The sequence below is a fragment of the Pseudomonas sp. genome (assembly GCF_035497915.1).
Lineage (GTDB): Bacteria > Pseudomonadota > Gammaproteobacteria > Pseudomonadales > Pseudomonadaceae > Serpens.
The window spans coordinates 1-53,594 of record NZ_DATJCS010000004.1 but is presented as its reverse complement, the minus strand read 5'-3'; the positions used below and the strand labels follow the sequence as shown (position 1 = coordinate 53,594).

General features: G+C 64.2%; 62 protein-coding genes, 3 tRNA genes and 2 pseudogenes (1 of these 67 running past the window's edge). 18 read left to right on the top strand and 49 right to left on the bottom strand.

Annotation, left to right across the window (positions count from 1 at the left end):
• Positions 1-114: the beginning of a methionine synthase gene (gene metH, locus VL129_RS01110; protein WP_325409188.1), read on the bottom strand. The gene continues 3,579 nt to the left of window position 1, outside the view; 114 of the gene's 3,693 nt are visible here — the first part of the coding sequence; it begins with the start codon at positions 112-114; its stop codon lies off the left edge, out of view.
• 158 nt (positions 115-272) lie between these two features.
• Between metH and VL129_RS01105 the strand changes: the two genes are divergently transcribed.
• Both VL129_RS01105 and nfuA read left to right on the top strand, forming a co-directional pair.
• Positions 273-2,552, top strand: coding sequence for a fatty acid cis/trans isomerase (locus VL129_RS01105; RefSeq protein ID WP_414705098.1), 2,280 nt, complete (start codon positions 273-275; stop codon positions 2,550-2,552).
• 76 nt (positions 2,553-2,628) lie between these two features.
• Complete coding sequence (gene nfuA / locus VL129_RS01100) at positions 2,629-3,213, top strand: Fe-S biogenesis protein NfuA (protein WP_325409186.1); 585 nt, start codon at positions 2,629-2,631, stop codon at positions 3,211-3,213.
• A gap of 227 nt (positions 3,214-3,440) precedes the next feature.
• Here nfuA and acnB read toward each other — a convergent pair whose 3' ends face one another.
• Positions 3,441-6,050, bottom strand: a complete 2,610-nt coding sequence (gene acnB / locus VL129_RS01095) for a bifunctional aconitate hydratase 2/2-methylisocitrate dehydratase (protein ID WP_325409184.1) — start codon at positions 6,048-6,050, stop codon at positions 3,441-3,443.
• Between the two features lie 374 nt (positions 6,051-6,424).
• Here acnB and VL129_RS01090 point away from each other — a divergent pair, with 374 nt between their 5' ends.
• Positions 6,425-6,874 (top strand): DUF1289 domain-containing protein, encoded by a 450-nt coding sequence (locus VL129_RS01090; RefSeq protein WP_325409182.1) that lies wholly within the window; start codon positions 6,425-6,427, stop codon positions 6,872-6,874.
• Positions 6,875-6,879: 5 nt separating this feature from the next.
• On the opposite strand, the gene VL129_RS01085 is transcribed toward VL129_RS01090, so the two are convergent.
• Positions 6,880-7,743: a universal stress protein gene (locus VL129_RS01085; protein WP_325409180.1), complete on the bottom strand. Its 864-nt coding sequence runs from the start codon at positions 7,741-7,743 to the stop codon at positions 6,880-6,882.
• A 216-nt stretch (positions 7,744-7,959) separates the two neighbouring features.
• Between VL129_RS01085 and VL129_RS01080 the strand changes: the two genes are divergently transcribed.
• Positions 7,960-8,568 (top strand): MiaE family protein, encoded by a 609-nt coding sequence (locus tag VL129_RS01080; protein ID WP_325409178.1) that lies wholly within the window; start codon positions 7,960-7,962, stop codon positions 8,566-8,568.
• Positions 8,569-8,579: 11 nt separating this feature from the next.
• Here the strand turns inward: VL129_RS01080 and lpxH are convergent, their stop codons facing one another.
• Together lpxH and VL129_RS01070 are read right to left on the bottom strand one after the other, a co-directional pair.
• Entirely contained in the window at positions 8,580-9,305 is a 726-nt protein-coding gene (gene lpxH, locus VL129_RS01075; RefSeq protein ID WP_325409176.1) for a UDP-2,3-diacylglucosamine diphosphatase, read from the bottom strand.
• The gene (locus VL129_RS01070) at positions 9,302-9,796 is read right to left on the bottom strand and encodes a peptidylprolyl isomerase (protein ID WP_325409174.1); all 495 of its coding nucleotides are present in this window, start codon (positions 9,794-9,796) and stop codon (positions 9,302-9,304) included. The genes lpxH and VL129_RS01070 overlap by 4 nt, the downstream gene beginning before the upstream one ends.
• 120 nt (positions 9,797-9,916) lie before the next feature.
• Between VL129_RS01070 and VL129_RS01065 the strand changes: the two genes are divergently transcribed.
• Positions 9,917-11,584, top strand: coding sequence for a glutamine--tRNA ligase/YqeY domain fusion protein (locus tag VL129_RS01065; protein WP_325409172.1), 1,668 nt, complete (start codon positions 9,917-9,919; stop codon positions 11,582-11,584).
• A 1-nt stretch (position 11,585) separates the two neighbouring features.
• Positions 11,586-12,971: a cysteine--tRNA ligase gene (cysS, locus tag VL129_RS01060; protein WP_325409170.1), complete on the top strand. Its 1,386-nt coding sequence runs from the start codon at positions 11,586-11,588 to the stop codon at positions 12,969-12,971.
• A gap of 41 nt (positions 12,972-13,012) precedes the next feature.
• On the opposite strand, the gene VL129_RS01055 is transcribed toward cysS, so the two are convergent.
• The 15 genes and pseudogenes from VL129_RS01055 to VL129_RS00985 form a co-directional block, all read right to left on the bottom strand.
• Positions 13,013-13,777 (bottom strand): alpha/beta hydrolase family protein, encoded by a 765-nt coding sequence (locus tag VL129_RS01055; protein ID WP_325409168.1) that lies wholly within the window; start codon positions 13,775-13,777, stop codon positions 13,013-13,015.
• A gap of 95 nt (positions 13,778-13,872) precedes the next feature.
• A complete protein-coding gene (locus VL129_RS17075; protein ID WP_414705101.1) occupies positions 13,873-14,160 on the bottom strand; it encodes a MarR family winged helix-turn-helix transcriptional regulator in 288 nt (95 codons plus the stop codon).
• A gap of 466 nt (positions 14,161-14,626) precedes the next feature.
• Positions 14,627-15,802 carry an Arm DNA-binding domain-containing protein gene (locus VL129_RS01045; RefSeq protein WP_325409164.1) on the bottom strand — a complete coding sequence of 392 codons (1,176 nt, stop codon included), beginning with the start codon at positions 15,800-15,802 and terminating at the stop codon, positions 14,627-14,629.
• Between the two features lie 245 nt (positions 15,803-16,047).
• A pseudogene (locus VL129_RS01040) lies at positions 16,048-16,257 on the bottom strand (hypothetical protein); the annotation flags it as partial.
• Between the two features lie 23 nt (positions 16,258-16,280).
• Entirely contained in the window at positions 16,281-16,472 is a 192-nt protein-coding gene (locus VL129_RS01035; RefSeq protein ID WP_039605915.1) for a hypothetical protein, read from the bottom strand.
• A complete protein-coding gene (locus VL129_RS01030; protein WP_139182042.1) occupies positions 16,465-16,662 on the bottom strand; it encodes a hypothetical protein in 198 nt (65 codons plus the stop codon). The genes VL129_RS01035 and VL129_RS01030 overlap by 8 nt, the downstream gene beginning before the upstream one ends.
• Positions 16,663-16,664: 2 nt before the next feature.
• Complete coding sequence (locus tag VL129_RS01025) at positions 16,665-16,919, bottom strand: hypothetical protein (RefSeq protein WP_325409161.1); 255 nt, start codon at positions 16,917-16,919, stop codon at positions 16,665-16,667.
• 74 nt (positions 16,920-16,993) lie between these two features.
• Positions 16,994-17,905, bottom strand: a complete 912-nt coding sequence (locus VL129_RS01020; RefSeq protein WP_325409159.1) for a hypothetical protein — start codon at positions 17,903-17,905, stop codon at positions 16,994-16,996.
• Between the two features lie 178 nt (positions 17,906-18,083).
• Complete coding sequence (locus VL129_RS01015) at positions 18,084-18,422, bottom strand: DUF7673 family protein (protein WP_325409157.1); 339 nt, start codon at positions 18,420-18,422, stop codon at positions 18,084-18,086.
• 47 nt (positions 18,423-18,469) lie between these two features.
• A complete protein-coding gene (locus VL129_RS01010) occupies positions 18,470-21,202 on the bottom strand; it encodes a toprim domain-containing protein (protein ID WP_325409155.1) in 2,733 nt (910 codons plus the stop codon).
• Positions 21,199-21,429, bottom strand: coding sequence for a hypothetical protein (locus VL129_RS01005; RefSeq protein WP_325409153.1), 231 nt, complete (start codon positions 21,427-21,429; stop codon positions 21,199-21,201). The genes VL129_RS01010 and VL129_RS01005 overlap by 4 nt, the downstream gene beginning before the upstream one ends.
• Before the next feature lie 91 nt (positions 21,430-21,520).
• Positions 21,521-21,736, bottom strand: a complete 216-nt coding sequence (locus VL129_RS01000) for a hypothetical protein (protein ID WP_325409151.1) — start codon at positions 21,734-21,736, stop codon at positions 21,521-21,523.
• On the bottom strand, positions 21,729-22,019 hold the full coding sequence (locus VL129_RS00995) for an Ogr/Delta-like zinc finger protein (RefSeq protein ID WP_325409149.1): 291 nt from the start codon (positions 22,017-22,019) through the stop codon (positions 21,729-21,731). Before VL129_RS00995 ends, VL129_RS01000 begins: the two co-directional genes overlap by 8 nt.
• A gap of 59 nt (positions 22,020-22,078) precedes the next feature.
• Positions 22,079-22,552, bottom strand: coding sequence for a YmfL family putative regulatory protein (locus tag VL129_RS00990; RefSeq protein WP_325409147.1), 474 nt, complete (start codon positions 22,550-22,552; stop codon positions 22,079-22,081).
• 35 nt (positions 22,553-22,587) lie between these two features.
• Positions 22,588-22,824, bottom strand: coding sequence for a phage-associated protein, BcepMu gp16 family (locus tag VL129_RS00985; RefSeq protein ID WP_039605921.1), 237 nt, complete (start codon positions 22,822-22,824; stop codon positions 22,588-22,590).
• A gap of 88 nt (positions 22,825-22,912) precedes the next feature.
• Between VL129_RS00985 and VL129_RS00980 the strand changes: the two genes are divergently transcribed.
• The 4 genes from VL129_RS00980 to VL129_RS00965 all read left to right on the top strand — a co-directional run bounded on the left by VL129_RS00980 (position 22,913) and on the right by VL129_RS00965 (position 25,398).
• Positions 22,913-23,326: a helix-turn-helix domain-containing protein gene (locus tag VL129_RS00980; RefSeq protein WP_052199793.1), complete on the top strand. Its 414-nt coding sequence runs from the start codon at positions 22,913-22,915 to the stop codon at positions 23,324-23,326.
• A 36-nt stretch (positions 23,327-23,362) separates the two neighbouring features.
• Positions 23,363-23,842 (top strand): hypothetical protein, encoded by a 480-nt coding sequence (locus VL129_RS00975; protein WP_325409142.1) that lies wholly within the window; start codon positions 23,363-23,365, stop codon positions 23,840-23,842.
• A gap of 8 nt (positions 23,843-23,850) precedes the next feature.
• Positions 23,851-24,321: a BRCT domain-containing protein gene (locus tag VL129_RS00970; protein WP_325409140.1), complete on the top strand. Its 471-nt coding sequence runs from the start codon at positions 23,851-23,853 to the stop codon at positions 24,319-24,321.
• 261 nt (positions 24,322-24,582) lie between these two features.
• Complete coding sequence (locus VL129_RS00965) at positions 24,583-25,398, top strand: hypothetical protein (protein WP_325409138.1); 816 nt, start codon at positions 24,583-24,585, stop codon at positions 25,396-25,398.
• Positions 25,399-26,190: 792 nt separating this feature from the next.
• Here the strand turns inward: VL129_RS00965 and VL129_RS00960 are convergent.
• Positions 26,191-26,610, bottom strand: coding sequence for a hypothetical protein (locus tag VL129_RS00960; protein ID WP_325409136.1), 420 nt, complete (start codon positions 26,608-26,610; stop codon positions 26,191-26,193).
• Positions 26,611-26,690: 80 nt separating this feature from the next.
• Between VL129_RS00960 and VL129_RS00955 the strand changes: the two genes are divergently transcribed.
• The 4 genes from VL129_RS00955 (at position 26,691) to VL129_RS00940 (ending at position 29,247) form a co-directional block, all read left to right on the top strand.
• Positions 26,691-27,122 (top strand): LexA family protein, encoded by a 432-nt coding sequence (locus VL129_RS00955; protein WP_325409134.1) that lies wholly within the window; start codon positions 26,691-26,693, stop codon positions 27,120-27,122.
• Position 27,123: 1 nt separating this feature from the next.
• Positions 27,124-28,386: a translesion error-prone DNA polymerase V subunit UmuC gene (umuC, locus tag VL129_RS00950; protein WP_325409132.1), complete on the top strand. Its 1,263-nt coding sequence runs from the start codon at positions 27,124-27,126 to the stop codon at positions 28,384-28,386.
• An 88-nt stretch (positions 28,387-28,474) separates the two neighbouring features.
• The gene (locus tag VL129_RS00945; protein ID WP_325409130.1) at positions 28,475-28,651 is read left to right on the top strand and encodes a type II toxin-antitoxin system HicA family toxin; all 177 of its coding nucleotides are present in this window, start codon (positions 28,475-28,477) and stop codon (positions 28,649-28,651) included.
• Positions 28,652-28,827: 176 nt separating this feature from the next.
• Positions 28,828-29,247, top strand: a complete 420-nt coding sequence (locus VL129_RS00940) for a type II toxin-antitoxin system HicB family antitoxin (protein ID WP_325409128.1) — start codon at positions 28,828-28,830, stop codon at positions 29,245-29,247.
• 39 nt (positions 29,248-29,286) lie between these two features.
• Here the strand turns inward: VL129_RS00940 and VL129_RS00935 are convergent, their stop codons facing one another.
• The 25 genes and pseudogenes from VL129_RS00935 to VL129_RS00815 form a co-directional block, all read right to left on the bottom strand.
• Positions 29,287-30,495: a phage late control D family protein gene (locus tag VL129_RS00935; protein ID WP_325409126.1), complete on the bottom strand. Its 1,209-nt coding sequence runs from the start codon at positions 30,493-30,495 to the stop codon at positions 29,287-29,289.
• On the bottom strand, positions 30,492-30,935 hold the full coding sequence (locus VL129_RS00930) for a phage tail protein (protein WP_325409125.1): 444 nt from the start codon (positions 30,933-30,935) through the stop codon (positions 30,492-30,494). The genes VL129_RS00935 and VL129_RS00930 overlap by 4 nt, the downstream gene beginning before the upstream one ends.
• A gap of 7 nt (positions 30,936-30,942) precedes the next feature.
• The gene (locus tag VL129_RS00925) at positions 30,943-33,570 is read right to left on the bottom strand and encodes a phage tail tape measure protein (RefSeq protein ID WP_325409124.1); all 2,628 of its coding nucleotides are present in this window, start codon (positions 33,568-33,570) and stop codon (positions 30,943-30,945) included.
• A gap of 1 nt (position 33,571) precedes the next feature.
• Positions 33,572-33,691 (bottom strand): GpE family phage tail protein, encoded by a 120-nt coding sequence (locus tag VL129_RS00920; protein ID WP_039561441.1) that lies wholly within the window; start codon positions 33,689-33,691, stop codon positions 33,572-33,574.
• Positions 33,692-33,699: 8 nt separating this feature from the next.
• Positions 33,700-34,047 (bottom strand): phage tail assembly protein, encoded by a 348-nt coding sequence (locus tag VL129_RS00915; protein WP_325409120.1) that lies wholly within the window; start codon positions 34,045-34,047, stop codon positions 33,700-33,702.
• Between the two features lie 63 nt (positions 34,048-34,110).
• Positions 34,111-34,626, bottom strand: coding sequence for a phage major tail tube protein (locus tag VL129_RS00910; RefSeq protein ID WP_325409118.1), 516 nt, complete (start codon positions 34,624-34,626; stop codon positions 34,111-34,113).
• A 47-nt stretch (positions 34,627-34,673) separates the two neighbouring features.
• A complete protein-coding gene (locus tag VL129_RS00905; protein ID WP_325409116.1) occupies positions 34,674-35,861 on the bottom strand; it encodes a phage tail sheath protein in 1,188 nt (395 codons plus the stop codon).
• An 89-nt stretch (positions 35,862-35,950) separates the two neighbouring features.
• Positions 35,951-36,157, bottom strand: a complete 207-nt coding sequence (locus VL129_RS17070) for a hypothetical protein (protein ID WP_414705100.1) — start codon at positions 36,155-36,157, stop codon at positions 35,951-35,953.
• Between the two features lie 155 nt (positions 36,158-36,312).
• Positions 36,313-38,055 carry a hypothetical protein gene (locus VL129_RS17065; RefSeq protein WP_414705097.1) on the bottom strand — a complete coding sequence of 581 codons (1,743 nt, stop codon included), beginning with the start codon at positions 38,053-38,055 and terminating at the stop codon, positions 36,313-36,315.
• Positions 38,055-38,594: a phage tail protein I gene (locus tag VL129_RS00890; RefSeq protein WP_325409112.1), complete on the bottom strand. Its 540-nt coding sequence runs from the start codon at positions 38,592-38,594 to the stop codon at positions 38,055-38,057. The genes VL129_RS17065 and VL129_RS00890 overlap by 1 nt, the downstream gene beginning before the upstream one ends.
• Entirely contained in the window at positions 38,587-39,498 is a 912-nt protein-coding gene (locus tag VL129_RS00885) for a baseplate assembly protein (protein ID WP_325409110.1), read from the bottom strand. The genes VL129_RS00890 and VL129_RS00885 overlap by 8 nt, the downstream gene beginning before the upstream one ends.
• Positions 39,495-39,848 carry a GPW/gp25 family protein gene (locus VL129_RS00880; RefSeq protein WP_325409108.1) on the bottom strand — a complete coding sequence of 118 codons (354 nt, stop codon included), beginning with the start codon at positions 39,846-39,848 and terminating at the stop codon, positions 39,495-39,497. The genes VL129_RS00885 and VL129_RS00880 overlap by 4 nt, the downstream gene beginning before the upstream one ends.
• Positions 39,845-40,471, bottom strand: coding sequence for a phage baseplate assembly protein V (locus VL129_RS00875; protein ID WP_325409106.1), 627 nt, complete (start codon positions 40,469-40,471; stop codon positions 39,845-39,847). Before VL129_RS00875 ends, VL129_RS00880 begins: the two co-directional genes overlap by 4 nt.
• Positions 40,472-40,532: 61 nt before the next feature.
• Complete coding sequence (locus VL129_RS00870) at positions 40,533-40,979, bottom strand: phage virion morphogenesis protein (protein WP_325409104.1); 447 nt, start codon at positions 40,977-40,979, stop codon at positions 40,533-40,535.
• Positions 40,976-41,464 (bottom strand): phage tail protein, encoded by a 489-nt coding sequence (locus tag VL129_RS00865; protein WP_325409102.1) that lies wholly within the window; start codon positions 41,462-41,464, stop codon positions 40,976-40,978. The genes VL129_RS00870 and VL129_RS00865 overlap by 4 nt, the downstream gene beginning before the upstream one ends.
• Positions 41,461-41,724: an Rz1-like lysis system protein LysC gene (lysC, locus tag VL129_RS00860; protein ID WP_325409100.1), complete on the bottom strand. Its 264-nt coding sequence runs from the start codon at positions 41,722-41,724 to the stop codon at positions 41,461-41,463. The genes VL129_RS00865 and lysC overlap by 4 nt, the downstream gene beginning before the upstream one ends.
• Positions 41,645-41,995, bottom strand: a pseudogene (locus VL129_RS00855) (Rz-like lysis system protein LysB); the annotation flags it as partial. The pseudogene VL129_RS00855 and the gene lysC, both read right to left, overlap by 80 nt.
• Positions 41,992-42,255, bottom strand: a complete 264-nt coding sequence (locus tag VL129_RS00850; protein ID WP_325409098.1) for a hypothetical protein — start codon at positions 42,253-42,255, stop codon at positions 41,992-41,994. The gene VL129_RS00850 and the pseudogene VL129_RS00855, both read right to left, overlap by 4 nt.
• On the bottom strand, positions 42,252-43,073 hold the full coding sequence (locus VL129_RS00845) for an N-acetylmuramidase domain-containing protein (RefSeq protein ID WP_325409096.1): 822 nt from the start codon (positions 43,071-43,073) through the stop codon (positions 42,252-42,254). The genes VL129_RS00850 and VL129_RS00845 overlap by 4 nt, the downstream gene beginning before the upstream one ends.
• Positions 43,070-43,384 carry a phage holin, lambda family gene (locus VL129_RS00840; protein ID WP_325409094.1) on the bottom strand — a complete coding sequence of 105 codons (315 nt, stop codon included), beginning with the start codon at positions 43,382-43,384 and terminating at the stop codon, positions 43,070-43,072. The genes VL129_RS00845 and VL129_RS00840 overlap by 4 nt, the downstream gene beginning before the upstream one ends.
• A gap of 39 nt (positions 43,385-43,423) precedes the next feature.
• Entirely contained in the window at positions 43,424-43,633 is a 210-nt protein-coding gene (locus VL129_RS00835; RefSeq protein ID WP_325409092.1) for a tail protein X, read from the bottom strand.
• A complete protein-coding gene (locus VL129_RS00830) occupies positions 43,633-44,094 on the bottom strand; it encodes a head completion/stabilization protein (protein WP_325409090.1) in 462 nt (153 codons plus the stop codon). The genes VL129_RS00835 and VL129_RS00830 overlap by 1 nt, the downstream gene beginning before the upstream one ends.
• Before the next feature lie 98 nt (positions 44,095-44,192).
• On the bottom strand, positions 44,193-44,939 hold the full coding sequence (gpM, locus tag VL129_RS00825) for a phage terminase small subunit (RefSeq protein WP_325409088.1): 747 nt from the start codon (positions 44,937-44,939) through the stop codon (positions 44,193-44,195).
• Positions 44,940-44,942: 3 nt separating this feature from the next.
• Positions 44,943-46,016, bottom strand: coding sequence for a phage major capsid protein, P2 family (locus tag VL129_RS00820; protein WP_325409086.1), 1,074 nt, complete (start codon positions 46,014-46,016; stop codon positions 44,943-44,945).
• A gap of 27 nt (positions 46,017-46,043) precedes the next feature.
• Complete coding sequence (locus tag VL129_RS00815; RefSeq protein WP_325409084.1) at positions 46,044-46,880, bottom strand: GPO family capsid scaffolding protein; 837 nt, start codon at positions 46,878-46,880, stop codon at positions 46,044-46,046.
• A gap of 154 nt (positions 46,881-47,034) precedes the next feature.
• Between VL129_RS00815 and VL129_RS00810 the strand changes: the two genes are divergently transcribed.
• Both VL129_RS00810 and VL129_RS00805 read left to right on the top strand, forming a co-directional pair.
• Positions 47,035-48,795 (top strand): terminase ATPase subunit family protein, encoded by a 1,761-nt coding sequence (locus tag VL129_RS00810; RefSeq protein WP_325409082.1) that lies wholly within the window; start codon positions 47,035-47,037, stop codon positions 48,793-48,795.
• Entirely contained in the window at positions 48,795-49,844 is a 1,050-nt protein-coding gene (locus VL129_RS00805) for a phage portal protein (protein WP_325409080.1), read from the top strand. The genes VL129_RS00810 and VL129_RS00805 overlap by 1 nt, the downstream gene beginning before the upstream one ends.
• A gap of 942 nt (positions 49,845-50,786) precedes the next feature.
• Here VL129_RS00805 and VL129_RS00800 read toward each other — a convergent pair.
• From VL129_RS00800 to VL129_RS00790, 3 genes are all read right to left on the bottom strand, one after another.
• Positions 50,787-50,871: transfer RNA gene (locus VL129_RS00800), tRNA-Leu, on the bottom strand.
• A 49-nt stretch (positions 50,872-50,920) separates the two neighbouring features.
• Positions 50,921-50,996 (bottom strand) — tRNA-His (locus VL129_RS00795).
• 42 nt (positions 50,997-51,038) lie between these two features.
• A tRNA-Arg gene (locus tag VL129_RS00790) sits at positions 51,039-51,115 on the bottom strand.
• Between the two features lie 274 nt (positions 51,116-51,389).
• On the opposite strand from VL129_RS00790, the gene folD reads away from it, so the two are divergent.
• Both folD and VL129_RS00780 read left to right on the top strand, forming a co-directional pair.
• A complete protein-coding gene (gene folD / locus VL129_RS00785; RefSeq protein ID WP_325409078.1) occupies positions 51,390-52,244 on the top strand; it encodes a bifunctional methylenetetrahydrofolate dehydrogenase/methenyltetrahydrofolate cyclohydrolase FolD in 855 nt (284 codons plus the stop codon).
• Between the two features lie 111 nt (positions 52,245-52,355).
• On the top strand, positions 52,356-53,243 hold the full coding sequence (locus tag VL129_RS00780; protein ID WP_325409076.1) for a Dyp-type peroxidase: 888 nt from the start codon (positions 52,356-52,358) through the stop codon (positions 53,241-53,243).
• The last annotated feature ends 351 nt before the right edge of the window (positions 53,244-53,594 follow it).

The following is a 53,594-nucleotide window of genomic DNA, read 5'->3' as shown; positions in this document are numbered from 1 at the left end:
GGCTTCGTCCAGCTTGTAGCTCTGGATCATGGTGCCCATGCCGCCATCGAGAATCAGGATGCGTTCCTTCAGGGCTTGCTGAAGGAGGGAGAGGCGGGTGCTGCGATCAGACATGGGAAAACCTGGCAAAGAGGGTGTGACAAAAGTGCGCGCATGATAACAAAGCCGCACGGGGCTTGAGATGGGCGCGGTTGTGCATGAGCACGGCTCATGTTGCGGCGGGCGGCAACCGTTCCGGATAGAATGCCGGGCCATTCTTGAGGAGCGCCGCCGTGGTCCGTCGTGCAGTCCTTGCTGTTGCCGCGCTGGTGCTGAGTCCCCTGGCAATGGCCGAGCCGCTGTCCTATCAGCGGGATATCCAACCGATCTTCACCGCTAAGTGCGTGGCCTGCCACGCCTGCTATGACTCGCCCTGCCAGCTCAATCTGGGCAGTGGCGAAGGGGTCGAGCGCGGCGCGCACAAGACCCCGCTGTACAACGGCACCCGCACCCAGGCGCAGGAAACCACGCGATTGTTTCTCGATGCCCAGGGCGAGGCCGCCTGGCGGCGCAAGGGCTTTTATTCGGTGCTGGAGGGGTCGTCCGCTCAGGCGGCGCTGATGACGCGGATGCTGGAGCTGGGCCGCAGCCAGCCGCTGGTGCCCAATGCCCGGCTGCCCGATGCGCTGGATATCGGCATCTATCGTGACAACCAGTGCCCATTGCCGGACGAGTTCGCTGCCTACGCCAAGGCCAATCCGCATGGCGGCATGCCATTCGCAGTGACCGGGCTGAGCGAGGACGAGCATGCCACCCTGCAGCGCTGGCTGGCGCAGGGCGCGCCGCTGGACAGCCGGACCCTGGAGCCCAGCGCAACCGAACGTGCGCAGATCGCCGACTGGGAAGGCTTCCTCAACGGCGACAGCCTGCGCGAACAGCTGGTCGGCCGCTGGCTGTACGAGCACCTGTTCCTTGCGCATCTGTATTTCGAGGGCGGCGAACCGGGGCATTTCTACACGCTGGTGCGTTCGCGCACGCCGAGCGGGCAGCCGATCGATCCGATCGCCACGCGCCGCCCCAACGACGATCCGGGCACCGACGTCTATTACCGCCTGCGCCCGGTGACGGACGTGATCGTGCACAAGACGCACCTCACCTATCCGCTCGGCGCGGCCAGGCTGGCGCGGGTGAAGGCGCTGTTCTTCGCCGAGGACTGGGACCTTGAGCAGCTGCCGGGCTACGGCGTGGGTCGGCGCGCCAATCCCTTCGAGACCTTCCAGGCGATTCCGGCCCGGGCGCGCTACCAGTTCATGCTGGATAACGCCGAGTATTTCGTGCGCACCTTTATCCGCGGACCGGTGTGTCGCGGACAGATCGCCACCGACGTGATCCGCGATCAGTTCTGGGTGTTCTTTCAGGATCCGCAGCATGACCAGTACATCGCCGACGCGGATTACCGTCGTCAGGCGACGCCGCTGCTGGCCATGCCCGGCCAGCTCGACAACCTCGGCGACCTCTGGGGCGTGTGGCGCGCCTACCGCGACAAGCGCAACCAGTACGAGGAGCTGCGCCGCGATCGCTACAGCGACCTGGCGACGGATTGGTCGCAGATCTGGCGCGGCAACGACAACGCCTTGCTGACGGTGTTTCGCCATCACGACAGCGCCTCGGTACGCAAGGGGCTGATCGGCGCGGTGCCGCAGACCCTGTGGTGGATGGACTACCCGCTGCTGGAGCGTACCTATTACCAGTTGGTGGTCAATTTCGACGTGTTCGGCAATGTCTCGCACCAGGCGCAGACCCGGCTGTATTTCGACCTGATCCGCAACGGCGCGGAGCTCAATTTCCTGCGCCTGCTGCCGGCGGATTCGCGTCAGGCGCTGCTCGACAGCTGGTACGAGGGCGGCGGGCAGCTGAAGCTGTGGCTGACCTATACCGGCGTGGATACCCGCACGCCCAGTGGGCTGGGTCTGTCGGAAGACGCCGCGCTGCCGGCGTTTGCTTCCGGGCTGTTCGAGCGTTTTGGGTCCGTCAACGCGGTGCCGGAGGATTCGCTGAACCGTTGCGTAGCTGGCGCCTGCGCGCGCGCCGAAGCCCCGCCGGCGTTGCGCGACGCCGAGCAGGCCCTGAGCCGGCTGGCGGCGCGGCCGGCCGCCGAGTTGGCGGTGATCCACCAGTTGCCGGATGTTTCGCTGCTGCGGGTGTCGCTGCCGGATGGCTCGCGGGTGCTTTACACGCTGCTGCGCAACCGCGCGCACAGCAATGTGGCCTTCATGCTCGGCGAATCGTTGCGCTACCAGCCCGAGAAGGACAGTCTCACCATCTATCCGGGCCTGCTGGGCAGCTATCCCAACTTCCTGTTCTCGTTGCCTGTGCAGGATGTGCCGGCCTTCGTGGCGGCGCTGGAACAGGTCGACAGCGATCAGGCTCTTGAGGGCATCGCCGCGCGCTGGGGCATTCGGCGCAGCCATCCGGCGTTCTGGGACTATTTCCACGACCTGAGCGCCTACCTGCGCGAGCATGAGTCACGCGAGGCGGGGGTGCTGGACATGAACCGCTACCGGAATCTGTAAATCCGACTCGAATGCTGGGACTTAACCGCCGTCAACCTTTGGCGTACACTGCGCCGCATGTTCGCGAGGAGTTGTCATGAGCGCCATCATCATCACCGAATCCGCTGAAAAATACCTGGCCGAGCTGCTCGAGAAGCAGAACACCCCCGGCATCGGTATCCGCGTCTTCATCACCCAGCCGGGCACTCCCTATGCAGAGACCTGCATCGCCTATTGCAAGCCGGGCGAGCAGAAGGCCGAAGACACCGCGCTGGCGCTGGCCAGTTTCACCGCCTGGATCGACGCGATGAGCGAGCCCTTCCTGGAGGACGCAGTGGTGGACTACGCCACCGACCGCATGGGCGGCCAGCTGACCATCAAGGCACCGAATGCCAAGGTGCCGATGATCAACGAGGACAGTCCGCTCAACGAGCGCATCAACTATTACCTGCAGACCGAGATCAACCCCGGCCTGGCCAGCCACGGCGGTAACATCAGCCTGGTGGACATCGTGGAAGAGGGCATCGCCGTGCTGCAGTTCGGCGGCGGCTGCCAGGGCTGCGGCATGGTCGACACCACCCTGAAGGATGGCGTGGAGAAGACGCTGATGGAGCGTATTCCGGAGCTGAAGGGCGTACGGGATATCACTGACCATAGCAATCGCGAGAACGCTTACTACTAGTTGGCATGTAGCGGTTAAGAGCCTCGCTTTGGCGGGGCTTTTTCATGCCTGTGCGTCAGGGGTTTATTTCTTGCAGCCAAAAGATCGCGACTGAAGTCGCTCCTACAGGTTCGGCGGAAAACCGCTTTTGTGGGAGCGGCTTTAGCCGCGATGCGATGCTTCGTTTGCTCTGCAAACAAAAGGGCCCGTGTCTTGCGACACGGGCCCTTTGTATTACCGGCTAAGGCTTAGGCCTGAACGACCGGGATCTTCGCGTTGGCCGCGGCTTCGCGGAACTCGGCGATCTGGTCGAAGCTCAGGTAGCGGTAGACGTCGGCAGCCATGCTGTCGATGTCCTTCGCGTAGGCCATGTATTCCTCGACGGTCGGCAGCTTGCCGAGAATCGAAGCGACCGCCGCCAGTTCGGCGGAGGCCAGGAATACGTCGGTGGCGTCGCCCAGACGGTTCGGGAAGTTACGGGTCGAGGTGGAGACCACGGTCGAACCGGTCTGTACGCGAGCCTGGTTACCCATGCACAGCGAGCAGCCCGGCATTTCCATGCGCGCGCCAGCCTTGCCGTAGATGCCGTAGTAGCCTTCTTCGGTCAGCTGGTGTGCGTCCATCTTGGTCGGCGGAGCCAGCCACAGACGGGTCGGAATGCCACCCTTGACCTTGTCCAGCAGCTTGCCGGCGGCGCGGAAGTGACCGATGTTGGTCATGCAGGAACCGATGAACACTTCATCGATCTTGCGGCCTTGAACGGTGGACAGCAGGCGAGCGTCGTCCGGGTCGTTCGGGGCGCACAGGACCGGCTCCTTGATCTCGGCCAGATCGATTTCGATCACGGCGGCGTACTCGGCGTCCTTGTCGGCTTCCAGCAGTTGCGGCTTGGCCAGCCAGGCTTCCATCGCCTGGGCGCGACGCTCCAGGGTGCGGGCATCGCCGTAGCCTTCGCCGATCATCCAGCGCAGCAGGGTGATGTTGGACTTCAGGTACTCGGCGATCGAGTCTTCCGGCAGCTTGATGGTGCAACCGGCAGCCGAACGCTCGGCGGAGGCGTCGGACAGTTCGAAGGCTTGCTCGACGGTCAGACCGGTCAGGCCTTCGATTTCCAGGATGCGGCCGGAGAAGATGTTCTTCTTGCCCTTCTTCTCGACAGTCAGCAGGCCAGCCTGAATGGCGTAGTAGGGGATGGCATGCACCAGGTCACGCAGGGTGATACCGGGCTGCATCTTGCCCTTGAAGCGCACCAGCACGGATTCCGGCATGTCCAGCGGCATGACGCCGGTGGCGGCGGCGAAGGCCACCAGGCCGGAACCGGCCGGGAAGGAGATGCCGATCGGGAAGCGGGTGTGGGAGTCGCCACCGGTGCCGACGGTGTCGGGCAGCAGCATGCGGTTCAGCCAGCTGTGGATGATGCCGTCACCCGGACGCAGGGACACACCGCCACGGTTCATGATGAAGTCCGGCAGGGTGTGGTGGGTGTTGACGTCGATGGGCTTCGGATAGGCGGCGGTGTGGCAGAAGGACTGCATCACCAGGTCGGCGGAGAAGCCCAGGCAAGCCAGGTCCTTCAGCTCGTCGCGGGTCATCGGGCCGGTGGTGTCCTGGGAGCCGACGGTGGTCATCTTCGGTTCGCAGTAGGTGCCCGGACGCACGCCCTGGCCTTCCGGCAGACCGCAGGCACGGCCGACCATCTTCTGGGCGAGGGTGAAGCCCTTGCCGCTGTCAGCCGGCGCTTCCGGCTTCTTGAACAGGGTGGACGGAGCCAGACCCAGCTCGGCGCGGGCCTTCTCGGTCAGGCCACGGCCGATGATCAGCGGGATACGGCCGCCGGCGCGGACTTCGTCCAGCAGCACGTCGGTCTTCAGCTGGAAGCTGGTGACCAGCTCGTTGCTGTCGTGACGACGCACTTCACCCTTGTACGGGTACACGTCGATGACGTCGCCCATGGCCAGGTTGGTGCAGTCGAATTCGATCGGCAGGGCGCCGGCGTCTTCCATGGTGTTGTAGAAGATCGGGGCGATCTTGGTGCCGAAGCAGAAACCACCGGCGCGCTTGTTCGGCACGTTCGGGATGTCGTCACCGAAGAACCACAGCACGGAGTTGGTGGCGGACTTGCGCGAAGAACCGGTACCGACCACGTCGCCGACGTAGGCAACCGGGAAGCCCTTGGCCTTCAGCGCTTCCATCTGCTTGATGGGGCCGACCGAGCCGGGAACGTCCGGGTTGATGCCGTCGCGGGCCATCTTCAGCATGGCCAGAGCGTGCAGCGGGATGTCCGGGCGCGACCAGGCATCCGGAGCCGGGGACAGGTCGTCGGTGTTGGTTTCGCCGGTGACCTTGAACACGGAGAGGGTGATCTTCTCAGCCAGTGCCGGGCGGTTCTGGAACCATTCGCCTTCGGCCCAGGACTGCAGCACGGCCTTGGCGGCGGCGTTGCCCTTCTTGGCGCGCTCGGCGACATCGTGGAAGGCGTCGAACATCAGCAGGGTGTGCTTCAGCTGTTCGGCGGTCACGTTGGCCAGCTCGGCATCGTCCAGCAGCTCGACCAGGGTGGCGATGTTGTAGCCGCCCTGCATGGTGCCCAGCAGTTCAACCGCGCGCTGCTTGCTGATCAGCGGGGACTTGGCTTCGCCCTTGGCGACGGCGGACAGGAAACCGGCCTTGACGTAGGCGGCTTCGTCGACGCCTGCGGGAACGCGGTTGGTGATCAGGTCAACCAGAAAGGCTTCTTCGCCAGCCGGCGGGTTCTTCAGCAGCTCGACCAGGCCTGCGGTTTGTTCGGCGTTCAGCGGCTGAGGCACGACGCCTTGGGCGGCGCGCTCTGCTACGTGTTTGCGGTAGGCTTCAAGCACAGTTATTACCTCATCAGTGGTCCCATGGGCCGGGACACTCATCCCGGGAACCTCGAGCCTGCACTCCACCGCTTTATGGGCGGTTTCGCCGGGGCTGCGAGATTTCCCCTCAAGAAGCTGCTTTCAAAGTTTGACGCCAAGGGGGACGGAGCGGGGATGCCACTGCGATGAAGCTTTCTCGTCCCGCTCGGATCGACTGTGCTCGTGACGCTTTGAAAACAGCTTCCGGCGGTTGGTGATGCCAAAAACGGCGCGCTGATTCTACTGGAAAGTCGCCGTGAAAGTAAGTCGCGCAGCCACTACAAGCCGGGGTGACCCGGCTTAGACAAAGGGCTAAGATGCCCGCCCCGCAAGCCGCAAATCCTGCCCGTCGCATGTCCGATTTCCCGTTGCCCACCCCCTGTGTCGGACGCTGCTCCACGGTGTTCGGTGATCTGGTGTGCCGGGGTTGCAAGCGCTTCCTGCATGAGATCGTCGACTGGAACGGCTATGACGAGGCGCGCAAGGCGCAGGTCTGGTTGAGGCTGGAGCGGCTGCTGGTGCAGGTCATGGAGGACAAGCTGGCGATTGTGGATACGCAGTTGCTGCGTCACCAGTTGGAGCGGCGGCAGATTCGCTTTGTGCCGCACTTGTCGCCCTATTGCTGGGCCTATCAGCTGTTGGCCCATGGCGCCCGGCACATTCGCCGCCTGGATGCATACGGGCTGGCGCTGCGGCCGGCATTGGTCGAGTGGACGCTGCCGGCCGTACGCGATGCGATCGATGTGGAATTCTTCGCGCTATCCGAGGCCTGCTACCGGCGGGAAACCGGTAGTCAGGCCTGAGTTCTTCAGCGCTGCAGCAGGGTTTCCAGGTGCTGGATGATGTCTTCCGGCTTGAGGATCAGCACGTCGCTTTCCAGGGAGTCCAGCACCACTTCGGCGGTGTTGCCCATCAGCGCTCCGGCCAGGCCGGTACGGGCCACGGTGCCGATCACGGTGACAGCCGCGTTGAGCTGGTGAGCGGTCTTGGGAATCAGCACGTCGGCCGGGCCTTCCTGGATATGCAGCCGGTTGTCGTCGATTTCGTACTCGTCCTGGAACCTGCGGCAGGCCTCACGGTAGCGCCGTTCGATGGTTTCCTTGAGCTGGAAGGTCGGATCCGCCGCCGACAGCATGGGGGAGGGGTGGGCGCTCAACACATGCAATTCGCCCTGGCACAGGTGGGCGATGTCGCTGGCATGGCTGACGATGCCGGTGTGCAAGGTCTGGTGTTCGCTGTCGGAGTTGCCGACATCCACTGCGGCGAGGATGGCGCGGCCGGTCCAGGGTTCGTCGCTCTTGACCATCAGCACCGGACAGGGGCAGTAGCGCAGCAGCTTCCAGTCTTCCGGGGTGAGAAAGGCCTTTTTCAGCAGGCTGTCGCGGCGGTGCTGCTTGATGACCAGGGTGCAGCCTTCGCTCTGTTGCGCGGCGATCACCGTCTGGTGCGGGCTTTCCTGCCAGGCTTGCTGCGCCGAGCAGGAGAAGCCCTCCGCGGCCAGCTCCTCGGCCAGTCCGTCCAGCAGCGCGCTGTGGTCCTGGTTGGCTTCGGCACACACGAGCAGATGCAAGTGCGATTGGGTGACACCGGCAATCAGCCGGGCACGTTTCAGCGCGAGCTGTTCCGGAAGATCGGGCTGGATGACGACCAGAATGCTGCGGATCGCTTGCATATGTGTGCTCCTTTCGATGTGCCTGGCTGAACTGTAGCCGCCCCCTGGTGCGTCGCGGATGACCTGAGTCAAGCGCGGGCGCTGGCTGGGCGGGCATGCGGCCGTATAATGCCGCGTTTTCGTGTTCGAGCCGAGCCGCATGTCACCGAATCGATTCCTGGCCCCTGCTTTTCCAGCCCCGCACAACGTCTTGCGCCTGCTGAGCGGGAGGTCGCTATGAACCTGCCGGAAATCCATGACTTTCTGGGTTGCCGTACGCCGGACGCCTGGGTGGCGGTGGCGCTGCGACATCAGGACATCCTGCTGATCGATCACAAGAACTGCGAGTTCAAGGCCGCTTCGACCGCGCTGAGCCTGATCGCCAAGTACAACCAGCGCCTGGATCTGGTCAACTACATGTCCCGGCTGGCCCGCGAGGAGCTGGTTCACCATGAGCAGGTGCTGCGCATCCTCAAGAAGCGCAAGATCGACGTGCGTCCGCTGTCGGCTAGCCGTTATGCCTCCGGGCTGCGCGCCGGTGTGCGCACCTCCGAGCCGCACAAGCTGATCGACACCCTGGTGGTCGGCGCCTACATCGAGGCGCGCAGCTGCGAGCGTTTCGAGGCGCTGGTGCCGCACCTGGACGAGGAACTGGCCAAGTTCTATGCCGGGCTGCTGGCATCCGAATCACGGCACTACCAGAACTATCTGAAGTTCGCCTATCTGTTCGGCGACCAAGCGGACGTGGATCGCTCGGTCGAGCGCTTCCGTGAGCTGGAACGGGAACTGATCGAAAGCCCCGACGCGGAGTTCCGCTTTCACAGCGGCGTGCCCGCGCAAGGGTGAGCTTGCGGGTGTTACGCCTCCAGCGGGAAGGGTGTCTGCACCAGGCCGTGGTCGTCGATCTGCAGGGCCCAGCCCTGCTTGTCCCAGTCACCCAGCACGATGCGTTGAAGGCTCTGCCCATTGACCGAGAGTGAATGCACGTCGGGGCGATGGGTATGCCCATGGATCAGCGTGTGCACCCGGTGCTCGCGCATGACCCGCTCCACTTCCGCGGGTGTCACGTCGGTGATCTCGGCGGCTTTCATGCGGGTCTGCGCGCGGCTTTCATTGCGTAGTTTGCGCGCCAGTTGCCGGCGCTTGCCCAGCGGCAGGTGACGCAGGATGAACAGCACCAGCGGGTTGCGCAGGATGCGGCGCATGCGCATGTAGGCCTCGTCGGCGGTGCACAGGCTGTCGCCGTGCATCAGCAGCACGCGTTCGCCTTCCAGCGCGACGACGCTGGGGTCCTTGAGCAGCGTGCAGCCGGCCTCGCGGCAGAACGCCCGGCCGATCAGGAAGTCGCGGTTGCCATGCATCAGGAAGACATGCGTGCCGGTCTCGCTCAGTTGCCGCAGGGCGGCGGCGATCTGGTGCTGGAAGGGCGTCATGCCGTCGTCGCCGATCCACACCTCGAAGAAGTCGCCGAGGATGTACAGCGCATCGGCCCGCACCGCGCGTTCCTGCAGAAAACGCAGAAACGCCCGGGTGATGTCCGGGCGTTCCTCTTCAAGATGCAGATCGGAGATCAGCAGGATCATTCGATGACTTCGGCACGCTCGATGATTACGTCGTCAGCCGGCACGTCCTGGTGGCCGCCGCGCATGGTGGTCGGCACGCCCTTGATCTTGTTGACCACGTCCATGCCTTCGACCACTTCGCCGAACACCGTGTAGCCCCAGCCCTGTACGGTCGGGGCAGTGTGGTCGAGAAAGTCGTTGTCCTTCACGTTGATGAAGAACTGCGCGGACGCCGAGTGCGGTTCCATGGTGCGCGCCATGGCAATGGTGCCGGCCTTGTTGGAGAGGCCGTTGTTGGCTTCGTTCTTGATCGGGGCGCGAGTGGTCTTCTGCTTCATGCCGGGCTCGAAGCCGCCGCCCTGGATCATGAAGTTGCTGATCACACGGTGGAAGATGGTGTTGTCGTAGTGGCCGTCCTTCACGTACTGGATGAAATTGGCCACGGTTTCCGGCGCCTTGTCGGCGAACAGTTGCAGGGTGATGACGCCGTGATTGGTATGCAGCTTGATCATGACAAGGGCTCTCTGTTGCGGGGGAGTAAGGTCTGTCGGCTGTATGTCAGCTCGGCTATGATACGGCGTTTATTTTGCTCGGCCTACCCGGGGCCGTGCAGCAGTCAGTCCAAGGATCCCATGAGCAAGCCCGAGATTCCCGCCGCCGCGAATTTTCTCCGTCCCATCGTTCAGGCCGACCTGGACAGCGGCAAGCACAGCACGATCGTGACCCGCTTCCCGCCGGAGCCCAATGGTTACCTGCATATCGGCCATGCCAAGTCGATCTGTCTGAATTTCGGCCTGGCGCAGGAGTTCGGCGGCCAGTGCAATCTGCGCTTCGACGACACCAACCCGGCCAAGGAAGACCAGGAATACATCGATGCGATCAAGGAAGACGTGCGCTGGCTGGGCTTCCAGTGGGCCGGCGAGGAGCATTACGCCTCGGACTACTTCGAGCAGCTGCATGACTGGGCGATTCATCTGATCAAGGCCGGCAAGGCCTATGTGTGCGACCTGTCCCCCGACGAGGCCCGGGAATACCGAGGCAACCTGACCGAGCCGGGCAGGAACAGCCCGTTCCGCGATCGCTCGGTGGAGGAGAACCTCGATCTGTTCGGGCGCATGAAGGCCGGTGAATTCGCGGATGGCGCCCGCGCGCTGCGCGCGAAGATCGATATGGCCTCGCCGAACATGAACCTGCGCGATCCGATCCTCTATCGCATCCGTCATGCCCACCACCACCAGACCGGTGACAAGTGGTGCATCTACCCGAGCTACGACTTCACCCACGGCCAGTCGGACGCCATCGAGGGCATCACCCATTCGATCTGCACCCTGGAGTTCGAGGATCACCGCCCGCTCTACGAGTGGTTCCTGGACAACCTGCCGGTGCCGGCCAAGCCGCGCCAGTACGAATTCGCGCGCCTGAACCTGAACTACACCATCACCAGCAAGCGCAAGCTCAAGCAACTGGTCGATGAAGGCCACGTGAATGGCTGGGACGACCCGCGCATGTCCACGCTGTCCGGCTTCCGCCGCCGTGGCTACACCCCGGCCTCGATCCGCAACTTCTGCGACATGATCGGCGTCAACCGCGCCGGCGGCCTGGTGGACATCGGCATGCTGGAATTCGCCATTCGCGAAGACTTGGACGCCAACGCCGCGCGCGCCATGTGTGTGCTCAAGCCGCTGAAGGTCGTGATTACCAACTACCCGGAAGGCCAGGTCGAAAACCTGGAACTGCCGCGCCATCCCAAACTGGACATGGGCATGCGCGTGCTGCCGTTCTCCCGCGAGATCTACATCGACGCCAGCGATTTCGAGGAAGTGCCGCCGGCCGGCTACAAGCGCCTGATCCCGGGCGGTGAGGTGCGTCTGCGTGGCAGCTACGTGATCCGTGCCGACGAGGCGATCAAGGATGCCGAGGGCAACATCATCGAGCTGCGTTGTAGCTACGACGAGAACACCCTGGGCAAGAACCCCGAAGGCCGCAAGGTCAAGGGCGTGATTCACTGGGTGCCGGCCGCCGAGAGCGTGGAGTGCGAGGTGCGCCTGTACGACCGCCTGTTCCGCTCGGCCAATCCGGAGAAAACCGAGGAGGGCGGCAGCTTCCTGGACAACATCAATCCGGAGTCGCTGGTGGTGCTCAAGGGCTGCCGCGCCGAGCCGTCGCTGGCCAGTGCCGTGGCGGAGGAGCGTTTCCAGTTCGAGCGCGAAGGCTACTTCTGCGTGGATCGCCGAGACTCCACTCCGGATGCGCCGGTCTTCAACCGCACCGTGACGCTGCGCGATTCCTGGGGAGCCTGATATGGCGCTGTCGATCTACAACACCCTGAGCAAGACCAAGGAGCCATTCAAGCCGCTGGTCGACAATCAGGTGCGCATGTACGTGTGCGGCATGACCGTGTACGACTTCTGCCATATCGGTCATGCACGGGTAATGGTGGCGTTTGATGTGGTCAGTCGCTGGCTGCGGCATCGCGGCTATGACGTGACCTATGTGCGCAACATTACCGATATCGACGACAAGATCATCCGCCGTGCCAACGAGAACGGCGAGCCGTTCGAGACACTGGTCGAGCGTATGATCGCCGCGATGCACGAGGATGAGGCGCGCCTGTGTGTGCTGCGCCCGGATATCGAGCCGCGGGCGACTCGGCACATCGACGGCATGTTCCGGATGATCCAGACGCTGATCGACAAGGGCTATGCCTACGCGCCGGGCAACGGCGACGTGTACTACCGGGTCGGCAAGTTCGAGGGTTACGGCAAACTGTCGCGCCGCAAGATCGAAGACCTGAAGATCGGTGCGCGCATCGAAGTGGACGAGGCCAAGGAAGACCCGTTGGATTTCGTGCTGTGGAAGGGCGCCAAGCCCGGCGAGCCGAGCTGGCAGTCGCCCTGGGGCGCTGGGCGTCCCGGTTGGCACATCGAGTGTTCGGTGATGTCCACCTGCTGCCTGGGTGAAACCTTCGACATCCACGGTGGTGGTCCCGACCTGGTGTTCCCGCACCATGAAAACGAGATCGCGCAGAGCGAGGCGGCCACCGGCAAGCCCTACGCCAATGCCTGGATGCATGCCGGTGCGGTGCGCGTGGATGGCGAGAAGATGTCCAAGAGCCTGGGCAATTTCTTCACCATTCGCGAGGTGCTGGAAAAGTACTCCCCGGAAGTGGTGCGCTACCTGTTGGTGTCTAGCCACTACCGCAGCCCGATCAACTATTCCGAGGACAGTCTGCGCGAGGCCAAGGGCGCGCTGGAGCGCTTCTATAACGGCCTGAAAGGGTTGCCCGAGGCGGCGGTTCACGGTGGCGAGGCCTTCGAGGAGCGCTTTGTCGCGGCCATGGATGACGACTTCAATACCCCGGAAGCCTGTGCGGTGTTGTTCGAGATGGTTCGTGAGGTCAACCGTCTGCGCGAGATCGATGTGCAGGCCGCAGCGGGTCTGGCTGCACGTCTCAAGGCTCTGGCCGGTTTGCTTGGCGTTCTGCAACTGGAGCCGGACGCCTTTTTGCAGGCCGGCGCTGAAGGAAAGGTGGATGCCGCGGAAGTGGAGGCGCTGATCGCCGCTCGCCTGCAGGCTCGCGTCGAGAAGAACTGGGCCGAGTCCGACCGGATTCGCGATCAGCTCACCGCCATGGGCGTGGTGCTGGAGGATGGCAAGGGCGGGACGACCTGGCGTTTGGTCGACTAGTGCGTTCCAGGCAGGCCGCTCGCCCGAGCGGCCTGCCTGCTTCAGGCGGCCTGCAGCGCCTGTTGAATGATCGGCCAGACTTTGTGCCGTGAACTGCGGAACATGTCGATGTGGCCGATGGTTTTATAGCCGAACGCCTTGGGATCCAGTCGAATCACTTCGCTCTGCGCATTCGGGTAGAGACGCAACAGATCAGTCACGTTTGCGGGTGTGGCAATCCAGTCGTCCAGCGCATGCACCAGGGTAATCGGGGCGCGGAACTCCGCGTGGTAATCCTGATCGATGGTGTTTCCTATCCCATTCAGCACGTAACCCGGGCGGTTGCACCAGTCGCGCCACTGCAGGGCAACCCTGCGGGGAAGGTCCTCGCCCAGGCCGATGGATTTGGTGCGCGCATACCTGAACAGATGCACGCTGATCGGCAGATAGGCCTTCATCACCAGGGTGGCTATCAGCCGTTTCGGGGCAGGCATGCCACCGAAGTAGCCGGTCGACCCGGCAACGCTGACGACGCGGGCGATTTTCCGGTGATTGGGCAGTAGGCCCATCATCTGGCCGCCGGCGCTGTGTCCGATCATCAGTGCCTGGGGATGTCCGGTTTTCTCCAGCAGCCAGTCGAGCGCGGCGACCTGGTCCAGTTCACCCCACTGCTGCAACGAAACCTCGCAATCGCGCAGGTCACCTTCCAGTGACTGGCCAATGCCGCGATAGTCGAAGACCAGCACGTCATACCCCTGGCTGGCCAGCCAGGCGCAGAACTTGAAGTAAAAGGTCTGCGGAACAGCTGTTGCCGGGCAGATCAGCACGCACGCGCGACTCCCGTGCCGGGGAGCCTCGAAAAAGGTGCCCTTGAGGCAATAGCCGTCGGCGCATGTGATTACTATGGACTCCATGTCATACCTCACGATTGTGTTGGCGGGACGAGACGATCGTGAACCTGTTGCAGCCAGCGTTCGACGATTTCCAGTTCGTCTCGGGAGAAACCTTCCTGAAGCAAGCCGTTGATGGATTTCACCTGTGCCTTCAGGGTGGGAAGCTGCTCTCGCCCGCCGTCGGTAAGCCAGACACGCTGAGCTCTACCGTCCTCGGAGCAGGGGCGGCGTACCACCAGCCCGGACTTCTGCATGCGGTCAATCAGTCCGGAAACGGCCGAGGGAGCCAGATCCAGTTGCTGGGCAAGGCGGCCCATCAACGAACCATCCTCTCGCTCCAGCAGGAAGAGCACGCCGCCTTGCGCGGAGCTGAGGCCGTTTCCGTGCAGGGCGATGCATTGTTGCAGGCGTCGTTGGCAGCTGTTCAGTAGGTAGATAAAGCGGGGTTGTCGTTTCATGTCGGCAAAAGATTTATTTCGTGTGCGAAATAAATAGCAAGCGAAAAGCGGATGCGCAAGCCTCGAGGCGGATAATCGGAGCATTATCGTTGGAGGGGATGGGCTTTAGCGGGCAGCGGAAGGTGGGGATGAGGAAGGATGGTGCGGACGGAGAGACTCGAACCCTCCGCGTTGCGCTCCTAACATATTGATTTATAAGGATATTTTTCAAATCTTCCGCCGCTGGGAACGAATATGGGAACAGCGCCTGCCCGGGCGGTGCCGAGCGGGCATGAAAAAGGCGGCCAGACCGGGTGGTCGTGGCCGCCTTGTGAGCAGGGCAGGGCTACAGCTGCAGCGCATGTTCCAGGATGCCGGCGAAGTCCGGACCGTCCTCGCTGATCCACTTGCCGTAGTGCTTGCGGATCATGTCCGTGGACGTGTGGCCCATCTGGTCCGCGATCCACTCCAGCGGCACCGCGCCGGTGCTGAGCGACTGGCTGGCGAACGTATGCCGGCAGTTGTTCGGGCCGCGATAGCGCACGCCAGCGGCCTTGAGATGCGGCCGCCACCAGCCCTTGAGCAACATGTCCGAGCTGGTGTGCGCCGCGCCGGTGCTGCTGTTGTGAAACACGAACCGCAGCTGCCGCACCCGCACCGTCTTGTTGTCGCGCTCGGTCACCGGTACCGCCACCGGCGGCAGGTCGCGGGTGTACGGCGCCTGCGCCTGCAGCGCCTCCCGCGCCGGGCGCAGCAGCTTCACCTCGCGAACGGAGCGACGCGTCTTGGTGGCCTTGTAGTGCCCGCGCACCTGCGAGCGCTGCAGGCGCACGATGCCCGCCTCCAGGTCCACCACGTCCTCCCAGGCCAGCGCAATCGCCTCGGAGACCCGAGGCCCCGCCCAGATCATGAACTGCGCCAGGTTGCGCTCCTGCTCGCGCTCGGTCGGTGTGCCCAGGATCGCCGCGATCTCGCGCCGGTCAAATGGATCGGGATCGTCCGGGTCCGGCAGCAGCACCCGTAGCCCCTCGGTGGGGTCGTGCGCCACGCGGTTGCGCATCCGGTACAGCAAGAAGATTTGCCGCAGCAGCCCTACGATCTCCCGCACCGTCTTGTTGTGCAGCACCGGCATCAGCTCGGTCTGAACCCACACCTGCAGGTCCAGGTGGTCGATGCGATCCGCCTGGAATGCGCCCCAGCGCGGCCGGATATACCGCTCGGCGCGGCCCTTGTAGACGCGGAAACCCGAGGGGGCCAGCTCGTTGCGCTTGATGCCCAGCCACAGGTCGATGTAATGCCCCAAGGTGTTGGAGGTGACCCGGGGCGAATCGGGGAAATGCCGCGCGTAGCTGAACGTGCCGTGCCGGATCTCATGGTTGATCAGACCCACCAGCCGCTCGGCATGGGCCAGATTCTCCGGCGTTGCCGCGCCGGGAACGGGCTCGCGGCACAGCTCGCCCTGGTAGCGGAAGTACACGCGGACGGAGTTGCCGCGCACTTCGACGCCTTCGTATTTGCTCATGGAAACAGCCCGAAAAAGAAGGGTGGGGCAGTCTATGCCCCACGAGAAAAGGCGCCCCGAGGGGCGCCCTAGAACCAGTCGGCACGCTTTCTAGCGCCGCCTCACAGACACATCGGCGCCTGGCCGCTGCCCTCGAACTCCAGATCCACCCGCTCCCACGTGGACTGCGGTTCACGCATTGCCCGCTGCCAGCCGGCCTCGGCCTGGCCGAGCTTCGCCTCCTCGTCCGCGGTCAGCTGCAGCGGTGCCGAGCGATCGGCGCGGCGCAGCATGGCCAGGGCGTTGAGAAAGGCGCGGTGGTCGCTCGGCGTGCTGCTGGTGAACACCGGGCCACGGCCGGGCTTGGTGAAACGCAGGTGGCCACCTCGGGTCAGGCTGATTTGCCAGGCGTGGTCGGTGGCGTAGATCAGCAATTCCCAGACCCCTTTCCCACAGCGGCGGGAGAGGGAGGCCATTTCCACGGGCTTGTGATGGCTGGTCATTGCAGGCACCCCCGCACCAGTTGCCAGTCGGCATCGCTGATCGCGCCCAGAGCCCGGGCCATTTCGGCCAGGGCCTGCACGCGGGCGCGCTGCTCCGGGGTACGCTGGATGCGGTGCTGACACAGCGCGGCGCCCAGCAGGGCGGTGGCGCGAGCGGCCGCAGGGATTGCAGCGTGCTGATTAACCACGGCGAGCCTCCTTGTTCAGGCGGCGCACCGCTTCCTGCTCGGCCATGATCGCCGCCCAGGTGGCGTCCTTGCGCTTCTGGCGCAGCTTGCTGCAGCGGGCATGCTTGCCGGTCGAACGGGCGTTGCCGCAGATGTCGCAGATATAGGGCAGGTCCAGCCGCTTGCTGGCCATCGGGGGACGGGTGCGCATGTTCATACCACCACCCCCGGATGCACGAACAGCGACTGCTCCTTGCCCAGCAGGTCCGGCTGTTCCTGGAGCATTGCCGCGTCCAGCCCGAGCTTGGCGCAAACCGCCTCGGCGGCCTGGCGGGCGCCGATGGTGTTGCTGGCCGAGCATTTGCGGCCGACTGCCCTGGCCACGTAGGTGCCGGTGGTGAACCGAGCGATGATTTCCACGGTGCCGGCTGTGTTAGCCTTGGCGCCGCTTACCTTGGGTTGATTCATGGTGTTTCTCCTTGGGTAGGTTCGGCGTCGGGGAGTTGCCGCTCCCCGCGCCACTTCTCTCGAACGCCTGCCGATTACGCGACCACGTAGCCGGCGGGCGTTTTTCGTATGGCCCCGCGCTCAAGCGCGAGACCGAATGCCGCCACCGCGCGGCTGTTGCCGATGCGCAGCGCCTTGGCGAAATCGCGGGTGCCGTAGCGGGTGCCCGGTTCCAGCTTCCCGACGATGGCCAGCAGCTCGCCCAGCAGGGCGTTTTCGCCGTGCTCGCCGTTGCCTTCCTCGACCTGCTCCGGCAGCTCGGGAGCACGCCCAGAGGCGCGCAGCGAGGCCAGAATCAGCGCGGGAACGATCTCCAGCGCCGCCGCAAAACCCAGGCAGAGCAGGATTGCCTGCAGTGCCGTCAGGCTGGCCGCCTTGCCCGGCTGCGAGCGCAGCGCGGTCAGCTCCTGGGAGCTGGCCTCCAGCCGTGCCCGTGCCTGTTCCCGCTGCTCGTCCAGCCGGCGCATTTCCGAGGACTGCAGCGCCCGTGCCGGGCTGGCCATGCCGCGTTCGCGTAGGGCATCAGCCTGTTCCAGGACGGAGCGGGCCTCGGCATCCAGCGCGGCTATGCGGGCCTGATCGTCACGGCGCGCGACCTCGATGTCGGTGATGCGCTGCTCCTGGATCGCCTGATGCTGGGCGCGACCGGCGAGCATCGAGGACATCACCAGGTCATAAGTGGCCCAGCCGGAAACGCCGCCCAGAACCAGCGCGCAGCCCATCAGCAGCACTGCGATCACATACCGGCCGAGTCTGAGCATCGACAGAGCCAGCGGCCACGCGAGGTACTTGAACACGTCCAGGAACACCGCAGCCCATGCGAACAGGCCGGCGCGCCGGGGATCGTCGATCAGCGCGAACATGGCCATGCCGACGGACACGATCGTCACGCCGGCCAGCGCAACGGCCAGCACCATCCACAGGACGCGTTGGGTAGGGGAGTGCATGGTGGCCACCTCAGCGCGCGAACAGCATCAGCAGATCGGGCACGTAGTTGGCGGCTGCCACCAGTCCACCCAGGCCGAGGCCCTGGGCGATCCAGCCGGAAAAGCGGTTCAGTAATCGGTTCATGGTGTTTCTCCTTGGGTAGGTCGGCCCCGGAGTTGCCGCTCCAGGGCGTGACGGTCAGTGGTAGCGCTTGCGCAGCTGGTCCCACACGGCCCAGCCGCCCTTGATGAACTCGTGCACCTCGCGCTCGCAGAGGCGGTCCAGCTGCAGCACGGCCAGGCAGTCGGCGTACAGCTCGCTGTCCAATCCGCGCAGCTCGGTAAGGTCGAAGGGGTAAGCGCAGCCGTTCCACAGGCCGAGCAGGAAGCGACCGATCACGCGGCTCTGGCCGGTGTCGTCCAGACCGACCGGGATCAGTCGCTGCAGGGCTTGCAGGCCGTCCTTGCGGCGCTTGGGGCGGTCGCCCTGTTCGACGAACAGCTTGTCGAAGGCTTCCTGGAGTTTCGGATTCAACATGGTGCTTCTCCTTGGGTAGTTGGGCCGGGCGTTGCCGCGCCCGGGGTTCACTTCTTGAATACCCAGCACTTCACCGTGGTGCAGCGCGGGCTCAGGGGGTTCTTCTGGTTCCAGTGGGCGCGCACGGCGCTGTCCACGCTCTTGTTGGCCTCGATCAGCTTGTGGCGGCGGCTCTCGCGCAGCAGGTCGCGCAGGGTGTTCACGTCGGCCAGCTTCTGGCGGTGCTCGGCGGCGCGCTCGCAGAACTCGTTGAGGTTGATGGCGATCAGCTCGTCCTTCTTGCTGTGGTTCACCATCGGGCCGTCGCCGAGCGATTCCAGGTACTCGTACACCTCCCAGAACTCGGCCACCTGCGGGTGGTCGGCGTTGATCGCCGCCTGCCGCTCCAGGGCCATGCCCATCAGCGTCTGCTGCACGCTGGCCAGCTGGTGGTCGGTGAGGGGCACGATCAGGCGCAGGGCATCCACCAGCGCCATCATCTGCGCGTGGTTCTTGATGATCCGTTCCACGCGGATCTGCTGCAGGCCGCGCAGGGTCGTCTCGTGGACCTTCACCCGCTCGCGGAACAGCTCCAGGACGGCGCCTTCCTTCTTCACCGCCATCAGCAGGAAGTGGGAAACGTCGCGGGCGCCCAGGTGGTTGAGGTTGTCCGCCGCCGCGCGACTGGTGCTGGTGACCTCGGGGCGCACGAAGTGCAGCTTCACGATCCGCGTCATGATCGCCTCGGAGGCCTGCACCGCCGCGTTCTGGCTCATCACCAGCGTGCCCCGGAAGGGCGGCTCGTGGGTTTCGTTGCCGGCAGTCTTCACGCCGGTCACGCCCAGCGAGCCGCCGTTGAACATGGGCTTGAACTCGTCCCAGTCGAACGCCTTGCCGTGGCCGCTGCCGGCCACGTCGCTGCGGTCGGCTTCCAGCATCACCAGCGGCATGCCGCTCACCTGGGCGAGCCAGCGGCGCAGACCGGCCTTGGACATCTTCGAGGGGTCCTTGCCTTCCTCGTCCGGGCGGCCGAACAGCTTCCACAGGAACATCAGCAGGGTGGACTTGCCCGCGCCGGCCTCGCCGGTCACTTCCAGGAACGGGAAGGACTGAAACTCCGCGCGGATCTGTTCGGCGAACAGCGAGCCGAACCAGAAGGCCAGCGCGATGACGCCCTTGGCGCCAAAGCAGGTCCACAGCCAGTCCAGCCACTCGCGGCGGTAGCCCTCGTCGGACAGGGCCAGCTCCAGGCGAATCGACTTCTGCAGCGTCTTGAGGCGCAGCTTGCCGAACTCGAAGTAGTCCTCGTCGTTGGCCTTCTCGACGATGCCACCGCGCACGGCCAGGTCGCCGAACACGTAGGCGCCGTGGTTCTTGCTGTAGCCGATGAAGTCGATGGTTTCGACCGTCTTCAGGCTGTACAGCTGCTCCTTCATGATGCGGTCCAGCTGCGAGCCCGAGCCGGTGAACACCGCGCCGGCGGCCATGCCCAGCAGCCGCTTCTTGAACTCGGAGGCCGCCGCCACCTGGCCACCCGTGAAGGTGTTGCGCACCGGTGGCGCGTCGTGAGGGAAATCAATGCGGAAGTAGTACCACGACTCGTCGGTGATCTCGTTGCGCTGGAAGTACAGCGCCTGCGGGTAGCAGTTGGCGATCTCCACCACCGCGCCACACTGGCGCAGGGCCTTGTCGCGCAGCTGCCGATCGGTGAGGCAGCGGTCTTCGGAATGGTCGCTATCGCGCAGCGCCTGCACCGCCTTGTTCAGCTTCTCCAGGTCGAGCTTGAACCAGTACAGGCGGTTCTCGAACCCGAAGTGAAATTCGTGGCGCGGCATCCATTCATACATCAGCACGCCCTTCTCGACGGCGGACTCGGCCAGCAGCAGCGAGCCGTGATAGCGGGACTCGTTGAGATCGCGCTCGATCTTTTCGGCGCGCTTGGTGGCGTCGTCGATGAACTGCCAGCGCTGGTGCAGGTCGTTCCAGTCCACCTTGCGGTCGCGCTGGGGGATCTGCGCGGCCTCGCAGTGAAATCCCAGCTCGCGGGCCAGACGGGCGTGCTTGCGGGTGAAGCGGTGCGCGCCCGGCTCGTTGTCCAGCGCCCAGATCAGCTTCGGCAGCTTCTGGCCGGCGTCGGCCCGTTGCCGCACCAGGGCCTTGAGCGATTCCTCCGGGTAGTAGGCGCTGCTCATGGCCGACACGGCGTCGATGCCGTGGTGGAGCAGGGCGATGCAGTCGAAGATCCCCTCGACGATCCACAGCTCGTCCACGGTCAGCAGATCCACACAGGGCGGGCACCACCAGTAGCCGCGTGGGCTCTGGCCGGGGGCGAAACGCGCCTTCATCTTGCCGAAGCGGTGCGGCCGGTCGATCAGGCGCTCCCAGTATCCGCCGTGCTCCAGGGTGAAGCGCACCGTGGCGCTGCCGGCGCTGGTCTGGCGGTCCCAGTAGTTCTCCTGGGTGAACCAGCCACCAATCAGGCCCAGGTCGAAGCCGCGGGCGAACTGCAGGTAGGCCATGGCCGTGGCCTTGGGGTCCTGCTCGGTGGACGGGACGCGCTTGCTCCAGTCGTCGAACAGGTCCTCGTAGATTTCCTTCACGTGCCACTGCTGGCCGCACTTGCTCTCGCGGCCGCATTTGATGAACCAGGGCTCGTCCTGGCGAGAATACAGCTCGCGCTTGCCGCAGGCCGGGCATTCGCCCTTGCGCAGGTACTGGGTGCCGCTGGCCGGGCGCAGACCGTAGTCGCTCTCCAGCCGGCGCAGCACCTCGGCGCGGATGGTGTTGTCCATGGACTTCATGCCGCCACCTGCCTGCGCAGCTCGCGCGCCGTGCGGTTCAGTCCGGCGATATAGGGGTGGTCGCGCAGCACGGCCTGGCCGCGCAGGCCTTCCGGCACGTTGCGGTAGCGGTCGGAATACCAGACCTCGGTCATGGCCAGTTCGTACTGACGAACCACCCAGGACAGGTAGGCCTCGGCCTGGGTAGGCGAGAGCTGGATTGAAACGGTGATTTGCGTACTGCTCATGGGTTGCACCTGAATTTCGGGCGTAGCAATCCCCTGCCCACGGAAAGGCGGGCATGGGCTCAAGGGGTTCGGGTTAAGCGGTGGCGCTGTCTCAGTGCTCGGCGACGGGCTCGTCCGGGGCTGGGCTCATGGCCAGATGCGCCAGGCGCGGTGCCATGAAGGCCGGCACGTCCAGCGAGGTCACCAGGTAGTCCGTGGTGCGCTCGAACAACTGCTGGTCGTTGCCCAGGTGTTCGTCGCGGTGGCGGGCCACGAACTGGCGGGCCGCTTCGGTCATCTGCTCCTGGTAGTCGTTGTGGTTATCCATGGGCGGCCTCCAGTGTGTCGATCAGGTCCAGTTGCTGTTTGTCGTCCCGCTTCATGGCTTGCCGGCGCAGGGTGGTGGGCGCCACCGGCAGGCGCACGGTCGGGTTGGCCATGCCGGAGGGGCTGAGCTCGTGGGTCATCTGGAACTCGGCCCGCACCGACCAGCCGCACGCCTCATTGGTGCACTGCAGGTAGGCGATGCGCAGGAATATGTGTTGACCATCGCTGGTCCTGATCCGCATGCGCCCGTGGCAATGCGGGCATACGAGCTTGTAGGTACTCAAACTGCTCTCCCCAACGGCTCCGGCCGGGCCGGTAAAACAGGGGCGCCTTGGCGCCGGATTTATTGGTCGTTCTGTTTGCGGTGCAGGGTGATCACGGCGCCGATTTCGGAATGCCGCGCCGCAATGTGTACCCGGTGGGCGGCAAGGATTGCGGCCAGCTCGGCCTCGTCGATCAGGCCATCGTCCAAAGCTTTAACGATCAGCTGGTCCACCGTGCCGCGCTTGGCCTGGGTTTTCAGGCTGCGCTCGAACAGCTCCACGTTGTCCAGCTCGCCGCGCTCGGGCATGGGCACGAACACGCCGCCGTACAGGGAGCAGATGTAGTCGGGCAGGTGGGTGGTGCCGGTGGTCTGTTCCAGCTGCAGCAGCTGGGCATCGCTCAGCGGCTGGGCGCCGGCGTTCTCGTACACCTGGTTGTCCAGGCGCTTGAGCGGCAGGCCCAGGCGGGCGGCGGCGCACTCGCGGCCGCCGGGGTAGGCACACACCACGGCGCTCATGACCTGGCGGCGGGTTTCAAGGATCGGGCGCTTCATCTTCTCGTTTTCCCGGTAATGGCCAAGGGCTAGGTTCAGCAGGCCTTGGCGAAGGGGTGATCAAGCAGACCGGGGATCAGCTCCACGCCGATCTGAGTCGAGAGGTCGCGCATGACAGAGAAGGCGATGCGCCCATTGGGCAGGGTTTCAGAGCCGGCCCAGCGTTCGACCGTCTGGGTGACCGTGCGCGGCTCGTAACCTTTGGTCAGCGCAAACTGACGAAAACTGAGGCCTTGCTCAATAAGTCGGGCTTGGATCTGGCGCTTATTCATGGTTCCAAGGGTCTCGCTTGGCTAATATGTTCCCAATGCGACGCACCTTAGATTCCCAAATGGGATTCGTCAAGAGGAATTTTCCCATATGGGAATTGGAAAGCGAATTAGAGAAGCAGTTGATGCGCTTGGGCTAAGCCTGAAACAGGCCGCAGATCGCTGCGGAATCTCCTACAGCTCCCTTCAGAACTGGGCCGGTGGTCATCGAGAGCCACGGCCTGATGCACTGATCACCCTTGGGTCCCAATTGGGAATTTCGATTGACTGGCTGCTGACAGGCGAGGGTCCGATGCTGCGCGGCCAAAGCGCGCAGGCCACCGCCGCATCATCCGAGCCTGCGAACCCCCGTGAGCAGGCAATCCTGGAGCTGTACCGCGCCCTGGATGAGGACGCCCAGCGAGAGATACAGAGCGCTGCTGAGGAAAAGAAACGGCTGAAAGCCCTTGAGCAGCGCCTCCAGGAGCTTGAGGCCGTTGTCGCTGATATCAAAAGGCTGGCATGATCTGTTCCCATCAGGAACACACAAGGAACGTGAGACATGCCCTCACTATCGTCCAATGAAGTACATGGACTGGGCCTACGCGGCATCAACGTAGAAACCGACATCTACGGCTCCCACTACACCTTCACGACCCAGGGGTTGTACTGGCTGTTCAACGTGCTTCACGAACAGCCTGTCGCAAAGCGCTCCAAGAAGCTCACCGTCTCCCTCCTCAAGACCATCGCCAAAGCTGCGCCGAACGACCACTGGCGGGAGCTGCGCATCAAGGCCGTCGAGCTTCCTACCGACGGCGCCAGCTATTACCAGCTCGCGATCTACCTGAACGGCACACCGCCGCGCAGCCCGCTGACGGTTGGCCCCCTTGCCGGGCTGTCTGGGCCGATCCCGTTTCTCCTGGAAGGGCGCTTTCTTGCGCTGCCCGATTACGCCGATGCCAATTTGCTTCTAACTGAAGAAGAGCAGGGCGAGCTGTTGGCGGGCGGATTTCTCAAGGCCCGCTTCGGGCTGCTGGGCTGAGGTCTGGAATGGCAGAAGGGATACTTCGGTTTATCTATACCAGTGCGTCTGGTGAAACGAGAGAGCGGACGCTGACTCGATGGAATGAAAACACTGTTTACATTCAGGGGCGCAACGAAACCGACACGCTACCGCGCACCTTCCGTAAAGATCGGGTGAACGAGTACCTGGAAGGCGCCGACCAGCTTCTGTTCGATCAGGCGCCACCCGCGCCCGTCCCGGCCCCCAAAGCGCAAGCGGACGATCGTCCCAAAATTCTCTTTACCGGATTCAAAGCCGCTGATCGTCAACGCCTAGAGATATGGGCGGAGGCCAATGGGCTGCGAGTTATGCGGTCCAAAAGCCCGTTCCTTTCCTTCCTGTGTGTTGGTGCCAACGCCGGGCCTAGCAAGGTCGAAGCCGCCCGCGAGGCGGGAGCATTCATCGTCTCGGAAGACGAGCTGGTGTGGATCCTGGAAACAGGCGAACTGCCCTGCTGATCGGGCCTGCAAGGAGATTGCATAAAACCCCATCGACGACGACTACATCTTCGGCGCCCGCCTGCGCGAAGAGCGCGAACGCCTCGGACTGCAGTTGCACGAACTGCCCCTCAAGGCGGGCCGCACGCACTTGCAACAGAAGCGCATGGAGGAGGGCAAGACGCCGATTCCCATCGACTTATTGATGCAATAAAGTTATTGAAAAGATAAGTATTACTCCCTGGCGGTAAGTGCCGGGGTCTCTCTTCAACAAGGGTGTGTATGAATTTCTTTGTTTTTATCGGTGCATTGCTTGGTTTCTTCATGACATCTGTATTTGCCTTGGCGTTTATTTCGTTTTTCGATGCTAAAGATATTTTTGAGGTGGGTGCCCACGAGCTTCTATCTGCTGCGCTCGGTACCTTTATTGGTGGATTTGTCGTTTTCTATCTCCAGTATTTGGTTGGCCTCCGGAAAGAGTTGCAGGAAAATGCAAATTCATATAACGAAATAGTGCTTTCTACTCACTATAAGTTGACAGCTTTGGAGGGGTTTAAGGATTTTATGCAAGAAAGCGCCAATCTTAAGTATAGGCTGTTGCATATAATTCAGCCGCTCGATGTTAAGAGAGAGCCTAGAGCGGCCTTGGGTGATTTGGTCAGGCTGGATGGTAAATATAAAAATGGCGCAGTGGCCATGCATTTTTTAAGCGCGGAAGAAGTTTATATATCCCTAATGTTGAAGTTTGAAGAAAGAGCTCGTGCTAGGCAGGATTTGTTGGCTAGTCTTGAAAATTTCGTTTTCGATAAAAGTAGTGAGAGTGATGTTTTGAAGTACGGCGATCTAGATGCTTTGGTTAGGCTTTATTATCATACCGAGGAGCTTTTGAGTGATTTGGATATGTCGATAGCTCGTTATAGGGTTGCCTTGCACTCCCTTAATTATTTGGGTGAAAAGGTCTTTGGAGGATCCCGTTTGAAGCTGTATTCACCAGTTATTAAAGAGGGGCTGCAATATTTCCCGCCTTCCCCCTTTGTGGATAAAAGAAATTTTCGCGCTCACTTGGTGAATCTTAGAGTTGGGCTCGCTCGCTTATAATTCAGAAATTTATTCGTGCATCCCTGCCTAGCCCCATTTTTGCGTGCATCGTTCTCAAGTTTCGCACATCGATCAGGTACCTATTCCAGCACCTCCGGTGGATCTGACGTGACCACATGGATCCGCCGATCCTCTTCCGTTTCCAGCAACAACCCCTCCATCGCCTGGCACGGCAGCAGATCACCAGTGCGACTGCCTGGCCGGGTCCTTCTCCATAAAACGCTCCGCGGGTACCCAAACCTCTCGCTGCTGTTAGCGTGCCCATTTCTCCACAGTGACCGAGTCCATCCGTGCCGAGCCGGCAGCTGGCCCGGCTGCCCTCTAGGCCGGCCCAAGCAAACCACTCGAAGCTGCCGCCAGCCAGCAGCACGCAAACTTGGGCGGTAAGTGTATCCATTCAAGCTAGAGGTATCGGCGCCCGCTTCGTCTGGGTTTTTTTGCCCTAAGGATTCAAAAACCCACCGTATTGAGGCGAGGGCCAGCCGGCCTGTTTAAAGCCACATACTGTGGACAGAGGCACCTCGCTCCTGTCTATCCTCATAGTCTCAAGGAGGTACTTCGCTTGATAGAAGCTCAATCCCTTTTCCAGCTGATGACAGATCTGCTCGGCCTCTGGATTTTCATAATCCGGTTTCGGGAGATGCGTATTCGCTCGAATGGAAAAAAATGTTATCAGATGGCGCCGCAGGTTCTGATTTTGCTAGCCCTCGAAACTCGGCAGCATGCCTTGCGAGTGCTAACGGCACTTAAAATTGCGGAAAATGTTACCAGCGTGTCCGGAAGTTTTTTGGGCTATTGAATGCTGGGCCACCGATCATGCACCCATTTCAGCCCTTCCGGTGGATCTGACGTAACCACATAGACCCGCCGTTCTTCTTGCGCTTCGAGCAACAGCCCCTCGATCGTTTGGCCAGGCAGTAGATCAAACCAGTGCGACTGCTTGGCCGGATCCTTCTCCATGAACCGCTTCGCCGGTACCCGAACCTCTCGCGGCTGGTAGCGTGCCCATTTCCCCGACGTGATCGAATCTACACGTGCCCATCCTGTCGCCGGCAGCTTGCCTGGCTGCTCCCCGCGCCGGCCCCAGGCGACCCTCTCGACGCTTCCATCCGCCAGAAGCACCGGCAGCGCGGCTTTCGGATTCGGGAAGTACACCCGCACGGGCTGGCCGGTGTTGGTGTATCGGCCCGCAATTTCGACGCCTCCGCACATGCTGCCTCCTGTCCTGATTTCATTGCCGTCAGGTGTCTGCCAGAATACTGTCCATCTATACAGTAGTACGAGTATCGGCAATGTCACTCGACCTCCTCGGCGTTCCCAAGCCTTCCGGCACCTTGCTGCCATTCTTCACCAGCACCGTGGCGGCGGGCTTTCCATCCCCAGCGGAAGACCACATCGAAGCCAGCTTGTCCCTGGATGAGCTGTGTATCCGCCACCCTGCGTCCACCTTCTTCCTGCGTGTTTCCGGCGACAGCATGACCGGCCTGGGCATCTTCGACGGCGATGTCCTGGTGGTGGATCGCTCGCTGACGCCACAGCCCGGCATGGTGGTGGTGGCCATCGTGAGCGGCAGTTTCACCTGCAAGCGGTTGGATCTTGAGGGAGGCCTGCCGGTGCTGCGTGCGGCCAATCCCAGCTACCCGGACATTCGCCTGGGGGAGGGGGAGGATCTGGAGGTGTTTGGCGTGGTCAGCCACTGCATCCACAAGCTGCCGGTGTTCTGAAATGCGTCCAGTGTTTGCCCTGGTGGACTGCAACAACTTCTATGTGTCGTGCGAACGGCTGTTCCGCCCGGATCTGCGCGGCGCGCCGGTGGTGGTGCTGAGTAACAACGATGGCTGCGTCATCAGCCGCAGCAACGAGGCCAAGGCGCTGGGCATCGCCATGGGCGAGCCGTATTTCAAGCTGCGGGATCTGATCGAGGCGCATGGCGTTCAGGTGTTCAGCTCCAATTACGCCCTGTACGGCAACGTCTCGTCCCGGGTGGTCAGCGTGTTGCGCGAGATGGCGCCACGGATGGAGGTGTACTCCATCGATGAGAGCTTCCTGGACCTGACCGGCTTTCACCAGCCGCTGTCGGCCTATGGCCGGATGATCAAGGCCGAGGCCTATCGGCTGACGGGCATCCCGGTCGGCGTGGGGATCTCCTCCACCAAAACGCTGGCCAAGCTGGCGAACTGGGCGGCGAAGCGGCGCAGCCAGAGCGGGGTGGTGGTAGCGACCCGCACGGACCAGCAGCGAGCGTTGCTCAAGGACGCGCCGCTGGGCGAGGTCTGGGGCGTAGGCCGCAAGCTGCAGAAGCACCTGGGTGATATAGGGCTGACCACGGCCTGGGATCTGGCGCAGCAGGACCCGGCAACGATGCGCAAACGCTTCAGCGTGGTGATGGAGAAAACCATCCGGGAGCTACGCGGCGAGGCCTGCTATGCGCTGGAGGATGGGCCGGAACCTAAGCAAATGATCACCTGTAGTCGCTCGTTCTCGGAGCGGGTGACCGATCTGGAGCCACTGCGTGAGGCGGTGGCCACCTACGCGAGCCGGGCAGGGGAGAAACTGCGCGCCCAGGGCGATCTTTGCCAGTTGCTGCAGGTGTATATCCGCACCGGGGTGTTCAACCCCAACGAGAAACAGTACGCCCGCACCGCCAGCGTGCCGCTGCCGTTCCCGAGCAATGACACGCGGGATCTGGTGGCAGCCGCCCTGGCTGGTTTGGAGAGCATCTACCTGCCGGGTTACCGCTTCCTAAAAGCCGGTGTGGTGCTGATGAACCTGGTCAGCCCCAGCCAGGTCCAGGGCGATCTGTTCGCAGCGTCACCGCGCCCGCGCAGCCAGGAGCTGATGAGTGTTCTGGATAGGGTGAACACTCAGATGGGGCGCGGCACGCTCCGGCTCGCTCGCGTGCCGCAGGCGGCTGGGTGGGCGATGAGGCAATCGCTTAAGTCGCCGGGGTATGTGAGTCGGTGGGAGGACCTGCCTCGGAGCATCTGAGGTGATTCATGGCGAACAACAGAAATGTTGCATTAACAACAGAAATGTTGCATTATCTCTCTCGCCACCTAAGCTGAAGGAGCCGTACATGAAGTACAGCGAGCTGAAGCGGTGGTTAGCCCAGCAGGGTGTCGAATTCCAGCCGGGGAAGGGAAGCCACCTGTTAGCAAGCCTGAACGGTAAGCAGACAGTTTTTCCCTTCCATGGCTCCAAGGAAATCGGCGAAGGGCTCCGCCGCAAAATACTGAAGGACCTAGGCCTGTAAGGCTAGGTCCTTCGGGACTCAAAGCGGGCTCTAATTCCATCTAATCACTGTTATGTGAAATCGCCGAAACTAAAAGAAGATCATAATTTCTAAATAGATAAACTGAAAACTGAAAACTGAAAACTGAAAACTGAAAATCCGAAATCGAAAGCCGACGAGTATAGAAGGTAAATTTTATGGAGTATTATGTAGAGGTTGAGCAAGACACCAACGGTAGTGTTTTGGTCACTTGCTTCGATATTCCCGAGTTTGTAAGTGTTGGGGATGATATCGAAGAATCCCTTGTTAATGCTGTGGATGGCTTGGAAGCAGCTCTGGAAATCTACATCCAGCAACGGCGCAAATGGCCCGCTCCCGCCAAGCGCCAGGGTGTAAATGTCTATGCGGTAAGAATTCCAGCATTAGTTGCTGCAAAGGCTATGTTGCACAACGAAATGGTTGATCAGGGTGTAAGAAAAGCAGAGCTAGCACGTCGTTTGCATGTGGCAATGCCTCAGGTTGATCGACTTCTTGATGTAAAACATAAATCCAAAATTGAAGGGATCGAAGAGGCGTTAGAGCGCCTTGGTAGACGCTTGGAAGTTTCTCTTGTTTGATAGCTAAAAAACCCGGCCATAGCGCCGGGTTTTTTATTCCTACAATTTCTGCAACCGTCCCCACTCCCTCTCCACCGCCCGCCGGGCCGCCGCCTGCCCGCTGTACAGCTGCTTGAGCCGCAGCACATTCCCGCCCCGTCCCGCCGTTTCGTATTTCTGCTGCCCGCTGGCCTCGCGGTAGTACGCCCGCACGCCCGTGTAGCCCTCGCCGCTGTCCAGCAGATCGGCGATCTGTTCGTCGGGCAGCTGGGACTCCAGCTCCAGGCTGGTGGTGTAGGCCTCGGGCCGGTAGCTGTGGGTCAGGCTGCGACCGAGCCAGATGAGGGCGCCGATCTCGTCCTTCACGCCGGTGAGGCTGAAGGTCTGGTCCGGTACCAGATCCGGGCGGCCCCTGGCCAGGGTGTAGCTGAGCGTGGCGGTGCCGCGCTGCAGGCGGGTCCATTCGGCGCGGGCGGCGCTCAACGCCGCGTCGCGGTCGGCGTAGCTGTGGCGCAGGTCCTTGAGGTTGCCGTCGGCGCCGGCGATGGCTTCCTGCTTCTTGGTGCTGCCGGGGTTGTAGTAGTAGGCGCGCACGCCGCTGTAGCTGTCGCGGTCGGCTTCCAGGTAGCGGTGCTGATCGCCGTCTTCGCGGGTCAGGGTGATATGCGGCAGGGCCAGCCCGCTGGCGGTACTGGCGCCGCCCACCGGCATGAACAGCAGGCGCCCGGCCTTGATGGCGGCGATGGCGTCGTGCTCGTGGCCCAGGCGGGTGAGCAGGTTGGCGTCAGATTCGTTGGCCTGGTCCAGGTGCGCGATCGGCACGGCGGCCAGGCTCGCTTCCACCTGGGGCGTGAGGCTGTGCCGCGCGGCGACGGCGGACAGCACCGCGCCCAGGGTGGTGGCGTGCCAGCTCTGTTCGCGGCGGGTTTTCAGGTCGCCGCGCAGGTCCGCCGACCGTGCGCGAATGCTCAGCGTATCCGGTGCGCCGCTGTGCTCCAGCTCGTCCACAGTGAAGGTGCCCTTGTCCACCAGGCCGCTGTCGCTCCAGCCCAGCCACAGGCGCAATTCGGCGCCGCGCGGGGGAATGGCCAGCTTGCCGTCGTGGTCGCTGAGGGCCACGTCGAGCTGGTCGGCCTCCATGCCCCGGTTGTCGGTCAGGGTCAGCTCCACCAGGCGCTTTTCCACCGCGGCGGTGATGTCGGTGCCGTTGACCACCAGCCGGCAGATGGGCCGGGCGTAGGCCAGCTGTTTGCGGGCGGCCTCGATCATAGCCGGCGGCCCTGCAGCAGGCCGAAGCCGGCCTGGGTGGCGGTGCCGAGCAGATCGATGCTGCCGTCATCGATGCGCTGCAGGGTGAGGGTGAACTCGATGCGGCGCGCGGCGCCGTCGCGGAAGAACAGCGTCCTGGTCTCCTGCAGGTTCTCAATGATCCACACACCGTAGATCTTCCCGGTGCCCTCGATCAGCGGCCAGGCCTTGCCGGTGTCGCCCATGGCGCGCAGGGCATCGAGGCTCAGCGCGGTGCCGGCCAGGCCCGGCAGCAGCACGCCGGACAGGGTGATGGTGTCGTCGTCACGGCCCTGGAACTGCCGCGCCGGGTTCGTGCCGACGCGGCTGGTCTTGCCGTGGACCCAGGCGGTCTGCCGCTGGAAATCCTGATAGGCCAGCGTCTCCAGCGAGAAGACGAACAAGCCGAGGGCCATCATCATGGGTCGGTTACTCCTGGTCGTGCAGGCTGCTGCGGATGCGGGCGGCCTTGGCGCGCTCGCGGCGGTCCAGTTCGGCGGCCACGGCCTGGCCGATTGCGTGGGGGTCCATGCCGGGCGCGGCGTGGATGGTGATCTGGTAGGTGTTGGTCACCGTCGCCGGTGCCGACGCGCTCAGGCTGGCTGGGCTCAGCGGGGCGCGGTTGTCGATGCGGATCGGCTCGTCGGCCAGCAGCGGGCCGGTCGCCGCCAGGGTCAGCGCGCCGGCGGCGGCCAGGCGCTTGCCCATCTCGCCCACGGCCGACAGCGGGCCACCTTCGCCCTGGACGATGCCCTTCTGCAGGCCGTCCATGGTGTGGCCGCCCAGTTCGGCGAACACCCGCGAGGGCGAGTGAATGCCCAGGGTTTCCTTGAACCAGCCGATGGCGCTCTCGCCGGCGCCGATGATCGCGTCCTTGACGGCCGCCAGCCGGCTGGTGATGCCGTTGACCATGCCGTCCAGGAGCATGCCGCCGAACTCGGTGAAGCGCCCCGGTAGCTCGATGCCGAACCAGTCCAGTACGCCGGCAAAGGCGCGATAGAACAGGCCGAGCGGGCTGAAGTTGACGATGGTGGCGGCGATGCCGGCCAGGCCGCCGCTGAAGCCTGCCTTCAGTCCCTCCCAAAGGCCCAGCGCGCCCGCTTTCAGGCCTTCCCAGAGGGCGGTGAATTTCGGGCCGAGGGTGCCCCAGTTCTTCCAGATCAGGTAGGCGCCGCCGGCGATCAGGGCGATGGCGCCGATGATCCAGCCGAGCGGGGTCATCAGCAGCGCCTTGCCGAGCAGCAGCACGCCCTTGGCGGCCATCGGCAGCGCGGTGCGGCCGAGGGTGACGAGTGGACCGAGGAAGCGAGCGGCGCCGAAGCGCAGCACGCTCATGCCGTAGCTGACCATGGCGATGGGGCCGAGCACGCTGGCCAGCACCAGGGCCAGGCCGCCGCCGGCGGCCATCAGGATGCCCAGCCCGGCAGCGGTCTTGACGATGTTGGCGGCCAGGGTGGGGTTCGCGGCGATCCACTCGCGGACGCGGCCGACGATGCGGGTGATGCCCTGGGTCAGTTGGCGTAGCGGGCCGTTCTGGTCGCGCATCATGGTCGAGGTGAGGTTGGTCCAGGCGCCGCCCAGCTTGGCGATATCGCCGCGCAGGTCGTCGCGCAGCACGGTGCCCAGTCCTTCGGCGGCGCCTTCCACCTGGCCGAGGTTGTTCCTGGAGCGCGACAGGGCGCGCAGGAAGTCGGGGATCTGGTCGACGGCCAGGTCCTCGACCGGTGTACCGAACAGGGCGATGGCGGCGTTGGCGCGCTCGGCCGGGTCGGTGATGTTGAGCAGCGCCTTGGCGGTGGTCTGTAGAGCGCGCTGGGCGCCGTCGCCGCCGGCGGCAATGGCCGAGGACATCGCCTCGGCGTCCAGGCCGATGCTCTCGTAGGCTTCCTGGCTGGCCTTGCTCATGTCCGAGCCGCGGATGCTGAATTCCTTGATGGCGTCGCCGGTCTTGTCCAGGGCGAACTTGCCCTGCTTGGCCATCTCCACCAGCAGGCTCATGGCCTCCTGGCCATCGAAGCCCATGCCCCGGAAGTGGGTGCTGTACTCGTGCAGGATCTCGGGCAGCTCGCCGCGCATCTGCGTGGAGACGGATTGCATGCCCCGGGTGAGCAGATCCAGCGCCTCGTCGCTGTTCTTGGCCAGGCCGTTCTGCATCATGATCGCGGCCACCTGGATGTTCTCCGCCACGTCGCCGCCCAGCACGGCGCTCATGTCCAGGGCGCGGCGGCTGATGCGTTGCAGTTCGTCATCCCCCACTTCGCCCAGGGCGCCCAGGGTGCTGCGCACCGCGCCCACGGCGGCACCGATGGCGGCCATGTCGTCGCTGACGCCCTCGGTGCGGATGCTCTGGATGATCTGGGTGTAGCGGGTGGCCTGCTCGCGGCCTTCGCCCGTCTGCGCGGCGATGATCCCGCCCTGCTGATCGGCGGCCATCTGCGGGGCCATCAGACGGGCGCCCGCGTACAGAATGCCGGTGCCGCTGGCCACCCCGGCGGCGCCGGTGGCGGCCATGCTGCCGGCCAGACCTTGCGCTTTCTCATAGCTGGCCTTGGCCTCGGCCAGGCGCTTCTGCTGCTGGCCGAGCTTGCGCAGGCGTTCGGTCTGGTCGGTGATGTCGCGGTTGGCCTCGGCCATGTTCCGGCGCAGGCGCTGCTCGTGCTCGCCCAGGTTGCGGGTGCCGATGCCTGCCTGCTGCAGCCGAGTGCGCAGGCCCTGTAGCTCCTGCTGCTGGCCCTGGTGCTGCTGCTTGAGGCGTTGCGCCTGCCGCACCGCCTGCTGGAATTCCTGGCGCATCTGCCGGGTGGGGTTGGCCGTGGCGGCCATCTGCCGGGACAGACGACGCACCTCGTCCTGCTGCGCCTGGAGGGCGTTGCCGGTCTGCTGCGCGGCGCCCTTGAGCTGCCGGAAGCTGCTGATGTCGCGTTGCTGACCCTGCAACCCCTTGAGCGCTTCGCGGCTGGCCTTGAGCTGCCGGGCCAGGCCTTCGCTGCCCTGCATCACGTTGCGAATGGGCCGGGTGGCCCGGTCCACGGCCTGCAAAACCACGGCCAGTCTCATGTCACGCGCCATCGGGGTCTACTCTCCGGCGGGCCTGTTCCCGCCATTCCATCAGCTCGGACAGGGGCAGCGGATTGAGGTCCGCCGGCCCCCAGTGAAACACCAGGGCGATGTCCGCCATGGCGTCCTCTACGCGGTGAGGGAGGCCTCCTCCTTGAAGCGCTTCTGCACCAAAAAACCGGTCACCGCGACGCCCAGCTGGGTCAGGTCGGCCGGGTCCATACGGCTGATTTCGTTCTCGGTCAGGGTGGGGATGGTGATGCGCGGCAGCACCTTGCGCAGGGCCAGCACGTCCATCTGGAGCAAGTCCTGGAGCGAGACGCCGCGCAGTTCGCCGGCCATGGGCTTGCGCACCAGGACCTCATTGATGGTCTGCTCGCCGCGCTGGATGGGGCTGTCCAGGGGGACGGTTTCCTGGTTGGGGTTCTTCTTGGCCTCGGTCTGGTCGAGGGCGGCGGTGGTTTCTTGCTTGGCCATGGTGGGGTTCCTTGAGGTAGACGGTGGATTACGAAACGGTGGCTTCTGGGTGACGGGCATGGGTTACAGGCCGATGGCCTGGCGATGCGCGGCCAGCAGGTCTTCGCCGTCCACCATGAAGATGAAATTCAGAAGATCGATCTCGATGATCACCTCGCCGTCCACGGTCAGCTTGTAGTAGCTGCAGGTGGTGGCGTACTTGTGCTCGGTGTCCTCGCCGGGTTTGCTTTCGCCCTGGTCGATTTCCGCGTGGCGGCCGCGCACGACGACTTCCACGGCGCTCACTTCGCCGGTGTCGTCACGCTGCACGGAGCCGGCGAAGCGCAGCATCACGCCGTCGACCTTGGTGATGCCGAACTGCTTGAGGGCGGTCAGGTCCCAGCCGCCGAGGGTCCACTCCAGCTGGATGCCATCGTCGCTGTGGCCCAGATCGACATCGACCGCGCCGTCCATGCCGCCGGCGCGGAATTTCTCCATCTTGCGGCCCAGCTTGGGCAGGGTGACGGAGCCGCACTGTCCGACGTAGCTGACGCCATCGTTGAACAGGTTCATGTGTTTCAGTTTCTTGGGCAGTGCCATACGGGCGCTCTCCTAGGGCGCGGCCGGAGCCGCGCGGGTCAATGGGCTCAGCCTTTCACGCCGGCGGCGAAGGTCACCAGGTGGCGGTCGGTGATGCGCTGACGCAGGGTCAGGTCTTCCAGCGGCGGCACCGGGGTGTAGTCGTAATCCAGGAACAGCTTGCCGGCCTTGAGGGTGTCCTTGTCGTTGGCGGCCTCATCGAACCAGGCCTCGCCGCCGATCAGGTACCCACCCCGGACCAGCTCGCGGAACTTGGCGTTGATGCTTTCCAGCATGTCCTTCACCAGCGACGGGTGCATGGGTTTGTCCATCGCCCAGAACTGCGCCTCGGCCATGGTGTCGGCCAGCACCTGGGCGGTGCGGGTGTAGTTCTCGAAGGCGAACAGCGGGTCGGCCGAGCAGGTGCGCGAGCCCCAGAAGCGAAAGCCGTCGCGGCGGATCAGCGTGGTGACTTCGCTGGCATTGAGCAGGCCGGCGTCGGTGGCGGGGTTCTGCAGGTCCCAGAACACCGGCTTGCTGATGCCGGTCACGCCGTTGACCGGCATGTTCGAGAGGGTCTTGTGCCAGCCGATCTGCTGGTCGAGCTGGGCGCGCAGGCCCAGGGCGCGGGCCACGGCGCTGGCCGGCATGTCGGCTGCCAGGGCGGTGTCGAAGGCCATGAAGTCCGGCCAGAGCAGCATCAGCTCGCGGGCGCCGAAGCCGTCGCGGTAGGCGATGGCGTCGGAGACGGTTTCCGCGCCCATGCAGCTGGCATAGGCGAAGCCGCGCAGCTTCTGGGCGATGCTGATCAGCTCGGTGGTGACCGGCAGGGTGTCCAGGCCCGGAACGCCCAGGATGCGCGGACGCACGCCGAGCATGGCTTCGGCGGCCAGCAGCGCCTTGAGGCCGGTGTACTCGCCGGTGGGCGTCACGCCGCCGATGACCTTCACCGCCTGGTCGGCGGCCTTGGCTTCGTCGTCGGCGCCTTCGCCATCCGCCACGCGCACCACCACGGTCACCGGGCTGGCGTTGTCGGCGATGGCATCCAGGCTGCGGGCCAGGGTGCCCAGCTCGCCGGCCGAGCCGGACGCGCGCAGCACGTCGGTGAGCAGCACGGGCTTGTTGAGGGGGAAAACGGTTTCGTCGGCGTCGGAGCCGGTGCAAATCATGCCGACAGTGGCGGTGGAGACGGTGCGGATCGGGCGCGAGCCCTCGTTGATTTCGAGGACCCGGACGCCGTGGTGGTAGTCGCTCATGGGGCAAACCTGCGCAGGAGTGGGTAGTCCTGCGCAGGGTGACGCGCGCGCGTGGCGGGAGCGATGGGTGGGGGTTGTAGCGGGGGCGGTTACAACGCGGGAAGCGGATAACGGGCCTTGATCGCCTCGACCGCCGCGATCCAGGCGGTGTAGTCGGGGGCGGTGCCGTTGATCAGGGCGTCGTAGTCGGCCTCAGCTCGCAACGGATCTGACTCTGCGACATAGGCGGCACGGCGTAGCGATTGGACTTGCTCTACCGTCAAGGGCACGGGCTCGGGTTCAACGTAGGGTGCGATCTCCCCGAATTGGCCGTCTAGCAGCAGTTGGTAAATGATGCGGCCACCCTCGTCCGGATCGTTGGGGGAGGCTGTGAATGGAATCCAGCCGTGGAGGGGGTGGTCCAGCTCGCAATCAACCAACCCTGCACGCGTGAACATAGGGTTACGCAACATCATGCAATCCTCAACCATAGTGTAGCGCGGTCAACATAGGCGCCACCGATCTTGCTGCCCTCCCAGTACCCACTTTGCCCCATACAACGCCATGTGCCTGGTGGGGCCAAATTGTAGTAGCCAGGCTGTCCATTCGAGCCCGTCAGCGTACTGGCGTAACGTAGCGCGCTGCCGGCGAGCGTAGCGCCTGGCTGGATGGCTGCTGTAGTCGAGAGGTGCATCAGGAGCGCATACGTCCCCACTTCCCCTACGGCAGCCCCTGCATTCGCGGCCAGCACCGACGCGGCGGTAGCTGCTGCGGAGATAGTTACATTCGACCCACTGTTTACCGCAGTCCCATTGATAGTGATGGGGGTGGCCAGGGAAGATGCCTTGGCTGCCGTCTCTGTTTTTCCCAACTTGCCCGCCAGGGCGTTGGTCATCGTGGTCGCAAAGTTCGGGTCGTTGCCCAACGCCGCAGCCAGCTCTTGCAGGGTATCCAGCGCGGCCGGCGAGGAGTTGACCAGCGCCGCGACAGCCGCCCGCACGAACGCTGTGGTGGCGATCTGGGTGGTGTTGGTTCCAGCGGCAGCGGTGGGCGCCGTGGGCGTGCCGGTCAGCGCGGGCGAGGCAAGTGGCGCCTTGGCCGCCAGCGCGGCGGCCAGGCCGGTGATGGTGCTGATCGCCTGCTCACCCGTATGCGACGAACGCGCGCGCAACTGGGCATCCGTTGCGTTGGCGGTAGCACCCGCCGCGATGCCGTTGAGCTTGGTCAGCAGCGCTGCGGTGAAGTCGTTCGTCGACAGCCCCTTCCCCGCTACCTTGTCGACCTTGTTCGCCAGGGCGTTGGTCATCGTGGTCGCAAAGTTCGGGTCGTTGCCCAAGGCCGCAGCCAGTTCTTGCAGCGTGTCCAACGCCGCCGGCGAGGAGTTGACCAGGGCCGCGACAGCCGCCCGCACGAACGCCGTGGTGGCGATCTGTGTGGTGTTGGTTCCAGCGGCAGCGGTGGGCGCCGTGGGCGTGCCGGTCAGCGCGGGCGAGGCCAGCGGGGCTGCCTTCAGTGTGGCTCGTGCCGCAGCATCATCGGCATCGTCGAGCAGCGTTCGGATGAATGCGGTCAACGGTGCAGTGGCGAACTTGTCCGGACCGGTGGCATAAATTAGTTGGTTGGCCTCAATCACCAACTGAGCGAGGGCTGTAAGTGTGGCGTCCAGCGGCTGTCGCTTCGCCGTTTCCTGGGCTACTCCGGCAGGCGTGGCAGCTCGCCGGCTATCGGTGCCGTCTGCCATCTCCTCGGCATTGGCAAGCTCCACCACACCAGCCATCTCGGTCGTTGCCGGCGGGTTGATGAACTCGATGTCACCGAACTGGATCTGCTCGGCGTCGATGTCCTCCAGCAGCACATCGCTGGCCAGCAGCATGATGCTGGGGGCTGCCTTCTGGATGATCCAGCCATCCGCTGCCGGCTGGGAGCATACGGCGAACAGCGTGCCCTTGTCGGTGATCAGGCCGAACTCGCCGACGTTGTAGGCATTGGTGGATTCATCGCGCACGGTAACGTGCAGGATGCCGTCACCCACGGCTGTACCGGCGATGGAGCTCAAGCGGGTGACTTCATGGACCAGGGCGGTCTGGGTGCGGCCGAGTTCGTACTGGGCGTCGCCGATGGCCACCGCAACGATGGTGACAGCATTGAAGCCCAGGTGGCTGTTGTGGATCAGCTCGGCGCGGCCGGCATCGGTAATGGTGAGTTTCAACGTCATCAGGTGGCCTCGGTCAGCGTCAGGCGGCGGTAGATGACCGGGCGAGCGCCGCCGATCAGGCCCAGTCGGCCTTGCGCTTCGATGCCCAGCTCCACGGTGAAATGGGAGCGCGCGGGCTTGACCCGCTCGATTTCGCGATGGAGATCCAGCTGGTAGTCCGCGTGCCGGTTGGCGCCGTCGGCGATGGTCAGCAGCACCTCGAAGGTGTGCGGCTCGCCCTGTGGTGCCTTCTGCCACCACTCGCGCAGAGCCAGGCCGGCGCCCATGGCGGCGATCACCTGGCGAACGGCGGCCACGGTGCCCTTGAGGCGCTTCACCTGCAGGGAATCGGCGATGGCCTGGCGGCGCTGCTGCTCGGTCCAGTAGGTCGGCCAGGTTTCCACGCCCAGGCTCCAGGCCAGCCACGGCAGCAGGTGAGCCGGGCAGGTCCAGGGGTTCCACAAGGTCTTGATGGGCACCGGCAGGTCGGAAATGCGCGCTCCCACTTTGGCCAGCTTGCGTTCCAGGGGCGAGCTTTTGGGCGGCAGCAGGCTATCCATGCACACCCCCATCGATCAGCTCGATTGAGATGCAGCGGGACGCCTCAGCGGGCTGGACGATCAGGTCCGCCGCCGGGGATGTCAGCTCCACGCGGCGCACGCCGGGTTGATGCAGCGCCCGGTAGAGGCCGGAGAGGGAGACATCCAGCCCGAGGCGGTGACGCTCCTGGGCGTAGTCGGCGACCGCCGTGCGTGCGGCAGTCAGGGCGACCTCGGTATAGGGGCCGGGCTCAAAATACAGCGTGGCGGTGATGCTGTAGTCGACCAGGACGGCGGGTTGCACGGTCACATAGTCGGTGAGGATGCGCACGTCCTCGGCGGTGACGGCCGCCTGCACCTGGTCGAGCAGGGCCTGGCTGGGCAGGCCGCCATCGGCCCGCGACAGCACGTGAACCACCACACGCCCAGGCAACGGGCTCAGGGCGTCGGCATCCAGCACCTGACCACTGGCGGTCAGGGCGTGATAGCGGTAGTAGTCGCGGGTCCCGCCCTTGCTCTTGGCTTCGAGGGCGAGCTGGTAGCGGCGCAGCAGGTCGGCGTCGGACTCGTATACCGCTGCGGTGGGCGGCACGGCGTTCGGGTTGGCGGGCGTTATCAGCAGGCGCGTCACTTTCTCGAATGCGACCAGATTGTCCAGATCCCCGTCTTTGGCATAGGGCAGCATGCAGGCCTGGGCGCCCTCGTTGATGCGCTGCCGCAGGATCAACTCGCGGTAGGCGTTCTCCTGAAGCAGCTTGGTCAGCGGTTCGGACTCCAGCTCCAGGTCGGCGGCGATCTTGGCGCGCTGGTCTTCGGGGTACAGGCTGATGAGGTGCGCCTTGCGCTCGTCCAGCAGCTGCTCGTAGTCCAGCGGCTCGATGACGTTCGGGGCGGGGATGCCCGACAGGTCGATGACGGTGGTCATGCCATCGCCCCCATCTGCAGCGGCACCCGCAGGTTCAATCGCTCATTGGTGTCGACGCGCTGGCCGTCCAGGTCGAGGAAAGCCTGGCCGGGGCGCTCGCCCAGGCTTAGCGCCACGGCGCTCAGGCTGATGCGCGGCTCCCAGCGCATCAGGGCCATGACGATGGCGGCATAGGCCTGCAGCGTGGTCTGGCCGTTGAGGGGCCAGTCGATCAGGTCGGGCAGCAGGCTGCCGTAGTCGCGGCGCATGATGCGGGTGTTCAGCGGAGTGGTCAGGATGTCCGCAATGGACTGGGCCAGGTGCTCGCGCTCGCTCAGGGCGCGGCCGGTGGTTGCGCTCATGCCGGTCATGGGACGGGAACTCCCGCTGTGCCATTGCCGGGCAGAACGCCACTGGTGCGGTGCTTGGTAAGGCTGATGTCACCGGCCAGCACATCCGCGTCGGTGGTGATGTCATCAACGGCGGTAATGCCGGCATCAGTGCTGATGGCGTCTGTCGCGTGCAGGGTGCTGTCGGTGCTCACCGCTTCGGTGGCGTGCAGGGTGCCCTCGATGCGCACCGGCCCGACGATGCGCGAGCCGCCAGTGGCGATCAGCTCGAAGGTGCCGCCTTCGGGCAGTTCGGCGCGCAGGGCGTGGGCGGCGGTGTCGTACTCGATGACGGCGCCGTCGCGGTAGGTGCGGCGGTGGCGGGTCGGGCTGTCGTCCGGGGCCGGGAAATCGTCGCCATTCAGGCCGACCAGGGCGAAACCCTGCTCGGGGTTGCCGGAGGGGCACAGCACCAGGCACTGCTCGTTGACGCTCGGCGGGTCCCATTCGCGGTCCTCGCCGGCGCGCTGGGCGAACACCATCAGCCAGCCGGTGAGCAGGCCGCCGGTGGCCACCCGCACACGCAGCGGCGCGTGCGTCACCTCGGCGATGACGCCGGGACGGATCAGGTTTTCGATGCGGCGGATGACGTCGGCGATATTCATGCCGGCGATGCTGCCGCCCGCGCGCGCAGGGCGCACGGGCCGGGGGTTGTAGCGGCGGGGTTTACAACGCGAGGTGGTGCAGCAGGTGGTCGCGGATCATTTCCAGCTCGGCCTCGGTGAAGCCCAGCAGCTCGCGGCGGGCGTAGCGCACCTGGGGGCCGCCACGCTCGATGGAATCGACCAGGCCGTACTGGTGGGCGCGGGCGATGCGGGCGCTGTTGCCCAGGAATGCCACGGCGATGCTGTCGGCGTCGCTCTGCAGCTTGAGGTGCTTGGCCTGGCGCAGTTTGGCGAACATCTTGATCCGGCCGCCACGGCGCAGATCCTTGCGGGGTTTGCGCGGTGCGTAGGCGCTGCCGTCCGGGTTCTGCTGGGCGGTGATGCGCTGCTGCTGGCTGCGGCGCAGCTCGCGGGCGAGGGTCTGGTTCAGCTTGCGCCGCTCGGTGGGCTGGAGCTTGGCCAGCAGCGCGCCGGCCCAGTCTTCCAGGGCGTTGAGGTTGTCGCTCATGCCGGGGCCTCGGGGCTCACCCAGTCGGCCAGCGGCTCGCCATTGGCGACCAGCTGCCAGGGGCCGGCGGTCAGGTAGGGCTCGGGTTGCGGTTCGTCCGGGTGGGTGACCTGCAGGGTGCCATCGGTGAGCTTCTTGACGATGGCGCGCTCGGTCAGCGGCAGGGTGATGGACAGGTCCACTGACTTGTTCGACAGGATCTCGGCCTGGAACTTGATCGAGCCGTTGGCCTTGTCCAGGTTCTCCAGCAGCTCGCGCTGGTGAATGCCCACCCAGGCGAGCAGCGGAATCATCACCGCGTCCGGGTGGCCGGCGAAATCGGTCAGCACCAGGTTAAGGTCGTACTGGTACTCGAAGGACAGGCCCGGCGCGGCGGTGCAGCGCAGTGAGCCGGAGTCGATGAACACCAGCAGGCTGTCCTTGCGGTGGCGCAGCTGCGGGACGGCGGCCTGCAGATGGTCGCGCAGGGATCCGGGCTTGTTCATTGGGCGGCTTCCTTGGGCTGAGCAGCGATCACCGCATCGACTTTGGCCGCGCACTCGGCCCAGGCCAGTTCCAGGGCATCGGCGTCCTGGAGCAGTGCGCCGTTACTGGCCGGCGCCGTCGCCGGCAGCACGCACGGCGTCACGGCGGGACAGCCAGTCACGATAAGCGTCGGCGCCGGTGAGGGCGGGGCGCTCGCGCAGCCGGCGAGCAGCAAGAGGCAAAGGCTGATCAGCCCAGCGGCGAAGGTCTTCGTTCTCACGTTTCAGCTCCTCGATGTCGCGCTGGCGGGCGGCCAGCAGGGTGCGCAGCTCATCGGTGCGGAGTTGCAGGGTGGTCTGGGCGTCGCGCTCGGCCTTGAGCTGACTGGCCAGGGTGTCGGCATTGGCCTGGTGTCGCTCGGCGGTTTCCGTGGCCTTTTCGGCCCTCTCGATGGCCAGTGTCTCGTCGGCCTGGGCGGCATCGATGCGGGTCTGCTGATGCCAGACCAGCAGGCCCAGCGCGGCGACCAAGGCGAGCAGCCAGCGGGTCACTTTCGGTACCAGCCGGCGGCGTTCATTTCGGCTTCGGGGATCATCGAAATATCACCGCTCACCAGGTAGCAACGCTTGCCGGCATGTGCCGCTTTCAGCGCTTCGCCAAAGCGCAGAATTTCCTCGCGTGGAGTGCCTGCCGGGAGGACGAGCACATCGCCATCGCACAGGCGGATCTGCCTCACATCAATACGTTTCGTATAGGTCACCACCCTGGGTGGTTTCGAGGGTGGTGCGGGCGGCGGGGCGGCTGGTTTCATGCGACCTCCTGACTGGCTGAGTGGGCGCTGAACTGCTCGAACGCCCGGGCCAGCTTCACGTCGTACAGGTTGCGGGCGTAGGCCGGGCCGTTGTAGCGGCGCGCGAACTCGGCCCACTTGCGGGCCTTGAGCGCCTTGTGCAGCGCCGGGTCGGCTTCGATAAAGCGCACGAACGCTTCCAGGTGCTCGGCCTCGTGGCGGGCCAGGCGCTCGGTGAAGTCCTGGGCGCTGTCGTAGCCCAGCGCCTGCCAGTGGTAGCCCATCACCTGGAACAGTCCCCAACTGGCCGATTCCAGGGCGGCGGTGTCGTGCAACTGGCGGGCATTGGCCAGGCGCTGATGCTCGGCGGTGTCGCCGATGTAGCCACCCGGTCGGCGGCTCACCAGCCCGGGGTGCATGGCCGCCAGGGCGTCCGCCGCGGCTTCGCTCAGGCCGTTGACCTGCAGGCGTTCGTGCATCACATGCCGCTCGAACAGGATCACCGGCCGGCCATTGGCGGCGAAGCCCTCGCCGCGACTCTCCAGGGCATTCAGGGCCATGACGCTGGCCAACGGCACGCCCAGGCGGTCGGCGGCGCGTTGCAGGTCGCGCTGACTGAGCAGGCGGCTGGTGTCGGCGCTGTCCAGAGCGAGCCGGGTTTTCGGTCCCGCCACGCCATCGACCACCAGTCCGGCACGTTGCTGGAAGGCGCGCACGGCGCGCTCGGTGGCGGGGCCGAAATGGCCGTCTGGGTACAGGCGCGGCGAGGCGCCCAGCTCGTTGAGGCGTTTTTGCAGCTGAAGCACGGCCAGGCTGCGGTCGTCGAGGCGCAGAGTCATAGGGAATCCACCTTGCGGTCGAGCAGCTTCTGGGCGGCGGCGCGGCTGGTTTCAACGCCCAGCAGGCCGACCATGCAGGCGATGAACACGCCGGCGCCCTGCGGTGCGCCGATCAGCTCGGTGCCGTAGGACACGCCCACGCCGAGCAGGCCGCACAGCGGCGCCTCCAGGGCGAGCTGACGGAGCTTCCCGCCGGTGTAGATGACGCGCCACACGGCGATCATGAAGGCGAGCCCGCCGGCATACAGGGCCGGCATGTGGATCTGCAGCCAGGCGCTCAGCCAGGCCCAGGTTTCGGGACGGTCAGGCATGTTGTTCATCTCGTTGGCCCTCGGGGAGGGGGTGGTGGGTCAGTCCCATAGGTTCACCACGTCGCGCTGGGTGGCCTGGGTGGCCACGGCGGGCATCCGCACCAGTGTGCCGATCGGCAGCACCGGCCCCAGGCTGGCCAGCCCGGGGTTTGCCTCCAGCACCTGCTCGACCACGCCGGCCGTGCGGCCGTAGTACCGCCAGCAGATCGCGTCGAGGGTGTCGCCCTGGGTGGCTCGCACGGTGTCCATCAGATGAGTTCCACCGTGCTGTGGGTGACGCCCAGCAGGTCGCGGATCGCGTAGCGGGCGTCGCGGCGGTACTCGTCGATGCTCGGGGTCAGGTCGTCTGCGCGCTGGTTGCCGGCGGCGGTGGCGTCGAACGTCCGATAGCGCTCGGCCAGCTCGGCGCCGGCGGTGCAGTAAATGGCGCGACGGTAGAGGTGAATCAGCCCGCTCAGGCCCTGCAGTTCGGCGGCCGGCACGGCGGCCAGCGTGGCGTAACCCTCGGCCTGGTATTCGGCCTGCAGATGGGCCAGCTCGCGGTTGACGCTGAGCATGGCGTTGACCGCAGCCAGCTCCAGGCGAGCGTTGCTGACGGTACCGTCCAGGCGCAGCGAGGCGCGCAGGTGGTCGGCATCGATGTCCGGCCAGAAGCCATCGTTGGTCAGGGTGAAGGCTTCGGTGGTGCCGGTGGCGATAAATCCGCTCATCAATGCCTCGGAATCTGGTCGGCGGTGGTCGGGGCTTCACAGCGAAGGATTCAACCTGCTGATCCGCCCCGAGCCGCCGGGGTCGCGGGGACGCTCGGTTATGCCTCGGCCGGGGCCGGGGCGTGTTTCTTGAGGAGGCGCGTGGCGCGCTCCAGGTCTTTCTTGCCGCCGCAGTTTTCGTGCAGCTCGATGGCGCGCAGCACGTGGGAGTGCGCCGTCTGGACGTGGCCTTCCACATGAAACCGCTCCGCTTCCACGTTCTGGCCAGCCTCAACGGCTTTGGCATGAACGTCGGCAGCAGTCAGATGGCAGCGACCGATGGCCAGGTGCAGCTTGGCGCGCACCTCGTCGGGCATGTCCTGCTCGCGGGTCAGCTCCTCGGCCTGTTCCAGCACCGCCAGCTCGAAGGGCTGGTCGAGCTTGAGGGCCTTGAGCGCGGCCTCGGCGATTTCCTCGGCGATCAGCGTGCCCGGGGTCCGGGCGAAGCGGTCGGGCATGGCCAGGCCGTGCTGCAGCACGTAGCGGGCGATGGCCAGCGCGCCGGCCCAGTCGGCGATGTCGAAGCGCCAGATCATCAGCGTGGACAGCACCTCATCCTGGGCGCCGACCCCGGCCGACAGCACGCCGTCGATATACGGGGCGTACTGCGGGACCAGTTGCCGCTTGAGCTCGATCTTGCCCTCGGTGGACTGGATCTGTTTCAGGCGGTGGCGGTGCTGGTGCAGCTCGGCGAGCTGCAGTTCGTAGGAGGTGGCGCCGGCCATGGAGGCGGCCGGCGCAGCGGCGGCGGCCTCCTGGGCTGCGCGTTTGCGCAGCTGGTTGCGTTGGGCGAGGGTCAGGGCCATGGCTTACGCCTCCGTTGGGGCCGGGTAGGTCATGGCCTCGATGTTCTCCACCAGGGCCACGGCGCCGAAGTCCTCGACGACATAGGAGTCGTTGCTGGACTGGTAGTCGGCAACGCGGTCGTACTCCGGCTCGTCCTTCAGGTGGCGGCGGCGGGCGCCTTCCTGCCAGTAGATGGACAGGTTCTTGAGGAAGGTGACCAGCACGGTGCCTTCGGGGAAGAACGGGGCATCGACCACCGGCAGACCACCCAGACGGGCGCGGCTGACCACTTCCTGCGCGGCGTTTTCTTCCTGGTTGGACGCGGCGCCCTTTTCCACGGCCTTGAGCAGCTTCTCGTGCATCAGGTCGCGGCTGACCATCACCACCAGGTCCGGGCGGGCACGGTGCCACGGGTCGAGCATCTGGATGGCGTCGAACACCAGGCCGTCCAGGGTTGCGTAGTCGCCGGCGAATTCGGTGTCCACGCCGGCGACCTTGATGATCCTGGCCGGGCCGACAGTGACCTTGCCGGAGCCCTCGACGCCCTCGGCCAGCACGCGGTCGACCGCCTTGGTGCGGATCTTCTGCAGCCAGCCGATGTTCACGTCCTGGAGCAGCGGGTAGGTGGCGCGGTCCGTGGCAGCGGCGGCGCTGACGCCGTTGAAGCCGATCATGATCCGGTCCAGCGCCTGACGCTGAATGATGGCGTTGGTCAGACGCACCTGGAAGTCGGGGAACTTGGCCCAGGCGTCCAGCAGCGAGTACGGGAACGAGGTGTCGAAGTTGGTCTGCTTGCAGGCGTAGTCGTCCTTGGTCAGTGCGCTGCGGTCGGTCGGGGTGCGACGGTTGCCCGCTGCGGTGTTGGTGCGGCCGGCAACCGGGCCGTTTACACCCAGCAGCAGAGCCTCGCCGTCCTTTTCGATAACGCCGATCAGGTTGATGCGCCCCAGGAAGTCGGTGGACTCCTGCATGGCGGCTTCCAGGGTCTGCTGCACCGACGGGGCAACGGTGAACTTCTCGGTCGCGCTGGCCACGCCGTTGAGCAGGGCGATCTGCGCGGCCAGGGCGGTGAAGACAAGGCGGGTTTCGTTACGCATGGGAATTTCTCTCCTGTGGCGCGCTGATCAGAACTGGGTCTTGATCTGGCCGTCGCCGCCGGCCACCGGCGGGCGCTGTTGTTGGCTGTGGTCTTGGGTGTTGCCGAGCTGCTTCTTGAGGTCGGTCAGTTCGGTCTGCAGGCCTTGCACCTGGCTGGTCAGCTCGGTGACGCGCTGCTCGGCCTGGGCGAACTGGTCGGGCAGGTCCTTGACGTGCTCGGCGATGGCCTCGACGGCCTGGCCGACCTGGGCGAACTCGCTGTCGTCCTTGGTCTGTTTGCCCTTGAGCAGCTCCTGCACCTTGGTGAACAGGGCGGCGCCGATGCTGGGCTTGTCTTCGATTTCGTCGAATTCGAGGGTGGCCTCTTCGGCCAGGGTGAACAGGTTGTCCGCGTGCTGCTTGCGGGCCTTCAGTGGCGAGGCGTCCGGGTGCTGGGCGCTGAAGGCGAGCATTTCGGTGCCCAGGCTGGCCGGGGTGTCCGTGACGGCCAGACCGGACAGGTAGGCGCGGCCGCTGTCGGCGAACTTCGGACTGATCTCGATGCTGGTGAAGATCTTCTGCTTGGCCTTGTTCACCATGGCGACCAGTTCGTCAGTCGGCTCGATCTGCGCGAACAGGGCGAGCTTCTTGGTGCCGGCGATCTCGACTTCCTCAGTCTTCAGGGCCAGCACGTCGCCGTAGGCTTTGAACGGGCTGTCGGCTACCAGGCTGCGGAAATGCTCCAGCCAGACGCGGGCGCCGTAGGTCTTCGGGTTGTAGGTTTCGGCGGCATCGACCAGCCACTGGCGCTCGATCTGGCGGCCGTCCGTGGTCGCGCCCTCGACGGCGACGCGGAACCACTTGGAGCGGAATTTCTTCTTCATCGTGGGATGTCCTCAATCCGGGCTGCGGGTGTGCAGTGGGTTGAGGGCATGGTCGGCAGGCGCGCGATGAGCGGCAACGACGGGGAGTTGTAGGGTGGGGCGTTACAACGCCGCGAGCTAGGGCGGCTCGCGCGCGGGCGGCAGCATCGCCGCCATGACTGAGACCGTATCAATCCCCATCCGCGATAACCGCCGGCAGGCCAAGTTCCTGTACTGGACGGGTTGGCGCATTACCGACATCGCCGACTTCCTGGGCGAGCCGGAGAAGACCGTCCATTCCTGGAAGGGGCGGGACGAATGGGACCGGGCCGATACCGTAGAACGAATCGGCGGCGCCCTGGAAGCCCGGCTGGTGCAACTGCTGCTCAAGGACCCGAAGACCGGCGCGGACTTCAAGGAGATCGACCTGCTGCACCGCCAGCTGGAGCGCCAGGCGCGCATCCAGCGCTACCAGGGCGGCGGCACCGAAACCGACCTGAACCCGAACATCGCCGCGCGTAACGAGGGGCCGAAGAAACAGCCCAAGCGTAACGAATTCACCGAGGAGGATATCGAGAAGCTGCAGGAGGCGTTTCTCGACACCTGCTTCGACTACCAGAAGGACTGGTACCGGGCGGGCAATCAGCGCACGCGCATGATCCTGAAGTCGCGCCAGATCGGCGCCACGTACTACTTCGCCCGCGAGGCGCTGCTCGACGCGGCGATCACCGGGCGTAACCAGATCTTCCTCTCGGCCAGCAAGGCGCAGGCGCACCAGTTCAAGAACTACATGCAGGACATGGCGCGCGAGGTCCTGGACCGCCAGCTGACCGGCGACCCGATCATCCTGGCCAACGGCGCCGAGCTGCACTTCCTGGGCACCAACTACCGCACCGCCCAGGGGCGCAGCGGCAACTTCTACTTCGACGAGTTCTTCTGGACCCACAAGTTCGAGGAGCTCAACAAGGTCGCCTCGGGCATGGCTCTGCACAAGAAGTGGCGCAAGACCTACTTCTCGACGCCCTCCAGCAAGGGGCATGAGGCCTACAAGTGGTGGACCGGGGAGCGCCTGAACCGAGGCAAACCGAGCGCCCAGCACATCAAGCTGGATGTCAGCCACGACGCCCTGAGCCAGGGGCGGCTGTGCGAGGACAAGATCTGGCGACAGATCGTGACCATCCTCGACGCCGAGTCGCGTGGCTGCGACCTGTTCGACCTGGACGAGCTGCGCTTCGAGTACAACGCCGAGCAGTTCGCCAACCTGCTGATGTGCGAGTTCGTCGACGACGGCGCGAGCATCTTCCCGCTGGCCATGCTGCAGCCCTGCATGATCGATAGCTGGGAGGCCTGGGCCGAGGATTACAAGCCCTTCGCGCAGCGACCCTTCGGTGATCGCGCGGTGTGGATCGGCTATGACCCGGCCGAGACCGGCGACAGCGCCGGCCTGGTGGTGGTCGCGCCGCCGATGGTGCCCGGCGGCAAGTTCCGCGTGCTGGAACGCCACCAGTTCCGGGGCATGGATTTCGCCGCCCAGGCCGAGTTCATCCGCCAGGTGACCCAGCGCTTCTGGGTGACCTACATCGGCATCGACACCACCGGCATGGGCACCGGCGTCGCTCAGCTGGTACGCCAGTTCTTCCCCGGCCTGACCACCTTCAGCTACTCGCCCGAAGTGAAGACGCGCCTGGTGATGAAGACCTGGGACGTGATCAAGAGTGGCCGCCTGGAGTTCGACGCTGGCTGGACCGACATGGCCTCCAGCCTGATGGCCATCCGCAAGACCATGACGGCCAGCGGCCGCCAGTTCACCTACACCGCCGGGCGCACCGACGAGACCGGCCACGCCGACCTCGCCTGGGCGCTCATGCACGCCCTGCACAACGAGCCGCTGGAGGGCCGCACCGCCCAGAACAGCAGCTTCATGGAGATTTATTGATGAGCAAACGCCGCCGCTACCCCCAGAAATTTGCCGGCAAACCCTTGGAAGGTCAGGTGATCCCTGCCGGCGAAGGCGGGCGGGTTGAAGCCTTCACCTTCGGCGACCCGGTTCCGGTGCTCGATGGCCGCGAGATTCTGGACTACCTGGAGTGCTGGCAGAACGGCCGCTGGTACGAACCGCCGCTGTCGCTTGACGGCCTGGCGAAGTCCACCCGGGCCAGCGTCTACCTGCAGAGCGGCATCGGCTTCAAGCGCAACATGCTTGAGCGCACCTTCATCCCCCACAAGCTGCTCAGCCGTGCCGCGTTCGGGCAATTCGCCCTGGACTGGCTGTGGTGCGGCAACGCCTACCTGGAGAAGCGCCGCAACATGCTCGGCCAGGCGCTGGGCCTGTTGCCGCCGCTGGCCAAGTACATGCGGGTGGGCGCAGAGCCGGGCGAGTGCTTCCAGGTGCGCGGCTGGAAGGATGAACACGAGTTCGAGCGCGGTACCGTGCTGCACCTGCGCGAGGCCGACATCAACCAGGAGATCTACGGCATGCCGGAGTGGCTGGCCGCCCTGCAGAGCGCGCTGCTCAACGAGTCGGCGACCCTGTTCCGGCGTAAGTACTACCAGAACGGGTCACATGCGGGGTTCATCCTCTACATGACCGACGCCGCGCAGAACGAGGGCGACGTTGCCGCGCTACGCACCGCGCTGAAGAACGCCAAGGGGCCAGGCAACTTCCGCAACCTGTTCATGTACGCCCCGGGAGGCAAGAAGGATGGCATCCAGTTGCTGCCGGTCAGTGAAGTGGCGGCCAAGGACGAGTTCGGCAGCATCAAGAACATCAGCCGCGACGACCTGCTGGCCGCGCTGCGCATCCCGCCGCAACTGATGGGCATCGTCCCGCAGAACGCTGGCGGCTTCGGCAGCCTGCGCGAGGCGGCCGAGGTATGGGCCATCAACGAACTCGAACCCATCCAGGCGCGCCTGCAGCAGGTGAACGACTGGCTGGGGGAGGAGGTGATCCGGTTCAGGCCGTTCGAGCTGCCGACCAAGAACTGAGCCGCCCGGAAACGAAAAAGCCGCCCAACGAGGCGGCTTTTTTGTGTCTGCGCGACATGAAATTTTGCGGTTCTACGGCGTAAAAGGCGGTAGCTGATATTACCACGCCAGCATTTGCAAAGCCATCATCAGGCTGGCTGAAACCCAGGATTCATGCGGGGTCCAGGTGATCAGGCGAGGCCAGGAGAGTGCGCTACAGCGTGGTGCTCAGATGAGCTGGAGGATCTGGCGGGCGGGATGGGCCTGGCTCACCCTGGACCCGGCGCGCGCAATCGTCCCCCCGCCACGCCTGCGGGCTAAACCTGTGGCTTTTTCTGCACCCCTGCAGATTGCAGCGGGCGCCGCCAGCACTGGCGGACCGAGGAGGTTTTGCGGTGCTGGTTTCCCTGCGAATCCCTGCACCGAAGGGTGGTTTTCGGAGTCGCGCTGGATTGCAGCAGGGCAGGGGAGGATGGGGGAATCTCGGAGGGGGTGTTCGCTAGAGGTAATTTCGGTTAGCTGCATAACTGACCGGGGCTGTAACCCGCATGAATGCTGGGTTAGCGGTATTACCTTGGAGGGTGATTTGAGGTAAGGGTAAAGGTTAGGTTTTCCCAAGCCCTTGATTTTAAAGGCTTTCAGTTTTGGAGAAGGAAACCAGAAAAAAGGTAATCAGATAACCATCACCTAACCGTTTCCTAACCTTTGCCAGATCGCTCGCAGCCCTAGTGCCGCAAGGGCTTCGCTGCTTTAGATATAGGACCTAACCAAAATTACCCCAAATCGAGGGGTCAACATAAAACAGCGCAAATCCAGCCCCGGGTGCTCTCAACACCCGACCTGCGCGCTTTCGCTGGGAACACTCTGGGAATAAAACAGCCGCAAAAACAGGCGTTCTTGCGAGGGGCGCATCCGCTGGAAGCCTTGATTCATGAGGCTTTGCGGGGCGGGAGCCCTAGAAGATGGTGCGGACGGAGAGACTCGAACTCTCACACCTTGCGGCGCCAGAACCTAAATCTGGTGTGTCTACCAATTTCACCACGTCCGCGTGGTTGAAACGAAAACGCCAGACCTTGAGTCTGGCGTTTTCTCGAATATGGGGTGGACGATGGGAATCGAACCCACGACACCAGGAGCCACAATCCTGTGCTCTACCAACTGAGCTACGCCCACCATATTGCGTTGTTGCGTTTGCTTGTGCCAAAGCTGCCTTTATGGCGCACCCGGCAGGACTCGAACCTGCGACCATCCGCTTAGAAGGCGGATGCTCTATCCAGCTGAGCTACGGGCGCCTATTTCTGCTATCTCGGTTAGAGCGCAAATCTTGGCTTTGATGACAACCAACCCTTGGTGAGGCTTGTTGCCTTCAGGCCCAGCGACTAGCTGTGCTCGACAAGCGGGGCGTATGTTAGTCATGCGCCTATGCCTCGTCAACAGGTTTTTTTAAAAAAATCCTGTGAGATAAATGGGTTACGTCTGTCCGTCCTTCGTGGCTTTTGCCAGCGGGGGCTGGCGTGCGAGAATGCGCGCCTTCTATTTCACCTTCGTGATGGTTGACCAAGCGTAATGACCGCTCAATTGATCGACGGTAAGGCGATTGCCGCCCGTCTCCGCCAGCAGATCGCTCAACGTGTTGCCGAACGTCGCCAGCAGGGGCTGCGCGTACCTGGTCTGGCTGTGATCCTGGTGGGTTCCGATCCTGCGTCGCAGGTTTACGTGGCTCACAAACGCAAGGACTGCATCGAGGTGGGTTTCGAGTCCCGTGCTTATGATTTGCCAGAGACGACTCGTCAGGATGAATTGCTGGCGCTGATCGATGAGCTCAATGCCGATCCCGCGATTGACGGCATCCTGGTGCAGTTGCCCCTGCCGAAGCATCTGGATGCCTCCGGGTTGCTGGAGCGTATCCGTCCCGATAAGGACGTGGATGGCTTCCATCCTTATAACGTAGGTCGCCTGGCGCAGCGGATTCCGTTGCTGCGCCCGTGTACGCCCAAGGGCATCATGGCGCTGCTGGCAGAAACCGGAGTCGATCTCCATGGGTTGGACGCCGTGGTGGTGGGCGCATCAAATATCGTGGGGCGGCCCATGGCGCTTGAGTTGCTGTTGGCGGGATGCACGGTCACGGTCACCCACCGTTTCACCAGGAATCTGGAAGAGCACGTCAAGCGCGCCGACCTGCTGGTGGTGGCTACGGGAATCACCGGATTGGTGAAGGGTGATTGGATCAAGCCTGGTGCGATCGTTATCGATGTGGGGATCAATCGCCAGCCAGATGGGCGGCTGCTCGGTGATATCGAGTTTAAGGGTGCCAGTGAACGCGCCGGTTGGATTACCCCGGTCCCGGGAGGAGTGGGGCCGATGACGCGCGCCTGCCTGCTGGAGAATACGCTCCACGCGGCGGATCAATTGCACGCCTAAAGTGGGCGTGATGAAAACGGCACCCATCAGGGTGCCGTTTTTATTGGTGCGTCAGTCGGGATCGCGCCGCCTTGTTCGTTCCAAGCTATCCATGTGAGTAGAGGAGAAGTCATGAATCACTGCCAGCCGGCCATTCTGGAAGCCCCGGTTCCCTTGCAGGCGCGTCATCTGTTCTTTTCGTTGGGTTCGCCTGGCGAGTTGCGTGCGGCGCTGGATCGTCTCGTTCCGCTGATTGATGGTCGGAGTTTGGTCGTAGGGTTGGGGCAACCGCTGGTGCAGGTGCTTGGCTGTTCTGTGTCGGGGCTCCGGGCGTTCCCTTGCTTCGGGGGTGCCCTGGTTGATGTTCCCTCTACTCAGCATGCGTTGTGGTGTTGGTTGAGAGGGGCGGATCGCGGAGAGTTGCTGCACTTGTCTCGCCGGTTGGAGGCTGCGCTATTTCCAGCGTTGACTCTCGATCATATGGTTGAGGTGTTCCGTCACAAGGAGGGCCGTGACCTGACCGGGTACGAGGATGGCACTGAGAACCCGGTTGGCGATGCTGCCATCGAAGCGGCGCTTGTTACCGAGGGTGGGGCTGGCGACGTGGGTGGCAGTTTTGCCGTCATCCAGCGCTGGGTGCATGACCTGAATTATTTCGAGAGCCTCCCTGCGACGGATCAGGATGATATCTTCGGGCGTCGCAAGAGCGACAACGAGGAGCTGGATGAGGCTCCGGCGTCAGCGCATGTGAAACGCACGGCCCAGGAAAGCTTCGAGCCGGAGGCCTTTATGGTGCGGCGTTCCATGCCGTGGGTAGAGGGGGAGCGGGCGGGGCTGATGTTCCTGTGTTTCGGGCGGAGCTTCGCTGCATTCGAGGTTCAGATGCGTCGGATGGCTGGGGTCGATGACGGGATTGTCGATGCGCTTTACCGATTCAGTCGGCCGGTTTCGGGTGAGTATTACTGGTGTCCGCCGCTGCGTGATGGCGTGCTCGATTTGTCAGCATTGCAGATATGTTGATTATATTTGCACGAAGGCTTGACGTTTGAATGGGGCGGCCTATAATGCGCCCCACTTCCAGCGCAGAGCTGCTGAAAACTCCTTGTAAATCAATGAGTTGGATGTTCGGGTCTGGGTTGGAATGCTCGCTAGAGGAAGCGGGCTGCTGGTCGAGGCGGGGTTGACAGTGTCGTTTGACGCTGTATGATTCGCCTCCCGCTAGCGAACTGAGTTGATTCGGTTCGCGGTGGTAAGCAGTTGAGTTGAAACGAAAAGTTGTTCAAAACAACGCTTGACAAGCAAAACGGCCGCTGTAGAATGCGCGGCCTCGGTTGAGACCTTCGGTCAGATCGAAACGCTCTTTAACAACTG

Excerpts from the sequence above, each read along its gene's own strand:
- nfuA (WP_325409186.1), top strand. The coding sequence starts at position 2,629 with ATGAGCGCCATCATCATCACCGAATCCGCTGAAAAATACCTGGCCGAG.
- VL129_RS01090 (WP_325409182.1), top strand. The coding sequence starts at position 6,425 with ATGTCCGATTTCCCGTTGCCCACCCCCTGTGTCGGACGCTGCTCCACG.
- VL129_RS01085 (WP_325409180.1), bottom strand. The coding sequence starts at position 7,743 with ATGCAAGCGATCCGCAGCATTCTGGTCGTCATCCAGCCCGATCTTCCG.
- VL129_RS01080 (WP_325409178.1), top strand. The coding sequence starts at position 7,960 with ATGAACCTGCCGGAAATCCATGACTTTCTGGGTTGCCGTACGCCGGAC.
- lpxH (WP_325409176.1), bottom strand. The coding sequence starts at position 9,305 with ATGATCCTGCTGATCTCCGATCTGCATCTTGAAGAGGAACGCCCGGAC.
- VL129_RS01070 (WP_325409174.1), bottom strand. The coding sequence starts at position 9,796 with ATGATCAAGCTGCATACCAATCACGGCGTCATCACCCTGCAACTGTTC.
- VL129_RS01065 (WP_325409172.1), top strand. The coding sequence starts at position 9,917 with ATGAGCAAGCCCGAGATTCCCGCCGCCGCGAATTTTCTCCGTCCCATC.
- cysS (WP_325409170.1), top strand. The coding sequence starts at position 11,586 with ATGGCGCTGTCGATCTACAACACCCTGAGCAAGACCAAGGAGCCATTC.
- VL129_RS17075 (WP_414705101.1), bottom strand. The coding sequence starts at position 14,160 with ATGGGCCGCCTTGCCCAGCAACTGGATCTGGCTCCCTCGGCCGTTTCC.
- VL129_RS01045 (WP_325409164.1), bottom strand. The coding sequence starts at position 15,802 with ATGAGCAAATACGAAGGCGTCGAAGTGCGCGGCAACTCCGTCCGCGTG.
- VL129_RS01030 (WP_139182042.1), bottom strand. The coding sequence starts at position 16,662 with ATGCGCACCCGTCCCCCGATGGCCAGCAAGCGGCTGGACCTGCCCTAT.
- VL129_RS01025 (WP_325409161.1), bottom strand. The coding sequence starts at position 16,919 with ATGAATCAACCCAAGGTAAGCGGCGCCAAGGCTAACACAGCCGGCACC.
- VL129_RS01020 (WP_325409159.1), bottom strand. The coding sequence starts at position 17,905 with ATGCACTCCCCTACCCAACGCGTCCTGTGGATGGTGCTGGCCGTTGCG.
- VL129_RS01015 (WP_325409157.1), bottom strand. The coding sequence starts at position 18,422 with ATGTTGAATCCGAAACTCCAGGAAGCCTTCGACAAGCTGTTCGTCGAA.
- VL129_RS01010 (WP_325409155.1), bottom strand. The coding sequence starts at position 21,202 with ATGAAGTCCATGGACAACACCATCCGCGCCGAGGTGCTGCGCCGGCTG.
- VL129_RS01005 (WP_325409153.1), bottom strand. The coding sequence starts at position 21,429 with ATGAGCAGTACGCAAATCACCGTTTCAATCCAGCTCTCGCCTACCCAG.
- VL129_RS01000 (WP_325409151.1), bottom strand. The coding sequence starts at position 21,736 with ATGGATAACCACAACGACTACCAGGAGCAGATGACCGAAGCGGCCCGC.
- VL129_RS00990 (WP_325409147.1), bottom strand. The coding sequence starts at position 22,552 with ATGAAGCGCCCGATCCTTGAAACCCGCCGCCAGGTCATGAGCGCCGTG.
- VL129_RS00985 (WP_039605921.1), bottom strand. The coding sequence starts at position 22,824 with ATGAATAAGCGCCAGATCCAAGCCCGACTTATTGAGCAAGGCCTCAGT.
- VL129_RS00980 (WP_052199793.1), top strand. The coding sequence starts at position 22,913 with ATGGGAATTGGAAAGCGAATTAGAGAAGCAGTTGATGCGCTTGGGCTA.
- VL129_RS00975 (WP_325409142.1), top strand. The coding sequence starts at position 23,363 with ATGCCCTCACTATCGTCCAATGAAGTACATGGACTGGGCCTACGCGGC.
- VL129_RS00970 (WP_325409140.1), top strand. The coding sequence starts at position 23,851 with ATGGCAGAAGGGATACTTCGGTTTATCTATACCAGTGCGTCTGGTGAA.
- VL129_RS00965 (WP_325409138.1), top strand. The coding sequence starts at position 24,583 with ATGAATTTCTTTGTTTTTATCGGTGCATTGCTTGGTTTCTTCATGACA.
- VL129_RS00960 (WP_325409136.1), bottom strand. The coding sequence starts at position 26,610 with ATGTGCGGAGGCGTCGAAATTGCGGGCCGATACACCAACACCGGCCAG.
- VL129_RS00955 (WP_325409134.1), top strand. The coding sequence starts at position 26,691 with ATGTCACTCGACCTCCTCGGCGTTCCCAAGCCTTCCGGCACCTTGCTG.
- umuC (WP_325409132.1), top strand. The coding sequence starts at position 27,124 with ATGCGTCCAGTGTTTGCCCTGGTGGACTGCAACAACTTCTATGTGTCG.
- VL129_RS00945 (WP_325409130.1), top strand. The coding sequence starts at position 28,475 with ATGAAGTACAGCGAGCTGAAGCGGTGGTTAGCCCAGCAGGGTGTCGAA.
- VL129_RS00940 (WP_325409128.1), top strand. The coding sequence starts at position 28,828 with ATGGAGTATTATGTAGAGGTTGAGCAAGACACCAACGGTAGTGTTTTG.
- VL129_RS00935 (WP_325409126.1), bottom strand. The coding sequence starts at position 30,495 with ATGATCGAGGCCGCCCGCAAACAGCTGGCCTACGCCCGGCCCATCTGC.
- VL129_RS00930 (WP_325409125.1), bottom strand. The coding sequence starts at position 30,935 with ATGATGATGGCCCTCGGCTTGTTCGTCTTCTCGCTGGAGACGCTGGCC.
- VL129_RS00925 (WP_325409124.1), bottom strand. The coding sequence starts at position 33,570 with ATGAGACTGGCCGTGGTTTTGCAGGCCGTGGACCGGGCCACCCGGCCC.
- VL129_RS00920 (WP_039561441.1), bottom strand. The coding sequence starts at position 33,691 with ATGGCGGACATCGCCCTGGTGTTTCACTGGGGGCCGGCGGACCTCAAT.
- VL129_RS00915 (WP_325409120.1), bottom strand. The coding sequence starts at position 34,047 with ATGGCCAAGCAAGAAACCACCGCCGCCCTCGACCAGACCGAGGCCAAG.
- VL129_RS00910 (WP_325409118.1), bottom strand. The coding sequence starts at position 34,626 with ATGGCACTGCCCAAGAAACTGAAACACATGAACCTGTTCAACGATGGC.
- VL129_RS00905 (WP_325409116.1), bottom strand. The coding sequence starts at position 35,861 with ATGAGCGACTACCACCACGGCGTCCGGGTCCTCGAAATCAACGAGGGC.
- VL129_RS17065 (WP_414705097.1), bottom strand. The coding sequence starts at position 38,055 with ATGACGTTGAAACTCACCATTACCGATGCCGGCCGCGCCGAGCTGATC.
- VL129_RS00890 (WP_325409112.1), bottom strand. The coding sequence starts at position 38,594 with ATGGATAGCCTGCTGCCGCCCAAAAGCTCGCCCCTGGAACGCAAGCTG.
- VL129_RS00885 (WP_325409110.1), bottom strand. The coding sequence starts at position 39,498 with ATGACCACCGTCATCGACCTGTCGGGCATCCCCGCCCCGAACGTCATC.
- VL129_RS00880 (WP_325409108.1), bottom strand. The coding sequence starts at position 39,848 with ATGACCGGCATGAGCGCAACCACCGGCCGCGCCCTGAGCGAGCGCGAG.
- VL129_RS00875 (WP_325409106.1), bottom strand. The coding sequence starts at position 40,471 with ATGAATATCGCCGACGTCATCCGCCGCATCGAAAACCTGATCCGTCCC.
- VL129_RS00870 (WP_325409104.1), bottom strand. The coding sequence starts at position 40,979 with ATGAGCGACAACCTCAACGCCCTGGAAGACTGGGCCGGCGCGCTGCTG.
- VL129_RS00865 (WP_325409102.1), bottom strand. The coding sequence starts at position 41,464 with ATGAACAAGCCCGGATCCCTGCGCGACCATCTGCAGGCCGCCGTCCCG.
- VL129_RS00850 (WP_325409098.1), bottom strand. The coding sequence starts at position 42,255 with ATGAAACCAGCCGCCCCGCCGCCCGCACCACCCTCGAAACCACCCAGG.
- VL129_RS00845 (WP_325409096.1), bottom strand. The coding sequence starts at position 43,073 with ATGACTCTGCGCCTCGACGACCGCAGCCTGGCCGTGCTTCAGCTGCAA.
- VL129_RS00840 (WP_325409094.1), bottom strand. The coding sequence starts at position 43,384 with ATGCCTGACCGTCCCGAAACCTGGGCCTGGCTGAGCGCCTGGCTGCAG.
- VL129_RS00835 (WP_325409092.1), bottom strand. The coding sequence starts at position 43,633 with ATGGACACCGTGCGAGCCACCCAGGGCGACACCCTCGACGCGATCTGC.
- VL129_RS00830 (WP_325409090.1), bottom strand. The coding sequence starts at position 44,094 with ATGAGCGGATTTATCGCCACCGGCACCACCGAAGCCTTCACCCTGACC.
- gpM (WP_325409088.1), bottom strand. The coding sequence starts at position 44,939 with ATGGCCCTGACCCTCGCCCAACGCAACCAGCTGCGCAAACGCGCAGCC.
- VL129_RS00820 (WP_325409086.1), bottom strand. The coding sequence starts at position 46,016 with ATGCGTAACGAAACCCGCCTTGTCTTCACCGCCCTGGCCGCGCAGATC.
- VL129_RS00815 (WP_325409084.1), bottom strand. The coding sequence starts at position 46,880 with ATGAAGAAGAAATTCCGCTCCAAGTGGTTCCGCGTCGCCGTCGAGGGC.
- VL129_RS00810 (WP_325409082.1), top strand. The coding sequence starts at position 47,035 with ATGACTGAGACCGTATCAATCCCCATCCGCGATAACCGCCGGCAGGCC.
- VL129_RS00805 (WP_325409080.1), top strand. The coding sequence starts at position 48,795 with ATGAGCAAACGCCGCCGCTACCCCCAGAAATTTGCCGGCAAACCCTTG.
- folD (WP_325409078.1), top strand. The coding sequence starts at position 51,390 with ATGACCGCTCAATTGATCGACGGTAAGGCGATTGCCGCCCGTCTCCGC.
- VL129_RS00780 (WP_325409076.1), top strand. The coding sequence starts at position 52,356 with ATGAATCACTGCCAGCCGGCCATTCTGGAAGCCCCGGTTCCCTTGCAG.